A 56,763-nucleotide genomic window follows, 5' to 3' on the forward strand; every position below is an offset into this window, starting at 1 on the left:
GAGGTAGATAGGTTGGGGGTGGAAGTGCAGTAATGCATGGAGCTGACCAATACTAATCGGTCGAGGGCTTATCCTAAGATAAGACGCAATGAAGTTTCGGATCCAGTTTTCAGGGTGTAAGCATCACATCGTATAAGTTCGAGTAGCTTATATGAGACGAGCTAACACACAGCATTTGGCGATGCTGATTCCTGAAAAGAATTTGCGAAGCAAATTCATGTTTGGTGGCGATAGCGGAGGGGTTCCACACGTACCCATCCCGAACACGACCGTTAAGCCCTCCAGCGCCGATGGTACTTGGACCGCAGGGTCCTGGGAGAGTAGGACGTTGCCAAGCAAAAGTAAAAAGGATGATAACCTCACTGAGGTTATCATCCTTTTTTTATGCATTTTGTGGATGGACACCTGATTCTAAGGTTGACAGAGGGAAGAGGCTTTGCGACACTCTAAGTGCGTATTTTTTTAAAGGTCCAAGTATACGAGCGAGGTGACGAAGTTATGGAGATCAGACAATTACAACGTGAGGAATTTGAAGCAGCTATAGGATTATCCCAGTATGCTTTTCAGTTTACAATGACCCCGGAGGATCTGGAGAAAGCCAAGAAGAAATTCAAACCAGAACAAACATGGGGGATATTCGACGGACCTGACTTGAACGCTAAACTGACTTTGCTACCACTACAGGTATACATACATGGTCAGGTTTTTGATATGGGAGGCATTGCTGGTGTGGCAACGTGGCCGGAAAAGCGTCGCGGAGGTATGGTTTCACGTTTGTTGACGCATGCGCTTGAAGAAATGAAGACCGCAGGACAAAGCCTTTCTTTTCTGCATCCATTTTCTTTTGCCTTCTATCGTAAATTTGGATGGGAAACGTATACTGAGTACAAAAAATACGTCATTCCAATTGATAAATTCCCTGCTAAACTTAAAACAGAAGGTATAGTCAAACGGGATATCAAAAATATTTCAGAACTAGACCAAGTGTATCAATCGTATGCTTCACGTTACAATGGTACGCTGGTACGAGATAAGGCATGGTGGCAGGAACGGATTTTAAATGAGAATTATCGAACTGTAGTATATTACACAGATGCAGGCGATCCTCAGGGATATGCACTATACAAAATAGAAGATAAACAGTTAAATTGTGATGAGTTGGTATATGAAAATGAGACGGCACGTCGGGCTTTGTGGACTTATTTTGCAAATCATGACTCAATGATAACCCAAGGTAAATTTATTTACGTTCCAGCAGATGACAATCTGCCTTTTTTACTCGATGATCCGCGAATTCAACAGGAAACGGTGCCTTATTTTATGGGGCGTATTGTGGATGCTGTTGCTTTTGTAGAGAGATACCCTTTTGAGCAGATTGGAGAGGAAACAAGTTTAACCTTACATCTGACAGATCGGTATGCTCCTTGGAATGAAGGAGTATGGAGATTAACGATTACTACGGAGGGGCAAGGACATCTGGCAAGAGTGGATACAAGTAATTTGCCTGAGAACGATACAGTAGCTGACTTGGAACTGGGAATTCAGTCATTAACAACTTTAATGCTCGGCTACCAGCAAGCTGATAACCTGTTTAATTGGGGGCGCATTGAAGGAAGCAGTGAGTCTGTGGCTGCACTTAAACGTGTAATACCAACAAAACAAACGTTCCTATTGGATTTTTTCTGATAAAGGCCCAATTAGATTTTCTTAATGCCCAACTCTTTTTAACCAAATTGGATGTGGGATATCATAATTATTCAAAGCTCTTCCATAATGGGAGAGTTTTTTTATTCTATAGTATAAAACATAATTAGATTGCGAAAAATGGTATTGACCCCTTGGCAAAAATGAAATTTGTGCTATAATACGAATATAGTCAAAGAAAGTCAAAGTCAATCAGAACCAGTGTGAATCTACAGAAGTATAGCAATAATGACATGATTTGCGTATAGTTAGGAGCTGCTTCTTATGGACAGAAGAGAAGTGTATGATTTATCGCAAATAAAGGTCACACTAGAAACGAAACGGTACAATTTCAATGGATGTAGAACAGGCAATAGCCTGAATACAGCTTAGATTCGTGACTATACCGTTTGGTTAAGTTCAATATACGGCGGACTCTGTGGAGCGTGAAATGTATTTGAATACTTGCGTTTCCGTTAGTGGAGGATGATGAAATGCGCAATGTTTCCGACATTATTGAACAATATTTGAAGAGCATGCTGCTGGAAAGTCCCCAAGGCTTAGTGGAGATTCAGCGCAATGATCTGGCTGACCGCTTTTCCTGCGTACCGTCGCAAATTAATTATGTAATTAGTACCCGGTTTACGCTGGAAAAAGGTTATGTGGTGGAAAGTAAACGCGGTGGTGGAGGTTATATTCGGATTCAGCGAATTCAATTACCTGCACAGCATGCGATCCATACACACCTTCATCAGAGCATCGGGGAGGAAATTAGCCAATCGGCAGCAGAAGGATTGATTTATCAGTTAGAGGAAGCTCATTTTTTAAGCAAAAGGGAAGCGGGTCTAATAAAGGCTGCTTTATCAAGAGATACATTATTGCTGAAGCTTCCCTATCGTGACCAACTGCGAGCAAGATTGCTTAAGGCTATGCTGATCTCGTTGCTGGCGGCCAAATAGCTAGTATCCATTAACCAGTGAATAGAGATTTGCAATTCAGATGTAGGGATTTGTAAAAATCCTGACGTTGAAGGAGGTGCTTTTATGCTGTGCCAAGAATGTAATATGCGGCCGGCAACTTTGCATTTCACCAAAATTGTGAATGGCGAAAAGACAGAGTTTCATATTTGTGAGACATGTGCGAAGGAAAAAGGGGAGATGATCCCTGGAACACCTAATGGCTTTTCGATTCATAGCTTGTTGTCAGGGATGTTGGATTTTGATTCTAGCACTAAAAGCCAGTCTTCAGGTCACAGTGTTCCCCAAAATCTGCAATGCAAGGATTGCGGTATGACTTATACACAGTTTAGTAAGCTAGGACGTTTTGGATGTCCATCATGCTATCAATATTTTGATAGTCGTCTGGACCCTCTGTTCAAGCGTGTGCATGGTAGTACGAGTCATGTTGGGAAAGTTCCGGTCCGTACTGGAGGCCGACTAAAGGTTAAACGGCAAATTGATGATTTGAAAAAAGAGATGCAACAACACATTGTACAGGAAGAATTCGAATCAGCTGCTGAGCTTAGGGATCAAATCAGAAAGCTTGAAAAAGAAATGACTGAAGAGTAAAGTTTGTGAAGAGTAGGAGGGAATGCGTGATGCCCAATATCCGATTTACGGAAAAGCCGCTAAGTGATTGGATGCGTGGTGATGCTGCGGATTCGGAGATTGTCATTAGCAGCCGGGTAAGAATTGCGCGTAACTTGCAGCATCTGCCTTTTCCCATGCTTGCTACCAATCAGCAGTCGGAAGAAGTGCTTCAACGCTTAACGGATATCCTTCAGTATGATGATTTGCGTCGTTTTGGTACTTTTCATACCTTGAAAATATCCGAGTTGGATGAGATCGACAAACAGGTACTGGTTGAGAAGCACTTGATTAGTCCTAATTTGGCGAACGAATCTCGCAACGGTGCTGTGTTGATTAGTGATGATGAATCAGTTAGTGTTATGATAAATGAAGAGGATCATTTGCGTATTCAGTGCTTATATCCCGGATGTCAGGTTAGAGAAGCTTGGGAACGCGCTATGGTCATTGATGATGCATTTGAAGCGCATGTTGATTATGCATTTGATGATCGGAGAGGTTTTCTGACCAGTTGTCCGACGAATGTCGGCACAGGTATGAGAGCTTCGGTGATGATGCATTTGCCCGTATTGGTCATGACTCATCAAATCAATCGTATATTGTCCGCTGTTTCACAGGTGGGTCTTACAGTTCGCGGTATTTATGGTGAAGGCAGCGAAGCAGTTGGGAATTTGTTTCAGGTATCCAATCAGATTACCTTGGGACAAACCGAAGCGGAAATTATCGAGAATCTACATGGCGTGGTGCTGCAAATTATAGAGCACGAACGTTCTGCCAGAGAACGATTGATGAATGAATCCATGCTGCGGATTACAGATCGGGTGATGCGTTCATTCGGTATTTTGTCATATGCAGCAGTTTTGGATTCCAAGGAGGCTGCACAGCGGCTGTCCGATGTACGCCTCGGTGTAGATTTAGGGATTTTGGAGCGTCCTTCCATTGCAGCGATGAATGAGCTTAATGTGATGACGCAACCCGGCTTTTTACAAAAAAGCTTTGGGGATAAAATGAATACCGGTGAGCGCGATATGTACCGGGCGAAGCTGATCCGGCAAAAATTAGGCACAACCCTTTAATATATAGAATGAACTGAAATACACACTGTGGAGGTGCAGGATATATGATGTTTGGAAGATTTACGGAACGTGCACAGAAAGTGCTTGCCTTGGCCCAGGAAGAAGCTGTTCGATTGGGACACAACAACATTGGCACAGAGCACATTTTGCTAGGACTCATTCGTGAAGGTGAAGGAATAGCAGCGAAAGCCTTAATCGGTTTAGGGCTGGGACTGGAAAAAATCCAGGATGAAGTGGAAACACTGATTGGACGCGGTCAAGAGCAACCGACGAACATTGCCTATACTCCACGTGCTAAGAAAGTCATTGAGCTGTCTATGGACGAAGCACGTAAATTGGGTCATACCTATGTAGGTACCGAGCATATTTTGCTAGGCCTTATTCGTGAAGGTGAAGGCGTAGCAGCACGTGTACTGAACAACCTGGGTATCAGTCTGAACAAAGCGCGTCAGCAAGTGCTTCAATTGCTCGGCAGCAGCGAGGCGGTTTCCAGCCATCACGGTGCTCCAGCTAATGTCAGCACACCAACTCTGGACAGTCTGGCACGCGATCTGACGGCTTCTGCGAAGGAAAATAACCTGGACCCCGTTATTGGGCGCAGCAAGGAAATTGAGCGCGTTATTCAAGTGCTCAGCCGCCGTACAAAGAACAATCCTGTTTTGATCGGTGAACCTGGGGTAGGTAAAACGGCGATTGCCGAAGGATTGGCACAAAAAATCATAGCGAATGAGATTCCCGAAACGTTGCGCGACAAACGCGTAATGACACTCGATATGGGTTCTGTAGTAGCAGGTACTAAGTATCGAGGTGAATTTGAGGATCGCTTGAAGAAGATTATGGACGAGATTCGTCAAGCTGGAAATATCGTATTGTTCATTGATGAGCTGCATACACTGATTGGTGCTGGTGGAGCGGAAGGCGCAATTGATGCCTCCAACATCCTGAAACCTGCTCTGGCACGTGGCGAGCTGCAATGTATCGGTGCCACCACGCTGGATGAATACCGCAAATATATTGAGAAAGATGCTGCTTTGGAGCGTCGTTTTCAACCTATAACCGTGGATCAACCTTCTCCAGAAGAAGCGATTCAAATCTTGTATGGTCTGCGCGACCGTTACGAAGCGCATCACCGTGTAAAAATCACTGATGAGGCTATTGAAGCTGCAGTAAGATTGTCAGATCGTTATATTACGGATCGCTTCCTACCGGATAAGGCTATTGACCTTATTGATGAAGCGGGCTCCAAGGTAAGGCTGAATTCCTATACAGTACCGCCAAACCTGAAACAGCTGGAAAACCGTCTGGAAGATATCCGTAAGGAAAAAGATTCAGCGGTACAAAGCCAGGAGTTTGAAAAGGCAGCTGCACTGCGCGATACAGAGCAAAAAATTCGTGAAGAGCTGGATGTCACTAAAAACCAATGGAAAGAACAACAGGGGCGTACAGATTCCGAAGTTACACCAGAGGATATTGCTCAGGTCGTTGCCATCTGGACTGGTGTCCCAGTCAGCAAGCTGAAGGAAGAAGAAACACATCGTTTGCTGAATATGGAGCAACTGTTGCATGAACGGGTGATTGGGCAGGACGAAGCTGTTAAGGCAGTAAGCCGGGCGATTCGCCGGGCACGCGCCGGTCTGAAAGATCCGAAACGTCCAATCGGCTCCTTTATTTTCCTCGGTCCAACTGGAGTTGGTAAAACAGAGCTGGCACGCGCCTTGGCTGAATCTATGTTTGGTGATGAAAATGCGGTTATCCGTATTGATATGTCCGAATATATGGAGAAACACTCCACATCCCGTTTGGTAGGAGCGCCTCCAGGATACGTAGGATATGAAGAAGGTGGCCAACTGACTGAAAAGGTACGTCGTAAGCCTTACTCTGTTGTGTTGCTGGATGAAATTGAAAAAGCACACCCAGAAGTATTCAATATTCTGCTGCAAGTGTTGGAGGATGGACGTCTGACGGATTCCAAAGGACGTGTTGTTGACTTCCGTAACACACTCATCATCCTAACATCCAACGTTGGTGCACAGGCAATCAAACGTAACTCCACGCTTGGTTTTACAGCTGTTGTGGACGCTGGGGCGGATTACGATAACATGAAGGGCAAAGTGATGGATGAACTGAAGAAAAGCTTCCGTCCTGAGTTCTTGAACCGGATAGATGAAATCATCGTGTTCCATTCTCTCGAAGAAAAACATATTGCCGAAATTGTTTCACTCATGTCTGAGGAACTGCGTAAGCGTCTGAATGAGTATGAGGTTGACTTTGAGTTGACAGACAAGGCTAAGAATTTCCTTGCCAAGGAAGGCTTCGATCCAGCGTATGGTGCGCGTCCATTGCGTCGTGCAATCCAGAAGCATATTGAAGATCGCCTGTCCGAGGAACTGTTGACTGGAAACATTTCTAAAGGCGACTCTCTCTATATTGATGAAGAGAACGGTGCATTGACAGTAACGAAAAAGGATAATGTATCCGCGAAGTCCTAAAGCAGTTTAGTAAATAAAACATTAGAAAAGGGTGTCTCGCAGGCTGGAAAGCTATTGCGAAGGCACCCTTTTTGTGTATTGAACACCTTGAAAGGGTAGGGTAAAAGCTTTGGGAAAGTTTGTGATATTGCTTTACGTCCGCCAAGCTTCAATGGTAAACTTTTATTGTTACAGCTCTTTCAGGTGCTGTGTGAAGATAAAATTGACATCATCGTTGTCAAGAAGGAGCCAAGGAATAAAGTATGGCTAAAGTGAAAACTAAATTTTCCTGTACAGAATGTGGCTATGAATCGCCTAAATGGTACGGAAAATGTCCTGGATGCCAGGCATGGAATTCCATGGTCGAAGAAACGGAAAGCGTTGTAAAAACTCAAGGAATGGGATCTTCCCTTCTTACTCATAGCACAAAAGACAAACCGCTTCCTATTATTGAAGTGGAGAGTGGCAAAGAAACACGAATTTTGACGGGAATTGGTGAATTAAATCGTGTACTCGGTGGAGGTGTGGTGCCAGGTTCACTTGTTCTGGTGGGTGGTGACCCGGGGATCGGTAAGTCTACGCTTATGCTGCAAACCTCTAATGAGCTGGCTTTAACTGGTTTAAAGGTACTCTACGTGTCTGGTGAGGAATCCGTCCGCCAAACGAAGCTACGTGCAGATCGCCTCGGTGCTTTGTCTCCCAGTCTGTACGTATTATGTGAGACGAATTTGGAGACGATTGAAGAAGCAGTGGACAGCTTGAAGCCGGAGTTTTTGGTCATCGACTCGATACAGACTGTATATTTGCCTGAGGTGACAAGTGCGCCTGGTAGTGTAGCTCAGGTGCGCGAGTGTACTTCACGATTTATGCGGATTGCCAAGGGATTAGGTATTGCTACAGTACTGGTAGGGCATGTGACCAAAGAAGGCGCTATTGCAGGTCCGCGTTTGTTGGAGCATATGGTCGATTGTGTACTTTATTTTGAAGGAGAGCGCCATCATACGTATCGGCTGTTGCGTGCGGTTAAGAATCGTTTCGGTTCTACGAATGAAATTGGTATTTTTGAAATGGCCGAAAGTGGTTTGCGTGAGGTGGCGAATCCTTCTGAGCTCTTCCTGTCCGAACGGCCACTGGGGGTGGCTGGTTCCACAGTCGTTGCCAGTATGGAGGGAACCCGGCCTGTGTTGGTTGAATTGCAAGCACTCATTGCGGCTACGCATTTTCCATCTCCACGCCGAATGGGTACGGGGATTGACCATCATCGGATGGGATTAATCATTGCCGTATTAGAAAAGCGGATGGGCATGTTTTTGCAAAACCAGGACGCTTATCTCAATGTTGCTGGAGGCGTAAAGCTGGATGAACCAGCGGTGGATTTAGCCATAGCGGTGAGCATTGCTTCCAGCTTTAGGGATGCTCCTACCAAGCCGTACGATGTGATTTTTGGTGAAGTAGGACTGACAGGCGAGGTGCGGGCTGTATCCCGAGCAGAACAGCGAGTGCGAGAAGCAGAGAAATTAGGTTTCAAACGGGTGATCATGCCCGAGAAAAGCTTGAAGGGCTGGACACATCCAAAAGGGATACAAATTATAGGAGTTGGAACGGTGGCAGATGCACTGGCAGCCGCATTAGATTAGGGGGCATTGAGGATGAAGGAAGCGAGCCAACTGGATAAAATGAACGATTTGCTACGGCTTGTGGCACCGGGAACTCCCTTTCGCGACGGATTGGAAAACGTTTTGCGTGCCAAAACGGGTGCTCTTCTGGTCGTTGGCTATAGCCCGGAAGTAATGGAAGTCGTGGATGGCGGTTTCTCTATTAATTGTGACTTTTCGCCGAACTATTTGTATGAGCTGGCTAAAATGGACGGCGCAATCATATTGAGTGAGGATTTAAAACGAATTTTATATGCCAATACGCAATTGATTCCCGATTCTTCCATTTCGTCCATAGAAACAGGGATTCGGCATCGGACGGCGGAACGAGTTGCAAAGCAGACTGGCAAACTGGTTGTGTCTATTTCCCAGCGTCGTAATATTATTACGTTGTATCAGGGGACTTTACGATATGCGCTCAAGGAAATCGGGGTTATTTTAACGAAAGCTAATCAGGCTATTCAGACGTTAGAAAAATATAGATCCGTATTGGGGCAAGCCTCAACGAATCTAACTGCATCTGAATTCGAAGAACTGGTTACCATGCCGGAGGTCGTTAATGTCATTCAACGGATCGAAATGGTGCTGCGCATCAAAATGGAGATCAAACGATTTATTAACGAGCTCGGGAATGAGGGCAGGCTGATTAGCATGCAGATGGAGGAGCTTGTCAGTAATATCGAGGAAGAAGCTTGGTTGCTGTATAAGGATTATGCCAAAGACGACAGCGACGAGAAGATCCGTGAAATTATATTGGGACTCAAACGTTCTACGGACGACGAATTACTGGATGTGAATCATATAGTACGTTTATTAGGCTACCCTTCTTCAGCAGCGACATCAGAAGAATATATTGCTGCACGCGGATATCGGGTGCTGAACAAAATACCTCGTTTGCCAAATGTAATTATTCATAATCTGGTGGAGCGATTTGGACGTTTTCCACATGTCATGACAGCAACGATAGAAGAACTGGATGAAGTGGATGGTATAGGAGAGGTTCGTGCACGTACGATTAAAGAAGGGCTTAAACGTTTACAGGAACAAGTTTTCATTGACAGACAAATGTAAATGTAATACAGTGAAAGGATTATAATGGAACAATTCATACATTGAGGTGAAGAGATGATTACCAAATCAATTCCGAACATGTGTACCTTGGGTAACTTGTTTCTCGGAATGATCGCCATTTTATTGGCCGTAGACGGAAAATACAGTCTTGCCGCTATTATGGTTATTGTCGCCATGTTGTTGGACGGACTGGATGGAAGGATGGCCCGGGCTTTGAATGCCCAGAGCGAATTCGGTAAAGAACTGGACTCCTTATCAGATATGATATCTTTTGGTGTTGCTCCCGCAGTTATTATGTACATGGTTGCTTTTCATGATGCGAATTCGGCTTTGGCTTGGACGGTTACAGCCATTTTTCCGATGTGCGGAGCATTGCGTTTGGCTCGATTTAACGTACGTCCCGGTGTACCAGGTTATTTCACAGGTTTACCCATTCCGGCAGCAGGTGGCGTATTAGCCACGTTGTCCTTATTCCATAACGAGATTTCATTGTTATACATGTCGATTGCCATGTTGCTAGTCTCTTATTTGATGGTTAGCTCCATGAGATATCCAAATTTCAAAAAGGTCGGCCTTCCGAAAAAAGCGATCTGGGTTGCTCCGTGGGTCGTAATTGCAGCGGTGGTTCTAGCTGTTAAATTTCCTGATCAGCTGTCGAAGCTGATTTTTGTACCACTGGTGCTTTATGCGTTGTACGGTATGAAGCTGAACATTCGGAAGTTATCACGCAGACGTGGACGTGAGCGGGATCGTTCTAAACAGGAAGAACAGGACGATCAATATCGTCATTCGCAACGTTAGTGTCAGACAAGAACTACAAGAAGCATTTATTTCCTTGATTCATTCAAGGGGATAAATGCTTTTTTTATGCATAAAAAGTGAAAACACAGGGTTAGTTATGTGGGAAATGGACCATACTGGTAAGGGAAGTGCTATGTATCCAATAAATAGCAGACTATTGAAAAGAAAATAAAGGAGGTATAGAGACTCAATGTGGAGAAAGGCTATTTTAACTTTTACAGGATTGTGCGGCGCGTGGTTTGGCTATACGTTATACCAGCGGATAGGAGGCTTAGTAACGTGGATGCCACAATGGTTGAGTGATGGTTCTTTACCAGGAATGGCTGTTTGGATGTTAGCGGGAGCGGTGGTATTTATGGTTGGCTGCTCATTCGCAGGGGCGTCCGTGGCGAATCGATTGCAGCAGGGTATTGAAGGTTTGGTACGAATTCCGATGAATGAGATGATGGCAGGTGTCATGGGCTTAGCGGTGGGGTTGATCCTTTCCTTGGCAGTTTATCCACTCTTTTCAGGGTTAGGGGCACCTGGTTTACTTATCCAGACCGCGGTTACCTTGGTATGTGGATATGTGGGGTTGATGGTTGGGCTAGAAAAACGGGACGAGTTGTCATCCTTTTGGAGTTCAGGCTTTTTTGGTCGGGGAACGGATGTAGAAGAACGAAAGCTGGAGGAACATAAAATTTTGGACACCAGCGTCATTATAGATGGGCGTATTGCGGATATCTGCAAGACAGGTTTTATTGAAGGGACCATTGTGATTCCTGAATTTGTGTTGGAGGAGCTTCAGCATATCGCAGATTCTTCAGATTTACTTAAGCGTAATCGTGGGCGGCGGGGTCTGGATATTTTGAATAAAATTCAAAAAGAGCTAGATGTGAATGTGCTCATCTATGAGGGGGATTTTGAGGAAATTTCAGAGGTCGACAGTAAGCTGGTTAAGCTTGCAAAGGTGTTGCAGGGTAAAGTTGTAACTAATGATTTTAACCTGAATAAAGTATGCGAACTTCAAGGTGTGTCTGTGCTGAACATTAATGATTTGGCGAATGCAGTGAAGCCTGTCGTACTGCCCGGTGAGGAGATTATGGTGCAGATTATCAAAGATGGCAAGGAGCATGGGCAAGGTGTAGCTTATCTGGATGATGGTACGATGATTGTTGTGGAGGGTGGACGTGACTATATTGGCTCTCTCATGGAAGTACTGGTCACAAGCGTACTTCAGACCTCTGCGGGCCGTATGATCTTTGCTAAACCGAAATTATTGGAAAAAGCTCAATAAACGAGGTATGATGAAGTAGATGTGTTATCATACGGATCGTCCAAGTGCGATCAGGGCAGGAGTTATTTGAATGAACAATCAGGTAGGAGTCGTGATTGTGGCGGCCGGGCGCGGCTCCCGTATGGGAACGCAGGAGAGCAAGCAATTTCTGCTTTTGCGAGACAAGCCCATCTTCATACATACACTTGAAATATTCGCAGCAATGCCTGAAGTGGATGAAATGGTGATGGTTACTGGAACTGGAGATGTGGAACGCTGCAGAGACTGGATTCATCAATACAAGATTGGTAAAAATGTACGGGTGGTGGCTGGTGGCAGTGAACGCCAGCATTCGGTTTATCGCGGTTTGCGCCACTTGCAAACAGATTGGGTGATGGTGCATGATGGTGTGCGGCCATTGATTCAACCTGAGCTTGTACGTTCATGCCTGGAGGCTGCTCAGCGTACTGGTGCTTCTGTAGCGGCAGTACCTGTAAAGGATACGATCAAGCAAGTGAACGGGGATGGTATCATTACAGCAACGCCGGATCGCCGAAGTCTGTGGAGTATTCAAACGCCACAGACTTTTCGTCTTTCCGACCTGCTGCGGGCCTATGAGGAAGCGGAGCAGTCAGGATTTTTGGGGACAGATGATTCCATGCTGGTGGAGCGAATAGGCATTCCAGTTACTGTCGTTCAGGGCAGCTACAAGAATATCAAAATTACTACGCCTGAGGATTTGGAGATGGCGGCGTTATGGGTAAAGACAGAGGGAGAGGATATCAAATGATTAGAGTGGGGCAAGGATTTGACGTCCACCAGCTGGTGGAAGGAAGGCCATGCATCATCGGAGGCGTAAATATTCCGTATGAAAAAGGTTTGCTGGGTCATTCCGATGCAGACGTGCTGCTGCATGCCATTAGCGATGCTATCCTGGGTGCGCTTGGCTTGGGAGACATCGGAAAGCATTTTCCAGATAATGACCCTGAATTTAAGGACGCGGATAGTCTTAAGCTACTGGAGCATGTGTGGGGGCTGGCTAAAGAGCGGGGATACCGATTGGGGAACATCGATTCTACAATTATTGCGCAGAAGCCCAAGATGGCATCGTACATCCCGCAGATGAATGAAATCATCGCCCGGGTGCTGGAAGCAGAGGAGTCATCCCAGGTAAATGTCAAGGCGACGACGACGGAGCAACTCGGGTTTACCGGGCGAAGCGAGGGAATCGCGGCTCAGTCGGTTGTCTGTCTAATCAAGTAAATGCTATCATCTTGAGTAATTCTATTTGGAGGAGATTATATGAGCACGGAAGTTCGTGTACGCTATGCACCAAGTCCAACAGGACATCTGCATATTGGAAATGCCAGAACGGCATTATTTAATTATTTGTTTGCCCGCAATCAAGGCGGGAAATTTATTATTCGCATTGAAGATACAGATGTGAAGCGCAATATTGAGGGCGGAGAAGAAAGCCAGCTTAAATATTTGAAATGGTTGGGTATGGACTGGGATGAAAGTATAGACGTGGGCGGCGAGTTTGGACCTTATCGCCAGACCGAGCGCTTGGACATCTACAAAACATACTGGCAGGACTTGCTGGATCGCGGTTTGGCATACCGCTGTTATTGCACGGAAGAAGAACTTGAACGCGAGCGTGAAGAACAGATGGAACGTGGGGAGACACCACGTTACTCAGGAAAACACCGTGATTTAACAGAAGAACAGTGTCAGGCGTTTGAAGCAGAGGGCCGTGTACCAAGTATTCGTTTTCGCGTACCAGAAGATCGTGAATATACGTTTGATGATATTGTTAAAGGTCAAATTACGTTCAATTCCAAAGAAAGCGGCGATTTTGTTATCGTCAAAAAAGACGGTATTCCGACATATAACTTCGCTGTAGCGGTTGACGACTATTTGATGAAAATATCGCATGTACTACGGGGTGAGGATCATGTATCCAATACACCGCGGCAGTTGATGATTTTTGAAGCTCTCGGCTGGGAGCCTCCACGCTTTGGTCATATGACGCTGATCGTAGGCGAGGATCACAAAAAGCTCAGCAAACGAAATGAATCCATTATTCAGTTCATGGAGCAGTACGATAAGCTGGGCTATCTGCCGGAAGCTATATTCAACTTTATTGCATTGTTGGGCTGGTCTCCGGAAGGCGAGGAAGAGATCTATGATCGGGAACAATTAATCTCGATTTTCGATCCTAATCGTTTGTCCAAAAGCCCAGCTGTATTTGATACAAACAAGCTTGCTTATTTGAATAATCATTATATTAAAAAAGCTGATCCTGAACGGATTGCTAGTATGGCAATTCCACATTTGCAGGCAGCAGGACTGTTGCCGAATGATTTATCGGCTGAACAACAGGATTGGGCTAAAGCTCTTGTCCGCTTATACCAAGAACAAATGACTTCAGCGTCTGATATTGTGGTGTTGTCTGAGTTGTTTTTCCGTTCACATCTGGAGTTGGATGCTGATGCGGCGGCTGTTCTGGCTGAAGAACAGGTTCCTGATGTACTTAGAGCCTTTGCAGCTAAGGTTGAAACGAGCGAGGAATTTACAGCTCCACAAATGGCCAAGCTGATCAAAGAAGTCCAAAAGGAAACTGGTTTTAAGGGGAAACAGCTGTTCATGCCGATTCGTGTGGCCCTTACAGGTCAAACTCATGGACGGGATCTGAACGAGACCATCTATCTACTTGGACGTGACAAGGTATTGGACCGTCTTAAGGCACAAATTAAAGGCTGATATTTCTTGTCAATTTGTTGTCTTTTCGCTATAATGACTCCATTGATATGGATTGATACTTACGTGTAAAGGCTGCGAACAGGAGAAGTACACTGCATAAGGGCATCTGCCAGAGAGGACGGTCGAGGGGAAACCCCAGGCTGAGAACCGTCTAGATGACCTGCGGAGGAAATGCGCCTGGGAGCCGTGCGCCCGAACCCTCGTTAGCCTACAATGCTAATGTGGCAAGGGCTTGCCGATTCGTTCCCGTTACAGGACGCCAAAGACGGACTTTTCTGCTTTTTTTGTAGCAGATATGTTCGAAGCAGAGTGGGACCACGTATATGCGTCTCTGCAGCCTAGGCTGCGGAGGCGCTTTTTCATTTTTATCAGATTCAGACTCGCTGTAGACTGAAAATTGTCGAAGAATGCTGGTGACTACGAAAATTGGCGAAATGTGAAGTGTGATGCGGCAAGGATATGGAGGGAATAGGAGGGCGACATGTTCAGGCATTTCAAATCCGATATTCAAACTGTTTTGGATAATGATCCGGCCGCCCGGAGTAAGCTGGAAGTCATTTTTACGTATTCTGGCGTTCATGCCCTTTGGGCACACCGAATTGCACATTGGTTTTATTTGCGAAAGTGGTGTACTCTAGCCCGTGTTATATCCCAGGTATCGAGGTTTATGACAGGAATTGAAATTCATCCTGGCGCTCGTATTGGAGATCGGCTGTTCATTGACCACGGCATGGGTGTTGTCATTGGCGAAACCTGTGAAATTGGCGATGATGTCGTATTGTATCAGGGGGTTACTCTTGGAGGAACTGGAAAAGAGAAAGGGAAGCGCCACCCCACCATTGGGAATAATGTCGTTATAGGCTCCGGTGCAAAAATATTGGGTTCATTTACGATTGGGGCGCAATCCAATATTGGCTCCAACTCGGTTGTGCTAAAAGAAGTTCCACCAAACAGTACGGTAGTGGGTATCCCCGGGCGAGTGGTCAGACAGGATGGCAGACGTCCAGATCGACTTAGTCACCAGTTGCCTGACCCGGTCGTCGATTCCATACGGTCTCTTCAAATGGAAATAGAACGATTACGAGCAGAATTGTCTGATTTGAAGGAGGAGCAATCTGCTCAGAAACATCAGGTGACCCAAGAGAATAAATTACAAGGATAATTTTCATGAGGGAGGAACATAACGATGTCGCTTCAAATTTATAATACAATGACGAGGAGCCGGGAGCCTTTTGTGCCACTGGAGCCTGGAAGGGTTAAAATGTATGTATGTGGTCCTACAGTGTATGATTACATTCATATTGGTAATGCACGACCTGTAATTGTGTTCGACGTGGTACGCAGCTACTTGGAGTATTTGGGCTATGATGTAAACTATGTGGTGAATTTTACGGACGTTGATGATAAGTTGATCCGCAAAGCTCGGGAACTTAATATGGAGGTTCCGGCAGTTGCCGAGAAGTTTATTGCTGCCTATCATGAGGATCTGACAGGATTGAATGTTCCTGCTGCCAGCATAAATCCTCGTGTAACCGAAAGCATGGATCTGATTATTGATTTTATCAAGGACCTGGTAGACAAAGGCTATGCCTACGAAAATGATGGTGATGTCTTCTACCGGACCAAAATGTTTAAAGACTACGGACAGCTGTCAGGCCAAAATTTGGAGGAACTCCAGTTTGGGATTCGCATCAATGTGGATGAACGCAAGGAGAATGCCGAGGATTTTGTACTCTGGAAAGCAGCGAAACCGGGAGAAATTTACTGGTCAAGTCCTTGGGGGGATGGACGCCCAGGCTGGCATATCGAATGCTCTGCTATGGCTCGTCACTATTTGGGGGATACACTGGATATTCACGGAGGCGGACAGGATCTGCAATTTCCGCATCATGAATGTGAATGCGCACAATCCGAAGTGATTACGGGTAAACCATTATCTCGCTACTGGATGCATAACGGATATATTCGCATAGATAATGAAAAAATGTCGAAATCACTCGGTAACGGTATTTTGGTTAAAGATCTGCGTGCTCGTCACAAGCCCGAAGCTTTACGTTATTTTATGCTGTCGACACATTACCGCAACCCTTTGAACTACAACCAAGAGACGATGAGTCAGGCGGAGAATAGTGTCGAACGGATTGCCAATGCAGTCGCCAATGTAAAGCATCGTTTATCCATGGCTTTGAAAGGTAATGAAGCAGTATCGGCTGAGCTGCAAATGAAGCTTGATGGGATATTACAGCAATTTGGCGAAAAAATGGATGATGATTTCAATACGCCTGATGCGATTACTGCGGTGTTCGAATGGGTCAGCGAAGCCAATCTTTTGTTGCAGCGTGATGTTGTCAATCAGGCGGAATTGCAAGCGGTGCTGCATACCTTCCATTCGATGAATACGGTACTTCGCATTTATTCGGAACCGAGTGAAGAACTGCTGGATGACGAAATTGAGCAGTTAATTGCAGAACGTGTCGAAGCTCGTAAAACTAAAAACTGGGGTAGAGCTGACGAAATTCGTGATCTGTTAGCTACTAAAGGCATTGTGCTTGAAGATACGGCGCAGGGTATGCGGTGGCGGCGGAAATGAGTAATAAGCCACTGAACTCAGAAGCTGTGGAAGGCGCAGGAAACTGGTTTCCGTATCCTGCGTCCAAGCCGGCTCGCTTGATGCCCCCCATTGCGTTAGCTTACATTGGTGATGCAGTGTATGAGGTGGCTGTCCGGCAATATCTGCTGGCACAGCCCAACCTGCGTCCCAATCATTTACATCGACGAGCTACAAAGCTAGTCTCCGCCAAGGCACAGAGTCGTATGTTGGGGCTGCTAGAAACAGTGCTTACGGATGAAGAACGTGACATTGTCCGACAAGGAAGAAATGCCAAATCAGGGAGCCTGCCCAAAAATGCTGATGTGCTTGAGTATCGACACGCCACTGCACTGGAAGGATTGATTGGTTATCTTTATTGTGATGGACATTTGGACAGATTGTCAGAGTTGATTACGTACGGAATTGCACAAATGGAAAATGCAGAAAAATCATAAATTGGAGACGGATTGAACGAATTGATATCGACCGTTTTCCGGGAGGAAGCTAGAGATGGAAGAAGAATGGATTGCCGGTAAGCATTCGGTAACAGAGGCGCTGCGTTCAGGCAGGACGATAAATAAAATATGGATTGCGGATAATGCACAGAAGCATTTGACACTGCCGATTATGGCTGAGGCGAAAAAAGCAGGAATCATTGTTTTGCAGGTGGACAAGCGTAAGCTCGATCAAATGGTTCCAGGCATTCAGCATCAGGGAGTGGTCGCGCAAGCTGCACCTTTTGCCTACGCTGAGGTGGAGGACTTGCTTGCTAGTGCTCGTGCTAAGGGAGAAGAGCCGTTTTTGATTTTGCTGGATGAGATTGAAGACCCTCATAACTTGGGCTCCATCCTGCGTACGGCGGACTGCACTGGAGCACACGGTATCATAGTGCCGAAAAGGCGTTCAGCCGCTGTAACTGTAACGGTGTCTAAAACATCGGCAGGTGCTGTGGAGTACGTCCCGGTGGCGCGTGTGAGCAATTTGGGACAAACCATTGACCGTCTTAAAGAAGAAGGTGTATGGGTAGTTGGCACGGATGTTACAGCAACCGATCCCGTCTTTGGGAATGGAGTATTCACCGGTCCCGTAGCGATTGTCATTGGTAACGAAAATAAAGGAATGGGCCGTTTGATCCGCGAGAAATGTGATGTACTCGTCAAGCTGCCAATGGCGGGACAAATCAATTCCCTCAATGCTTCTGTAGCTGCAGGTGTCGTCATGTACGAAGTTTTGCGCGGACGACAGGCACGAGGCTAACGATATGGCTGACACGCGGGATGTTCTGCTTGTGGACGGTTACAACATGATTGGAGCCTGGCCCGAACTTTCCGCACTGGTACAATCTGGTATGCAGGAAGCGAGGGACAGACTTCTTGAACGATTGGCGGATCATCAGGCGTATTCGGGCAGAAGAGTCATCGTCGTATTTGATGCTTACAGGGTGCCAGGATTAGGTAAGACCTTTGCCCAGAGCAAAGTCCAGATTTATTTTACGAGAGAAAAAGAGACAGCCGATGAGTGCATCGAGCGATTAGTTCGTGAGCTGAGCAGCAAGAGGAGAAGCATTTACGTAGCGACAAGTGATCAGGTAGAGCAGCATGTGGCCTTTGGCCAGGGAGCACTCAGAGTATCGGCACGAGAATTACTGATTGAGATTGAGGAATCTGAAAGGGAAGTCCAGAAGCGAATCCAGCAGGATAACGCCAAATTGTCCCGCAATTCGCTGGATGGCAAGCTGAGTCCGGAGCTTCGAAAGTTGTTTGAACGCTGGAGAAGAGAATGATCCAGTAATTGGGATACTCTCCATTTTGAAACCATTGACAATTTTGTTAGCGCTCTTCTTTTTTAGGTTGTTGTGGTTGACGGTATCAGGTTACATCGCGTATACTTGTCGTATATTTGAGAGAGTAACGGGTACCTTGCGTTGCAGCCGGAGGGATTGTTAGTGAGTGTGGACCTCAAGGATATCATGTTGTCAAAGTTTGATTACAAAAATGATGAAGACATTGTCGGAGCAGTCCATGAAGGTGATGGGGAAGCGCTGGAGTTTCTGATTAACAAATATCGAAACTTTGTGCGGGCCAAGGCCAGATCCTACTTCCTGATTGGGGCTGATCGCGAGGATATTATTCAGGAGGGCATGATTGGTCTCTACAAATCCATCCGTGATTTTAAGGGAGACAAGCTTGCTTCGTTCAAGGCTTTCGCCGAGTTGTGCATAACACGACAGATTATTACGGCAATTAAGACGGCTACACGACAAAAGCACATTCCTCTGAACTCTTACGTATCTCTGGACAAGCCCATCTATGATGAAGAGTCAGACCGGACGTTGCTCGATGTGATTTGCGGAACACAAGTAAGTGATCCTGAAGAGCTGATTATCAATCAGGAAGAGTTTGTGGGTCTTGAGGACAAAATGTCCGAGATTCTGAGCGAGCTAGAACGCAAGGTACTTATGTTGTATCTGGACGGTCGTTCGTATCAGGAGATTGCTGAAGATCTAGATCGTCATGTGAAATCCATTGATAACGCGCTGCAACGGGTCAAACGTAAACTTGAAAAGTATCTGGAAGTAAGGGATAGTTGAAAGTAGAGGCTGACATGGAAAAGGCTCGAGTTTGAGTCTTTTTTTATTCGTTTTGGGTATGCTGTGCAGGTTTATAAGTGTTGTAAATGATTTATACTAAAAAAGATGAATAATAGATATCGCTTTGATTTTGAAGCAGTATTTCAGAGAATAGCTTCAAAGGATGGACAGATGTAAAAATGCACCACAACCGGGACTGCGAAATGTATGCAAACATTCGTTGACATGGAAAACCCCGTGTGATAAAGTGTTTTAGGTAGGCCTAAATTCGCGGTTTTTTTAGGATCAATTATGAGACTTCCGGTGTTGGATGTCTTCGGGAGGTGCACATCATGCGGGTAATTATTACTTTGGCTTGTACAAATTGCAAACAAAGAAATTACACAACGACGAAAAACAAGCGTAATCACCCCGACCGCATGGAGATGAAGAAATTCTGTAAGTCCTGTAACGAACAGACTTCTCATCGGGAAACCAGATAGTTTTTGGAGGTGTAGTCGGCGTGAAACGCAGTTTCAAGTCTCTGTTTTCCTTTTTCTCTGAAAGCTGGGCTGAACTCAAGAAAGTTCGCTGGCCCAATCGTAAAGAACTGACCAACTATACGCTGATTGTCATAGGGACGATTGCGTTCGTCACGATTTATTTTTGGGTTCTCGATATCGGCATTTCCGCTGTGATCGAAGCGATTATCTAGGAAGGGTTCCAGGTGGCTTGATATGGAAAAAAGATGGTACGTCGTTCATACCTATTCAGGGTATGAGAACAAAGTCAAAGCCAATTTGGAAAAACGCGTTGAGTCCATGGGCATGGAAGACAAGATATTCCGTGTTCTTGTTCCTATGGAAGAAGAACTGGTAACCAAGGACGGTAAGAAAAAAACCGTTATGCGTAAAGTCTACCCTGGTTATGTCTTGGTCGAAATGGTCCAAACCGATGATTCTTGGTATGTTGTACGCAACACACCAGGTGTTACGGGATTTGTAGGATCGACAGGCTCGGGTTCCAAGCCGACGCCATTGCTTCCAGAAGAAGTTGAACAGATTCTGAAGCATATGGGCATGGTAGAGCCGAAACCGAAGATTGAATTCGATGTTAAGGAATCCGTGCGAATTAAAGTTGGTCCTTTTGCGAATTTTGTGGGCTCCGTGGAAGAAATTTTGGTTGAGAAGAGCAAGCTTAAGGTTCACGTCAACATGTTTGGACGGGAAACCCCGCTTGAGTTGGATTATACTCAAGTGGAGAAAATATAGATTTTTCTTACAGGTTTCTTGTGGGAGGATCAATAGGTCCGTCTACCACTATTGAGTCAAGGAGGTGTCATCCATGGCAAAAAAGGTAATTAAAATGGTAAAACTGCAGATCCCTGCAGGGAAAGCTAATCCAGCGCCTCCAGTAGGTCCAGCTTTGGGTCAAGCAGGTGTCAACATTATGGCATTCTGTAAAGAGTTCAATGCTCGTACTGCTGATCAAGCAGGCCTGATTATTCCGGTTGAAATTTCGGTATTTGAGGATCGTTCTTTTACGTTCATCACCAAAACTCCACCGGCTGCTGTTCTGTTGAAAGTTGCTGCTAAAATCGAAAAAGGTTCCGGTGAACCGAATAAAACGAAAGTTGCAACTGTAAATCGCGCTGCTGTTCGTCAAATTGCAGAGCAAAAAATGCCTGACCTTAACGCAGCTTCCGTAGAATCGGCAATGCGTATGGTTGAAGGTACTGCTCGCAGCATGGGTATCACCATCGTAGATTAATTTTATTAATCTACGTGTGCCGGCGGTTTGACTGTCCGGCAAGTGTGGGAGGAATATCCGCTAATACCACATAAGGAGGAAAAGATAATGGCTAAACATGGTAAGAAATACCTGGAAGCTGCTAAGCTGATTGACAGCGAAGCAACTTATGAGCCTTTGGAAGCCGTTGAATTGGTGAAAAAGGCTGCAACTGCTAAATTCGACGAAACCGTTGAAGCTGCAGTTCGTCTGGGCGTAGATTCCCGTAAACAAGACCAGGCTGTTCGTGGTGTTGTTGTCCTGCCACATGGTACGGGTAAAACACAACGCGTTCTGGTATTTGCAAAAGGTGACAAAGTGAAAGAAGCGGAAGCGGCTGGCGCTGATTTTGTTGGCGATCAAGATATGATCAACAAAATCCAACAAGGCTGGTTCGAATTCGACGTCTGCGTTGCGACACCTGATATGATGAGTGAGGTTGGTAAACTGGGTCGTTTGCTCGGTGGTAAAGGTTTAATGCCTAACCCTAAAGCAGGCACAGTTACTTTCGACGTTGCCAAGGCTGTTCAAGAAATTAAAGCCGGTAAAATCGAATACCGTCTCGACAAAGCAGGTCAAATTCACGCACCAATCGGCAAAGCATCGTTCAGTGCTGAGCAACTGAACGAGAACCTTAAAGCCTTGATTGAAGCCTTGAACCGTGCGAAGCCAGCGGCTGCTAAAGGTGTATACCTGAAAAACATCGCTATTTCTTCGACTATGGGACCAAGTGCACGTGTGAACACATCTGTTTACAGATAATATTTCGGTTGACACGTTCAATCAAATTTGTTATTCTGTAAAAGTTGTGAGTCCTTGTGACTGACCGTTAAAGTTGAATATGCTTACCGTAGACAGTAGGTGCTTTCGGGCTTAATTTCCTACCGAGGTGTTATGATAGAACGTTTCATGCGACGGGCTTGTCCCGTCCATGTGGATTTATCAAGCCTTCGTACTCTACGGAGGCTTTTTTCATGCTCATGAAAACGACTTTGGTAGAACGCCAGAATGGGTGTTTCTAACAAAGTAGATAAATTGATCAGGAGGTGTACAGTTTGGCAAATGCAAAAGTGATTCAAGCAAAACAAGAAGCTGTTGAAGTTGTAGCTGCAAAATTGCGCGAGAGCGTAACAACTGTAGTTGCAGACTATCGCGGTCTGAATGTTGCACAAGTAACTGAGCTGCGTAAGCAGCTTCGCGAAGCCGGAATCGAATTTCAAGTGCTGAAAAACACACTGCTCCGCCGTGCAACTGCGGCAGCAGAATTGACTGAACTGGACGCAGTATTGACAGGTCCTACTGCAATCGCGTTCGGCAAAGATGATGCAGTGTCTGCAGCTAAAATCTTGAACGATTTCGCTAAGAAAAACAATGCATTGGAACTGAAAGGTGCAGTTGTAGAAGGTCGTGTGATCGGTGTTGAGGAAATCAAAGCGCTGGCAGAACTGCCATCCCGCGAAGGTCTCCTTTCCATGCTCCTCAGCGTGCTTCAAGCTCCTATGCGCAACTTCGCGCTTGCGGTTAAAGCTGTTGCAGATAAAGAAGAGCAAAGTGCATAAGTTGGGATTTAAACCTGCTGTATAGCAGTTAAGAACAAAAAAATACGAATTTAAATGGAGGTTCAACCATGAGTAAAGAGCAAATCTTGGAAGCAATTAAAGGTATGTCCGTATTGGAACTGAACGATCTCGTGAAAGCAATCGAAGAAGAATTCGGCGTAACTGCAGCAGCTCCAGTAGCTGTAGCAGGTGGCGCAGCAGGTGGCGCAGCAGAAGCTGAGCAATCCGAGTTCGACGTAATCTTGACAAGCGCTGGCGCTTCCAAAATCAACGTTATCAAAGCAGTTCGCGAAATTACAGGTCTTGGCCTGAAAGAAGCAAAAGAACTGGTTGACAACGCTCCAAAACCATTGAAAGAAAAAGTTGCAAAAGAAGAAGCTGAATCCGTTAAAGCAAAATTGGAAGAAGCAGGCGCTTCTGTAGAAGTAAAATAATTGACTGCTCTTTAGCAGACAATGAATTAAAACAAACCCCTTGAGGTGATCTTCAAGGGGTTTGTTGCTGTAAAGCGGTAGTACAAACAGGTCTGAAATATTATTCTAAAGGCTATGATGTTAATATAACCGTACAACCGAAAGAGGTGGGCGTGAATGGCTGATCATTATTACTCCAGACGGCCAGAGACGGCACATGAACGGCGAAGTCTAGAGACGGTGCTGCGTGGACGTTCCTATCGATTTGCCAGCGATTCAGGCGTTTTTTCAAAGCAGGGGATTGATTATGGGAGTCGTGTGTTGATTGAAGCTATGCAACTTCCTGCAAATGCCTCGGTATTGGATGTAGGATGTGGTTACGGGCCGATTGGTTTGACGGCGGCTACGCTTGTCCCGGACGGACACGTTACAATGGTTGATATTAACGAGCGAGCCGTTCAACTAGCGATAGAGAATGCGGAGCGTAATGGAATTAAAAATGTCACCATTAAGCAAAGTGATTTGTTTGCAGAAGTGCAACACGAACGTTTTGACGTGATCTTGACGAATCCTCCTATACGTGCAGGGAAAGAAACGGTTCATACCATATTTGAGCTTGCGTATGAGCATTTAAATGAGGGTGGTGCTTTATGGGTCGTCATACAGAAAAAGCAGGGTGCTCCTTCTGCGAGCGCTAAAATAGAGAGCCTTTTCGGTCGTGTGGAAGAAGTTACGAAGGATAAAGGTTATCGGATTTTAAAGGCTGAAAAAAGTTTTAGAAAAATGCAATAGGACCATTGACTTGAATCCTGGTCTGTGATATCATTGTAAAATGTCAGTATTAGGATGCCCTCCATGGCTTTAGTTTGTTGAAATGTCAATAGATTTATGCGTAACAGGGTATAGTATTTATATCTCTTACGTATAATATAACCATTTTGGGCAAATCTACAAGTGATGAAGATCTTCCGGTATGAGGATTCTGCAGATACGTCGCTCTTTTTTCGAATGCATTCGAGTAAGGGCTTTTCTGTATTTGTAAGATCGAATCATCTGTATGTGTCTTATTATAAGGTCACAAACAGAGGTTCGCAATGTATTTTTAAAGTGAGTAGACATGAGGGGTGAGTTTAAGTTGGCAGGACATCTTGTTCAATATGGTCGACGCACTCGGCGCAGTTATGCACGTATTAATGAGGTACTCGAGGTTCCCAACCTGATTGAGATCCAACAAAAATCCTATGATTGGTTTTTGGAGGAAGGATTACGGGAAATGTTTCGGGATATTTCTCCAATTCAAGATTTCACAGGAAATCTGATTCTGGAGTTTATCGATTACTCTCTCGGAGAACCCAAATATACCGTTGACGACGCAAAGGAACGCGACGTTACGTATGCAGCACCGCTTCGGGTAAAAGTCCGGCTTATTAATAAAGAAACCGGGGAAGTGAAAGAGCAGGAAGTATTCATGGGAGACTTCCCGCTGATGACTGAAACGGGTACGTTTATTATTAACGGTGCGGAACGGGTTATTGTCAGCCAGTTGGTTCGCTCTCCCAGCGTCTATTTCAGCACAAAAGTCGACAAGAATGCGAAAACAACATACACCGCAACGGTAATTCCTAACCGGGGGGCTTGGCTCGAACTGGAGATGGATGCGAAGGATATTATCTATGTCCGGATTGACCGTACCCGTAAAATTCCGGTTACGGTGTTGCTGCGTGCGCTTGGCTTTGGCACTGATGCTGAGATTCTGGATTTGCTCGGCAATGACGAATATATCCGCAACACACTTGATAAAGACAACACGGATTCCACGGAGAAAGCGCTGATTGAAATTTATGAGCGTCTTCGTCCGGGTGAGCCACCAACATTGGATAACGCAAAGAGCTTGCTTGTTGCACGCTTCTTTGATCCAAAACGGTATGATCTGGCCAACGTAGGCCGTTACAAAATCAATAAAAAGCTTCACATCAAAAACCGTCTGTTCAATCAACGTCTTGCTGAGACACTGATTGATACGACAACTGGTGAAATCATCGCTGAAGCAGGACAAATGGTAGACCGTCGCCTGTTGGACGAGATTTTGGCACAACTAGAAGAGTCGGTTGGACATCGTACGTATCATGTTGCTAGTGGCGTATTGGAAAGCAACGATATTCCGCTTCAAACGATCGATGTATTCTCGCCAATTGAAGACGGTAAAGTAGTAAAACTGATTGCCAATGGAAATATCGATAAATCGGTTAAGAACATTACGCCTGCCGATATTATTTCCTCCATCAGTTATTTTATTAACTTGCTTCACGGAATCGGAAGTACAGACGACATTGACCATTTGGGTAACCGTCGTTTGCGTTCTGTAGGTGAGTTGCTGCAAAATCAGTTCCGTATTGGTCTGTCCCGTATGGAACGCGTGGTACGCGAAAGAATGTCAATTCAGGATGCTAATGTAATTACGCCACAGGCGCTGATTAACATACGTCCGGTCATTGCGTCGATTAAAGAGTTCTTTGGTAGCTCCCAGCTGTCTCAGTTCATGGATCAGACAAACCCGCTTGCTGAATTAACGCACAAACGTCGTCTGTCTGCACTCGGACCCGGCGGTTTGACGCGCGAACGCGCGGGCATGGAAGTACGTGACGTCCATCCGAGTCACTACGGCCGTATGTGTCCTATCGAGACACCAGAGGGACCAAACATTGGTTTGATCAACTCTTTGTCCACTTTCGCACGTATCAACGAGTACGGATTTATCGAAGCTCCTTATCGCTGGGTAGATCCGAAAACCGGAAAAGTTACAGATCAGATTGATTACCTGACTGCTGATGAAGAAGATAACTACATCGTTGCTCAGGCAAATGCGGAATTGACGGAAGAAAACACCTTTAAGGATGAAATCGTTATTGTCCGCTATAACAAGCAGTCTGATAACATTATTCCGATGGCAAGTAGCCGTGTTGATTACATGGACGTATCGCCTAAACAGGTCGTATCAGTCGCTACTGCACTGATTCCGTTCCTGGAGAATGATGACTCGAACCGCGCATTGATGGGTTCCAACATGCAGCGGCAGGCTGTTCCACTACTGATTCCGAAAGCGCCTTTGGTAGGAACAGGGATGGAACATAAGTCTGCAAAAGATTCTGGTGTTTGCGTTGTGTCCAAGTACAACGGGGTAATTGAACGTTCTTCGGCTAACGAAATTTGGTTGCGTCGTATTGAAAATGTAGATGGTACTGAAGTGAAAGGCGATATTGTTAAGTATAAATTACACAAATTTATGCGTTCTAACCAAGGAACATGCATCAACCAGCGTCCAATCGTAAACAGAGGCGATATTGTCAAGGTTGGCGATATTCTAGCGGATGGCCCATCCACAGAAATGGGCGAGTTGGCATTGGGACGTAACGTTGTCGTAGCGTTCATGACTTGGGAAGGTTACAACTACGAGGATGCGATCTTGCTGAGCGAGAAGCTGGTTAAAGAGGATGTATACACCTCGATCCATATCGAGGAATACGAATCCGAGGCTCGTGATACGAAGCTTGGACCAGAAGAAATCACTCGTGATATCCCGAATGTTGGTGAAGAAGCGCTTCGTAATCTAGATGAGCGCGGCATCATTCGCATCGGTGCGGAAATTGCCGCAGGTGACATTCTTGTTGGTAAAGTAACACCTAAGGGTGTGACTGAGCTGACAGCTGAAGAACGTCTCTTGCATGCAATCTTTGGTGAGAAGGCGCGCGAGGTTCGTGATACTTCCTTGAGAGTTCCTCACGGAACCGACGGGATCGTTGTAGATGTTAAAGTATTTACACGTGAAAATGGCGATGAGCTGCCACCGGGTGTAAACCAGTTGGTACGCGTATACATTGCTCAAAAACGTAAAATTTCTGAAGGCGATAAAATGGCTGGACGTCACGGTAACAAGGGTGTCGTTGCCCGTATTCTGCCTGAAGAAGATATGCCATTCTTGCCGGATGGCACCCCAGTGCAAGTCGTACTGAACCCGCTGGGCGTACCTTCACGGATGAACATCGGACAGGTGCTTGAAGTGCATCTGGGTATGGCTGCAATGCGTCTTGGTATTCATGTGGCAACTCCAGTATTCGATGGTGCCAAGGAGTATGACGTATTTGATACGATGGAAGAAGCGGGTATGCAACGCAATGGTAAAACGGTGTTGTATGATGGACGTACAGGTGATCGTTTTGAACGTGAAGTTACTGTCGGTGTCATGCACATGATCAAACTGGCGCACATGGTCGACGATAAGATCCATGCCCGTTCTACAGGTCCTTACTCTCTCGTTACGCAACAGCCGTTGGGTGGTAAAGCCCAATTCGGTGGTCAGCGCTTCGGGGAGATGGAAGTATGGGCACTGGAGGCCTACGGTGCAGCGTACACGCTTCAGGAAATTTTGACTGTGAAATCCGATGATGTGGTTGGACGTGTTAAAACTTACGAATCCATCGTCAAAGGTGAAAATGTCCCTGAACCGGGTGTTCCTGAATCATTCAAGGTCTTGATCAAAGAGCTGCAAAGCTTGGGTATGGACGTGAAGATTCTGTCTGAAGACGAACAAGAGATCGAAATGAGAGAGCTTGATGATGAAGATGACACAACTGGCGATAAGCTGAGTTTGAATCTGGAAGGCTCTGAGGTTGGCGTAGAGTAATTTGACTGCTGACTGACTCATATCAGCTTTGTTATATGCCTCGATCCATTTTTGGATGGATCAGGCTTCTTGATACCGCCCGGTGCTGCCGGGCGGTATCAAACCTAAAAACTCAGGATTTGGTTAAGGAGGGTTGCTCCTTGTTGGACGTTAACAATTTCGAATATATGAAAATCGGGCTTGCTTCCCCCGAAAAGATTCGTTCTTGGTCCCGCGGAGAAGTCAAAAAACCGGAGACGATTAACTATCGTACGCTTAAACCGGAAAAAGAAGGACTATTTTGCGAGAAAATTTTCGGACCTACGAAAGATTGGGAATGTCACTGTGGTAAGTACAAACGTGTACGCTATAAAGGTGTTGTCTGTGACCGTTGTGGAGTAGAAGTTACTCGCGCTAAGGTTCGCCGTGAGCGTATGGGCCACATTGAGTTGGCAGCTCCTGTATCGCACATTTGGTACTTCAAAGGCATTCCGAGTCGTATGGGTCTTGCTCTTGATATGTCTCCAAGATCTTTGGAAGAGATCATTTACTTCGCATCTTATGTTGTAACCGATCCAGGAGATACGCCTTTGGAGAAAAAGCAACTCCTGTCCGAGAAAGAATACCGCAGCTATCGTGAGAAATATGGCTACGGATTCCAGGCAGGAATGGGTGCTGAAGCGGTTAAAAAGCTTCTTCAAGATTTAGATATAGACAAAGAATTGGAATTTTTGAAAGAAGAGCTGCGTACAGCTCAAGGGCAACGTCGAAACCGTGCGATCAAGCGCCTTGAAGTTATTGAGGCATTCCGTAACTCTGGCAACCAACCGGATTGGATGATCATGGACGTACTGCCTGTTATTCCTCCTGAGCTTCGTCCAATGGTACAGTTGGATGGTGGACGTTTTGCTACTTCTGACCTTAATGATCTGTATCGTCGTGTTATTAACCGTAATAACCGTCTGAAACGCTTGTTAGATCTGGGTGCGCCAGATATTATCGTGCAAAATGAAAAACGGATGCTGCAGGAAGCTGTTGACGCTCTGATTGATAATGGTCGTCGTGGTCGTCCTGTTACAGGTCCGGGTAATCGTCCTTTGAAATCCCTCAGCCACATGCTGAAAGGTAAACAAGGACGTTTCCGTCAAAACTTGCTCGGTAAACGTGTTGACTACTCCGGTCGTTCCGTTATCGTAGTAGGTCCGTACTTGAAGATGTACCAATGCGGTCTGCCAAAAGAGATGGCGCTGGAGCTGTTCAAGCCTTTTGTTATGAAAGAACTTGTTAACAAAGGTTTGGCACACAACATTAAGAGTGCGAAGCGTAAAGTAGAGCGTGTGAGTGCTGAAGTATGGGATGTGCTCGAAGAAGTAATCAAAGAACATCCGGTTCTTCTAAACCGTGCCCCTACGCTGCATAGATTGGGTATTCAAGCGTTTGAACCGATCTTGGTTGAAGGTCGTGCGATTCGTTTGCATCCACTCGTATGTACGGCGTATAATGCCGACTTTGACGGTGACCAAATGGCGGTTCACGTTCCGTTGTCTGCAGAAGCTCAAGCGGAAGCTCGTTTGCTCATGCTGGCATCCGGCAACATTTTGAATCCAAAAGACGGCAAGCCTGTTGTTACCCCTTCCCAGGATATGGTCCTTGGTTCATTCTATTTGACTATGGACAACAAGGAAGAAGAGGGAAGCAACATGATCCTTCGCAACCCGAATGAGGCTATCTCGGCTTATCAACGTGGAACAGCGGGTCTTCATGCTCGTGTAGCTATTCCGGTTAAGGCTTTGAATAAAACTAGCTTTACAGAGAAGCAACAGGATGCAATGTTGATTACAACCGTGGGTAAAATTATCTTTAATGAGATTTTCCCGGCAAGCTTCCCGTACATCAATGACGCTACTCGTGCCAACCTGCTCTATGGTACTGCTGAAGAGTTCTTTGTTTACGATAAGGGTGTAAACCTCACTGAAGCCATCCAGAACGCTCCGCAAGCTAGTGGAGTGGGCAAGGATTACCTTGGTAATATCATCGCCCGTTGCTTTGAGATTTACCATACGACAGAAACTGCTGTGATTTTGGATAAAATCAAACAGCTTGGCTTTACGTATTCTACTCGTGCAGGTGTGACGGTTGCTGTGGCAGACGTAGTTGTACCTCAAGAGAAACAGGATATTCTTAAAGCGTCTGATGATAAAGCACAAGTCGTGACCAATCAGTACCGTCGTGGTCTGATTACGAACGAAGAACGCTATGATCGGATTATTGATATTTGGTCCAAGGCCAAAGACGATATTACAGACATTTTGATGAAATCCATGGATCGCTACAACTCTATCATGATGATGGTTGACTCCAAAGCGCGTGGTAACAAATCGCAGATTACCCAGCTTGGCGGTATGCGTGGACTGATGGCAAATCCATCGGGTCGTATTATCGAGCTCCCAATTAAATCGAATTTCCGTGAAGGTCTGACAGTACTCGAGTACTTCATCTCCACTCACGGAGCGCGTAAAGGTTTGGCGGATACAGCGTTACGTACGGCTGACTCCGGTTACCTGACTCGTCGTCTCGTTGATGTGGCACAAGATGTTATCGTGCGCGAAGATGACTGCGGAACGGATAAAGGCTTTACAGTAAGCCGCATCCAGGACGGTAAAGAAGTCATTGAGGACCTGTACGATCGTCTGGAAGGTCGTTATTGTTTCGAAACCGTACGTCATCCTGAGACGGGTGAGATCTTGGCTAGACGCAACGAATTGATTGACTCCAACAAAGCTGAGGCGATCGTCAAAGCTGGTGTGGATAAAGTTCAAATTCGTTCCGTGCTAAGCTGCCGTGCCAAACATGGCGTCTGCAAAAAATGTTACGGCCGTAATCTGGCTACTGGCAAACACGTTGAGATTGGTGAAGCGGTTGGTATTATCGCGGCTCAATCCATCGGTGAACCAGGGACACAGCTCACCATGCGTACGTTCCACACAGGTGGTGTAGCGGGCGACGATATCACACAAGGTTTGCCTCGTATCCAGGAGCTTTTTGAAGCACGTAATCCTAAAGGTCAGGCAACCATCAGTGAAATTGACGGTGTAGTTAAAGAAGTTCGTGAAGGGAAAGACCGTCGCGAAATCGACATTCAGGGTGAAGCTGAAACAAAAACCTATTCGGTCACTTATGGTTCACGTTTGCGCGTAAGCGAAGGAATGACTGTTGAAGCTGGGGACGAACTGACCGATGGTTCGATTGACCCTAAAGAAATGCTGCGTATTAAAGGTATTCGCGGGGTGCAGAACTATATCCTTCAGGAAGTTCAACGTGTTTACCGGAACCAAGGTGTTGAAATCAACGACAAGCACGTAGAAGTTATGATTCGTCAAATGTTGCGTAAAATTCGTATCATTGATGCGGGTGACACAACACTACTTCCAGGTTCATTTGTGGATGTGCATGAGTATGAAAATGCAAACAAGATAGCGATTCTCAGCGGCCAAGAACCAGCGGTAGCCAAACCGGTTCTCCTTGGTATTACCAAGGCATCTCTGGAAACGGACTCCTTCTTGTCAGCAGCTTCCTTCCAGGAAACTACTCGTGTCCTGACAGATGCAGCTATCAAAGGAAAAGTCGATCAGTTGCTTGGATTGAAAGAGAATGTAATTATCGGTAAATTGATCCCTGCGGGAACAGGTATGAATCGTTACCGTAGCGTGAAATTTGCCCAGCCTGAAGAGGGGCAATCCTCATCTGAGGAACTCGAACCCATTTCAGCTGAGTAGTAATATAAAATAATATGATAAGCCCGGAACACCGTAGATATAAGCTTTGGTAAAGGCTGTAGCAACGGTGCTCCGGTACTTCTTATAAAAATGTAACGTATTACTTTGTTTAAATAGATTATAGTTGATAATTGTCTTGACATTGTTCATAGTCAATGCTAATATAGCAAAGGTGCGTGAGCAGCCTATATGCTATTGGGTCTTTTCGGAGGAATGAGATATGTCTAAAGAACAAGGACTGCAAGATGCTCATGTCAAAATCGGTACCAAACAAACCATTCGTATGGTAGAAATGGGCTTCGCCTCGGAAGTATATGTGGCAGAAGATGCAGATCAGCGTTTCACTTCCAACATCATTGATTTGTGCAACAAGCACGGGGTCAAAGTGACTCTCGTAGATACAATGAAAAATCTCGGAGCTGCATGCGGGATTGAAGTGGGAGCCGCGATGGCTGCTATCGTAAAACAATAGGGTAAGGAACGTTTTTGTCTAGGGAATCGTTATTCTTGGCGGCAAAGACTTTTCATTTGTTCTTTTATGAACCGCCTGGGTCTGTGGGCTTAGATAAGGTTTGTAAAGTAACAGCAAAAATTGAGGAAGGGGGTGGCAACCAACATGCCAACTATTAACCAACTGGTTCGTAAAGGACGTCAAGCCAAAATCGAGAAATCGAAATCACCGGCTTTGCAAAAAGGTTTTAATGCCTTGAAACGTGAAGCTACCGACATCAGTGCCCCGCAAAAACGCGGAGTTTGCACTCGTGTAGGTACTATGACTCCGAAAAAACCAAACTCCGCACTTCGTAAATATGCTCGTGTTCGCTTGACGAACCGTGTAGAGGTGACTGCTTACATTCCAGGTATTGGACATAACCTTCAAGAACACAGCGTAGTGCTGATTCGTGGCGGTCGTGTAAAAGACCTTCCGGGTGTGCGTTACCACATCGTTCGCGGTGCTTTGGATACTGCAGGCGTAAACAACCGCATGCAAGCTCGTTCCAAATACGGCGCAAAACGCCCTAAAGCTAAAAAATCCTAATGAATATAAACCGCGTATGCAGGTTTAACATGTAAGAAAGGGGGATATCCATGCCACGCAAAGGTCCAGTTACCAAAAGAGACGTGTTGCCAGATCCGGTATACAACAGCAAGTTGGTTACTCGCTTGATCAACCGCATCATGCTCGACGGAAAACGAGGCGTTGCTCAAAGCATTCTGTATAATGCGTTCAAGCTTATCCAAGAACGTACGGGTAATGACCCGATGGAAGTATTTGAAGCAGCTATCAAGAATATCATGCCAGTCCTGGAAGTTAAAGCACGCCGTGTCGGCGGTGCCAACTACCAAGTACCAATCGAGGTAAAACCAGAAAGACGTACGTCCCTGGGATTACGTTGGCTCGTAAACTACTCCCGCAACCGCGGCGAGAAAACTATGGAAGAGCGTTTGGCGGCTGAGATTATCGATGCTTCCAACAACACAGGCGCTTCCGTGAAGAAACGTGAAGACACGCATAAAATGGCTGAAGCGAACAAAGCGTTTGCTCACTATCGTTGGTAGGATTCAGCTTAAAAAAATAACTTCAATTTTGAAGGGAGACCCATTTCATGGCAAGAGAGTTCTCCTTGAAAAATACACGTAATATCGGGATCATGGCTCATATTGACGCGGGTAAAACCACAACAACAGAGCGGATCTTGTTCTACACAGGCCGTACGCACAAAATCGGTGAAGTTCACGAAGGTGCTGCGACAATGGACTGGATGGAACAAGAACAAGAGCGCGGAATCACGATTACTTCCGCTGCGACGACCGCTGCCTGGAAAGGTCACCGCGTCAATATCATCGACACCCCGGGGCACGTTGACTTCACTGTTGAAGTTGAACGTTCCCTTCGTGTATTGGACGGAGCAGTTGGTGTTTTCAGTGCGAAAGAAGGCGTTGAGCCTCAGTCTGAAACCGTATGGAGACAGGCTGATCGCTATGGCGTTCCACGGATCGCATATGTAAACAAAATGGATATTATCGGTGCCGACTTCTTGAACGTTGTAGCTGATATGCGTGATCGCCTTCAAGCGAACGCAGTTGCTATTCAACTTCCAATCGGTGCAGAAAATGACTTTTTAGGTATCATCGATATTGTTGAACAAAAGGCTCATATGTACAAAGATGACCTTGGTCAAAATATCGAAGAAGCCGAAATTCCTGCGGACTACAAAGACAAAGTTGAGGAACTCCGCAACGAATTGATCGAGAAGGTTGCTGAACTGGATGAAGATTTGACTATGAAATACCTTGAAGGCGAAGAGATCACGGTTGAAGAAATTAAAGCCGCTCTCCGTAAAGGTGTTGTAGAAGTTAAGATCTTCCCAGTTATCTGTGGATCTTCTTACCGTAACAAAGGTGTTCAGCTGATGCTGGATGCAGTTGTTGATTACCTGCCAGCTCCTATTGATGTACCAAGTATTCAAGGTCATCTGGAAGATGGAACGGAAGTTGAACGTCATTCTTCTGATGAAGAGCCTTTCTCCGCATTGGCCTTCAAAATCATGACGGACCCTTACGTTGGTAAACTGACATTCTTCCGCGTATATTCCGGTGTTCTTCAATCCGGTTCTTACGTATTGAATGCTACAAAAGGCAAACGCGAACGTATCGGACGTATCCTTCAAATGCACGCGAACAGCCGTCAAGAAATCACTGAAGTATACTCCGGTGACATTGCGGCAGCCGTAGGTTTGAAAGATACAGGTACAGGTGATACACTGTGTGATGAGAAGAATCCTGTTATTCTCGAATCCATGAACTTCCCTGATCCGGTTATCGAAATCGCGGTTGAGCCTAAAACCAAAGCTGACCAAGACAAAATGGCAGTTGCACTCGGCAAGTTGACCGAAGAGGATCCAACTCTTCGCGCTTCGACTAACGAAGAAACTGGCCAAACTATCTTGGCAGGTATGGGTGAGCTTCACTTGGACATTATCATTGACCGTATGCGTCGTGAGTTCAAAGTGGAAACCAATGTTGGTAAACCACAGGTAGCATACCGTGAAACATTCCGTGCTCCAGCACGTGTTGAAGGTAAGTTTGTTCGTCAATCCGGTGGTCGTGGTCAATATGGTCACGTATGGGTTGAGTTCGAACCACTTGAAGCAGGTACTGGTAGCCAGTTTGAAAGCAAGGTTGTCGGTGGCTCTGTTCCAAGAGAATACATCGGACCTGCACTTGCTGGTATTGAAGAGCAAATGAAGAACGGTGTCCTTGCAGGCTTCCCGCTTGTGGACGTTAAAGCTACAATCGTGGATGGATCATACCATGATGTCGATTCCAATGAAATGGCATTTAAAATTGCCGGTTCAATGGCGCTGAAAGCTGCGAAAGACAAATGTAAACCTGTATTGCTTGAGCCGATTATGAAAGTTGAAGTAACGGTTCCAGAGGAATACATGGGAGACGTAATGGGTATGCTGAACTCCCGTCGTGGTCGGATTGAAGGTATGGATTCCCGTGGCGGTGCCCAAATTATTCGTGCAATGGTTCCATTGTCCGAAATGTTTGGATATTCCACTACACTTCGTTCCGGTACACAAGGACGCGGTGTGTTCTCCATGGAGCTTCATCACTATGAAGAAGTTCCGAAGAGCATTGCTGAAGAGATCGTTGCCAAAACCAAAGGCGGCGAGTAATACAGTGTATTAGCTGATCGGATACTCTAGGTTTTCCAAGAGGTTTCCGACAGCCTAAAAATAAAACATGTTATTGAGGAGGAATTGTTCAAATGGCAAAGGCTAAGTTTGAACGTAACAAACCGCACGTTAATATCGGTACAATTGGTCACGTCGATCATGGTAAAACAACTTTGACTGCTGCAATCACAACTGTACTTTCCAAAACTTACGGTGGTGCTGCTGTAGCATTCGATCAAATCGATAAAGCTCCAGAAGAGCGCGAACGCGGTATCACAATCTCCACTGCACACGTGGAATATGAAACACCTAACCGTCACTATGCACACGTTGACTGCCCAGGTCACGCCGACTATGTTAAAAACATGATCACTGGCGCTGCACAAATGGACGGAGCTATTCTGGTTGTATCCGCAGCTGACGGTCCTATGCCACAAACTCGCGAACACATCCTCTTGTCCCGTCAAGTAGGTGTTCCATACATCGTTGTATTCCTGAACAAATGCGACATGGTTGAAGACGAAGAGTTGCTGGAATTGGTTGAAATGGAAGTTCGCGACTTGCTGAGCGAGTATGACTTCCCAGGCGACGACACTCCAATCACTCGTGGTTCCGCTCGTGAAGCACTGCAAAACCCAGATGGCGACTGGGCTAAGAAAATCGTTGAAATGTTCGAAACAATCGACACTTACATCCCAACTCCAGAACGCGACACTGACAAGCCTTTCCTTATGCCTGTCGAGGACGTATTCTCCATCACTGGTCGTGGTACAGTTGCTACAGGCCGTGTAGAGCGTGGTACAGTTAAAGTGGGCGACGAAATCGAAATCATCGGTATTCAAGAAGAATCCCGTAAATCCGTAGTAACAGGCGTAGAAATGTTCCGTAAATTGCTTGACTCCGCTCAAGCTGGTGACAACATCGGCGCACTGCTTCGCGGTGTAGATCGTGCACAAATCGAGCGTGGCCAAGTATTGGCTAAGCCAGGTTCTGTTAACCCACATACAGAATTCTCTGCTCAAATCTACGTTTTGACTAAAGAAGAAGGCGGACGTCACAAACCTTTCTTCACTGGTTACCGTCCACAGTTCTACTTCCGTACAACTGACGTAACTGGTATCATTACTTTGCCAGAAGGTTCCGAAATGGTAATGCCTGGTGATAACATTACGGTTACTGTTCAACTGATCAGCCCAATCGCGATTGAAGAAGGAACTAAGTTCTCCATTCGTGAAGGCGGACGTACAGTTGGTGCAGGCGCTGTAGCAACAATCTCTAAATAATAAGGCTTCGAGCCTTGAATATAGCAACATTGTACTGGAACGAGTAACATTGTATTGGAACGAAGCAAAACGAGCCCCTGCCATGGTGCGGGGGCTTTTCTCTTGAGGAAAATCGCGAGCTGCGAGCACAATTGTTATCTTTGAAAATAAGATACATTGTTTTTTTCGTTTTTGCTTGCAATAGGCAGAAGTATTCGATATAATAACTAATGTTGTTTGTGACTGTGCGATGATGTGAGAGGTTACTGACACACCCGGCCCCTTTGCCATGGGAGGGCTGTCGGAAAATTTTCACGGAGTATGTCCGATACCAAATTGGGCGATAGAAGGAGGGACTAAAATGGCAAAGCAAAAAATTCGTATTCGTTTGAAAGCTTACGATCACAGAATTCTTGATCAATCCGCTGAGAAAATTGTTGAAACAGCTAAACGTTCGGGTGCAGGTGTTTCCGGACCAATTCCGCTGCCAACTGAAAAACAAATTATTACTATTCTCCGTGCGGTACACAAGTACAAGGATTCTCGGGAACAATTCGAAATGCGCACACACAAGCGTTTGATCGACATTGTTAATCCGACTCCACAAACTGTGGATGCCTTGATGCGCTTGGACCTGCCGTCCGGTGTAGATATCGAAATTAAATTGTAATATGTAATCAGGAAAAGAAAAGAGGTGTCAACATGAAAGGTATCTTAGGAAAAAAACTCGGAATGACTCAAGTGTTTACCCCTGAAGGTAACGTACTTGCTGTTACGGTTATCGAAGCTGGTCCTTGTGTTGTTCTGCAAAAGAAAGATCTGGAAAACGATGGATACGAAGCTATCCAACTTGGATTCTCTGATAAAAAAGAAAAAAGATCCAATAAACCTGAAGCAGGGCATGCTAAAAAAGCAAATACTGCACCTAAGCGCTACGTTCGTGAACTTCGTGGCATCGACCTTGCTGCGTACGAGGTTGGCCAAGAACTGAAGGCTGATGTCTTCACAGAAGGCGAATTCGTTGACGTAACAGGTATTTCTAAAGGTAAAGGTTTTGCCGGCGTTATCAAACGTTGGGGACAAAGCCGCGGACCAATGGCACACGGCTCGCGCTACCACAGAGGTCCAGGTTCTATGGGTTCCATTCAAGCTAACCGCGTTCCTAAAGGTAAACACCTGCCAGGACACATGGGACATGAAACGGTAACAATCCAACGCCTTGAAGTTGTTAAGATCGATACAGAACGCAATGTATTGCTCGTGAAAGGTTCCATTCCAGGACCTAAAAACAGCTTCGTTAAAGTATTAGAAACGGTGAAAAAATAATTAACTGAAGAAAGGAGGAACACGAAATGCCAAAAGTAGCACTATTTAATATTAGCGGCAGCCAAGTTGGCGAAATTGAATTGAACGATGCAGTGTTCGGTATCGAGCCGAATAAACACGTTCTTCATGACGCTGTTGTTATGCAATTGGCTTCCCTGCGTCAAGGTACTCACAAAGTAAAAGGACGTTCTGAAGTACGTGGCGGCGGACGTAAACCTTGGAAACAAAAAGGTACTGGTCGCGCTCGTCAAGGTTCGATTCGTGCACCACAATGGGTTGGCGGCGGTACTGTATTCGGTCCGACTCCACGCAGCTATGCTTACAAATTGCCTAAAAAAGTTCGTCGTCTGGCGATCAAATCGGCACTGTCATCCAAAGTGATTGAGAATGAAATCATCGTATTGGACGCTCTTACACTGAACGGACCTAAAACGAAAGAATTCGCAGCCATTTTGAATAACCTTAAAGCAGATCGTAAAGCATTGATTGTAGCTCCTAGCTATGATGATAATGTAGCGCTGTCCGCTCGTAATATTCCTGGTGTGAAGTTTGTAGCCGCAGACGGCATTAATGTTCTTGATGTGCTCGGACACGACAAACTGATCATTACGAAGGAAGCAGTTCAGAAGGTAGAGGAGGTGCTCGCGTAATGAAGGATCCTCGTGATATTATCAAGCGTCCGATTATCACCGAACGTACGGCTGGTATGATGAATGACTTGAAATATGTTTTCGAAGTTGACATTCGTTCCAACAAAGTCGAAGTTAAGAAAGCAATCGAAGCGATTTTTAACGTGAAAGTAAGTAACGTTAACACACTTCGTGTTCCTGCAAAACCAAAACGCTACGGACGTCATTCCGGCTATACGAGCGAGTGGAAAAAAGCGTTCGTAACGCTGAGCAAAGACAGTAAGCCGCTTGAGTTTTTTGAAACAGTATAATTGAATCTGTAAAGTAAGGAGGGAAACTCAGTGCCAATTAAAAAGTATAAACCGACGTCCCCGGCCAGACGTGCAATGTCTGTATCTACTTTCGAAGAGATCACAACAAATCAGCCCGAGAAATCGTTGCTGGCACCTCTGAGCAAGCAAGCTGGACGTAATAACCAAGGTAAAATTACAGTTCGTCATCATGGCGGCGGACATAAACGTAAATACCGTATTATTGACTTCAAACGTAACAAAGATGGAATACCGGGCCGCGTTGCTACGATCGAATATGATCCAAACCGTACGTCCAACATCGCACTTATCCACTATGTGGATGGTGAAAAACGTTACATCATCGCTCCTAAAGGTCTGAAAGTAGGAGATGTAGTGGTATCCGGTCCGGACTCCGATATTAAAATCGGTAACTCCTTGCCATTGGAAAACATTCCAGTAGGTACGGTTATCCACAATATCGAATTGAAACCGGGTAAAGGTGGCCAACTTGTTCGTGCTGCTGGTACGGAAGCCCAACTTCTTGGTAAAGAAGAGAAGTATGTTACAATTCGTTTGACTTCTGGTGAAGTGCGTCGCATTCTGAAAGTTTGCCGTGCTACAATCGGATCTGTAGGTAACGAAGACCACGAGCTTGTTAAGATCGGTAAAGCTGGTCGTAGTCGTTGGTTGGGACAACGTCCTGAAGTTCGCGGTGTTGTTATGAACCCTAACGATCACCCACACGGTGGTGGTGAAGGTCGCGCTCCAATCGGACGTAAATCTCCAATGTCTCCATGGGGTAAACCAACCCTTGGTTACAAGACACGTAAAAAAGGCAAAGCATCTGATAAGTACATCGTTCGTCGTCGTACTAAGTAATAAAACGTGCGCTTAAGTCGCACGTTAACATATTAAAGAACGACTACGTTTTAACGAAGGGAGGATTCACAAATGGGTCGCAGTCTCAAAAAAGGACCATTTATTGATGGTTACCTGTTGAAAAAAGTAGAGGTTTTGAACGAGTCTGACAAAAAAGTCGTGATCAAAACTTGGTCCCGTCGCTCTACAATTTTCCCGCAATTTATCGGACACACGTTTGGTGTATATGATGGTCGTAAACACGTGCCTGTATACGTAACGGAAGATATGGTTGGACACAAATTGGGCGAATTCGCTCCAACGCGTACGTACAAAGGCCATACGGATGACGATAAGAAAACAAGAAGATAATCAACACAGCGTAGTGTTTGAGAGGAGGTAACTCAATGGAAGCAAAAGCACATGCTAAATCCGTGCGGATTTCCGCTCGCAAAGTGAAACTTGTTATCGATTTGATTCGTGGCAAGCAGGTAGGTGAGGCGATTGCAATTCTTCGTCACACTCCGAAATCCGCTTCTCCAGTCGTTGAGAAATTGCTGAATTCTGCTATCGCAAATGCAGATCACAACTACTCCATGGACGTAAATAAATTGGTAGTGTCTGAGGTTTTTGTAAACCAAGGTCCTACAATGAAACGGTTCCGCCCGCGTGCAATGGGTCGTGCAAGCCGCATCAATAAACGCACCAGTCATATTACTCTGGTGGTATCTGAAAAATAAGGAGGGAAAACGTGTGGGCCAAAAGGTAAATCCCGTCGGACTCCGAATCGGTATTATTCGTGATTGGGAATCCAAATGGTATGCAGGCAAAGATTTCGGTGATCTTTTGCTAGAAGACGTTAAGATTCGTGAGCATCTGAAGAAAAGATTGAAAGACTCCGCTGTATCCCGTGTTGAAATCGAGAGAGCAGCTAACCGTGTCAACGTAACGATTCACACTGCGAAACCAGGTATGGTTATCGGTAAGGGTGGTTCCGAAGTTGAAAATCTGCGTAATGAAATCACTAAAATCGCAGGCGGTAAAAAGGTACACATCAATATCTCTGAAATTAAAAATCCTGAACTGGATGCAATTCTTGTTGCTGAAAGCATTGCACAACAATTGGAACGTCGTGTTTCTTTCCGTCGTGCGTTGAAACAAGCAATTCAAAGAACTATGCGTTCCGGTGCAAAAGGAATTAAAACTCAAGTAGGCGGACGTCTTGGCGGTGCCGAAATCGCTCGTTCCGAAGGATACAGCGAAGGAACTGTTCCACTGCATACGCTTCGTGCTGACATCGACTACGGTACAGCAGAGGCTCATACTACTTATGGCCGTCTTGGCGTAAAAGTATGGATCTATCGTGGAGAGGTTCTTCCTCCAGCTAAGAAACAAGCTCCTCAGGAAGGAGGCAACTAATCATGTTGGTACCTAAACGCGTAAAACATCGTAAACAACAACGTGGTCATATGAAGGGTCGTGCAAAAGGCGGTACTACACTGAATTTCGGTGAGTACGGTTTGCAAGCTACTGAACCAGCATGGATCACTAACCGTCAAATCGAAGCTGCTCGTATTGCGATGACTCGTTACATCAAACGTGGTGGTAAGGTTTGGATTAAAATATTCCCTGACAAACCAATTACTCAAAAGCCTCTTGAGGTTCGTATGGGTAGTGGTAAAGGTAACGTAGAAAAATGGGTTGCAGTAGTGAAACCAGGTAAGATCATGTTTGAACTTGCTGGTGTACCGGAAGAGATTGCTCGTGAAGCAATGCGTCTTGCCGCTCACAAACTGCCAATCAAAACTAAGTTTGTGAAACGTGAAGAATTGGGTGGTGAAGCAAATGAAGGCTAGTGAATTCCGCAACCTTACCACTGCTGAAATCGAACAAAAGATCTCTGGTTTTAAAGAAGAACTTTTCAACCTTCGTTTTCAACTCGCTACCGGTCAGCTTGATAACCCGACTCGGATCGGTGCTGTGCGTAAGGAAATTGCTCGTGCTAAAACTGTGATCCGTGAAAGAGAACTTGGGATTAGCTAAGATATTAGACCGGGTGGAAATTCCGCCTGTAATTAGGAAGGAGGCCAACAATGAGCGAACGTAATGCCCGTAAAGTATTAGTCGGTAAAGTAGTCAGCGACAAAATGGATAAAACGATTGTGATTGCTGTAGAAACTTACAAAAAACATGATCTCTATCATAAACGCATTAAAGTGACTAAAAAATTCAAAGCTCATGATGAAAACAACACTGCACAAATCGGTGATACTGTTAAAATCATGGAAACTCGTCCTTTGTCCAAAGACAAAAACTGGAGACTGGTCGAAATCGTTGAAAAAGCTGTTATAATCTAATGTAGTGTAGTTTTTCCGAAAGGAGGATAAATAAATGATTCAACCATTTACACGTTTGACTGTAGCTGACAATTCCGGCGCGAAGGAACTGATGTGTATCCGTGTGCTCGGTGGTACGGGACGTCGTACAGCTCAAATTGGTGACCTGATCGTTTGTTCCGTAAAACAAGCAACACCAGGCGGCGTTGTCAAAAAGGGTGATGTAGTAAGAGCGGTTGTCGTTCGCACTAAACGTTCTATCCGCCGTAAAGACGGTTCCTACATCGGATTTGATGAGAACGCAGCAGTGGTCGTTAAAGAAGACAAGAGCCCACGCGGTACTCGTATTTTCGGACCAGTTGCTCGCGAACTTCGTGACAAGGACTTCATGAAAATCGTTTCCTTGGCTCCGGAAGTGATCTAAATTCACCTTAAAATGTGCCCGTAGGAGGTGTACGAAATGCCAAAAGTGAAAAAAGTTCTGGAATCCCATAACAACAAGCTGCACGTCAAAAAAGACGACACTGTTCTGGTGATTACAGGTAAAGATAAAGGTAAAAAAGGTCGCGTTATCGCTGCTTACCCTCGTCAAAACCGTGTGCTTGTGGAAGGTGTTAACATGATTAAAAAACACCAAAAGCCTAATCAGCTGAATCCACAAGGCGGCATCATCGAGAAAGAAGCTCCGATTCACGTTTCCAACGTTATGCACATTGATCCGAAGAGCGGAAAAGTAACTCGTGTGGGTTACAAGGTTTTGGACAACGGAAAAAAAGTGCGCATTGCAAAACGTTCAGGCGAAGTGATCGACTAATTATTTTTTGAAGAAAGGAGGACTATGATTCATGGCAACAACAAGAATGAAAGAACGTTTCTTGAAAGAAATCACTCCTGCTTTGATGCAGAAGTTCAACTATACAACAGTGATGCAAGTGCCTAAAATCGAGAAAGTTGTAATCAACATGGGTGTTGGCGACGCAGTCCAAAACTCCAAAGTGCTTGATTCGGCTCTCAACGACATGCAGCTGATCGCTGGTCAAAAACCAGTTATCACTCGCGCGAAAAAATCTATCGCAGGTTTTAAATTGCGTGAAAACATGCCGATCGGTGTAAAGGTAACACTTCGTGGCGAGCGTATGTATTATTTCTTGGACAAATTGTTCAACATTACACTTCCTCGCGTACGTGACTTCCATGGTGTATCAACAAAAGCTTTCGACGGACGTGGTAACTACACGCTTGGTCTGAAAGAACAGTTGATCTTCCCGGAAATCGAGTATGATCAAGTTGATAAAGTTCGTGGTATGGACATCGTTATCGTAACGACTGCCAAGACTGACGAAGAGTCCCGTGAGCTTCTGACTCAGCTGGGCATGCCTTTCGCGAAATAATGTTGGCATAACGTTTCGGGCGTCTGATTTAAAGACACCCTGTTCTCCGAAACTATTTAGGAGGTGTCAGGCTAAGTGGCAAAAACTTCAATGAAAGTCAAACAACAACGCGCACCAAAGTTTAAAGTTCGTGCTTATACTCGTTGCGAACGTTGTGGTCGTCCACATTCGGTGCTGCAAAAGTTTAAGATCTGCAGAATTTGCTTCCGTGAATTAGCTTATAAAGGCCAGATTCCTGGCGTGAAAAAAGCAAGCTGGTAAAAAGTCCTGTTTGGGAAGGAGGTTTATACACAATGACTATGTCTGATCCAATTGCAGATATGCTTACTCGTATTCGTAACGCGAACACTGTTCGCCACGAAACAGTAGAAATGCCTGCATCTACAATGAAAAAACAAATCGCCGACATCCTGAAACGTGAAGGATTCATTCGTGATGCGGAATTTGTTGAAGATAGCAAACAAGGGATCATCCGTATTTTCTTGAAATACGGTGCGAACAACGAGCGTGTTATCACAGGTTTGAAAAGAATCAGTAAACCAGGTCTTCGCGTTTACACGAAGAGCAATGAGATTCCACGCGTATTGGGTGGACTCGGGATCGCAATCATTTCAACATCCAAAGGTATCATGACCGACAAAGAAGCGCGTCAGTCCAAAGCCGGCGGAGAAGTGGTTTGCTACGTTTGGTAATTTAACGTTTAAAAGATAGGAGGTGCAACAGATATGTCCCGTATTGGTCGTAAACCAATCACAGTACCAAGTGGTGTTGACGTGACTTTGAACAACACAGTGATCACAGTTAAAGGTCCTAAAGGAACATTGACTCGTGAGCTTCATAAAGACATGTCCGTTACTGTGGAAAATAATGAAATTAATGTAGTTCGTCCTTCGGACAATAAACTTCACCGCTCTTTGCATGGAACAACCCGCAGCGTTGTCAATAACATGGTAAGTGGTGTAACTGAAGGTTTTTCAAAATCTCTGGAGCTGGTTGGGGTCGGATATCGTGCAAGCAAATCCGGAGATAAAATCGTTCTGAACGTTGGATACTCTCACCCGGTTGAAATTACACCGGAAGCGGGCATCGAGTTCGAAGTTCCTTCGAACACTAAAATTATCGTTCGCGGAATTGATAAAGAGCGTGTAGGTGCCTATGCTGCTAAGATTCGTTCCGTTCGTGAACCTGAACCGTACAAAGGTAAAGGGATTAAATACGAAGGCGAGCGCATCATCCGTAAAGAAGGTAAAGCCGGTAAGAAGAAATAAGTTTCTTACCGACTTTGTGCGGTCTTTCTACTGGAAAGACTTGTACTCTTTTTTACCCAGTGCGTCTTAGTATAAAGTTTTAAAAGGCAAACTGAAGGGAGTGAAAACTTGAGATGATTACAAAACAAGATAAAAATAAAGCACGTGTCAGAAGACATCTGCGTGTACGTAAGAAAATCGAAGGTACGGCTGTACGTCCTCGTTTGAACGTATTCCGCTCTTCCAAGCATATCTACGCACAACTGATTGATGATGTTGCTGGTGTAACATTGGTTTCTGCATCCACTATGGATAAAGAACTGAGCAGCGAAATCAAAAACGGTGGTAGTGTAGAAGCAGCTCGCAAGGTTGGCGAACTCGTTGCTAAACGTGCGAAAGAAAAAGGCCATGCTAACATCGTATTTGATCGTGGTGGATACTTGTATCATGGACGGATTCAAGCTTTGGCTGATGCAGCTCGCGAAGCAGGCCTTGAATTCTAAGACATTTCTCAAAAGGAGGTTAACGACTTGCGTGTAGATCCGAATACTTTGGAACTGACTGAAAGAGTAGTAAATATTAATCGTGTAGCTAAAGTTGTCAAAGGCGGACGCCGTTTTAGCTTCAGTGCTCTGGTAGTAGTGGGCGACGGCAACGGCTGGGTAGGCGCTGGAATCGGTAAAGCGGGCGAAGTACCTGATGCGATTCGCAAAGGTATTGAAGATGCTAAGAAAAACCTGGTTCACGTTCCACTCGTAGGCACAACAATTCCTCACCTTGTTACAGGTAAGTTCGGTGCTGGCCGGGTTCTGTTGAAACCGGCATCGGAAGGTACTGGGGTTATCGCTGGTGGTCCAGTTCGTGCAGTTCTGGAACTTGCTGGTGTAGGTGATATCTTGACAAAATCTTTGGGTTCTTCGAATTCCATGAATATGGTCAATGCGACTTTGGAAGGTTTGTCCCGCTTGAAACGCGCTGAAGATGTTGCTAAATTGCGCGGCAAATCCATCGAAGAGCTGCTGGGCTAAGGAGGGAATATCATGGCGAAATTAGAAATTACCCTCGTTCGTTCGTTGATCGGCCGTCCTGGTACTCAGAGAACGACTGTTAAAACGCTCGGCTTGCGTAAAATCAACCATAAAGTAGTTCAACCCGACAATGCAGCAATTCGCGGGATGATTAATCAAGTTAGCCATTTGGTTTCTGTTAAAGAAATCGAGGCTTAAGAAATAAAGTATTTTAACAATAATCAAGGAGGTGCAACGAACGATGAAGTTACATGAGCTTTCCCCGGCTCCAGGCTCCCGCAAAGAACGTAAACGTTTGGGTCGTGGTCCTAGTAGCGGTACGGGTAAAACTTCTGGTCGTGGTCATAAGGGTCAAAACGCTCGTTCCGGCGGTGGTGTACGTCCGGGCTTCGAGGGTGGTCAAAACCCACTGTATCGTCGCTTGCCTAAACGCGGTTTCGTAAATCCTACTCGTAAAGAGTATGCGGTTTTGAATATCGAAGATTTGAACAGTTTTGCAGCGGGTACAGAAGTAAGCCCTGAGTTTTTGCTGAACAATGGTATTGTGAAGAACGCGAAATCCGGAATTAAAATTCTGGGTAACGGTGAAATCACTGTGAAATTGACAGTTAAAGCGAACAAGTTCTCTCAATCTGCGGTAGAGAAAATTGAAGCTGCCGGCGGTAAAACCGAGGTGATCTAATGTTCAAGACCCTGAAAAATATATGGCGGGTTGAGGATCTTAGAACCCGAATCCTGTTTACCCTGTTTATACTCTTTGTATATCGTATTGGCTCCTTCGTGCCGGTTCCCGGTGTGAATAAGCAAGTCTTTACTTCTCAGGATCAGGCAGGAAGCGAGTTGTTTGGACTCCTTAACACCTTCTCAGGGGGCGCGTTGTATCAGTTTTCGATCTTCGCCCTCGGGATTATGCCATATATTACAGCGTCCATCATTGTACAGTTGCTGTCAATGGACGTGATTCCGAAACTTGCGGAATGGGCTAAACAAGGAGAGCATGGTAAAAAGAAATTGGCTCAAATTACACGGTATGGTACTGTAATACTGGGCTTAATCCAAGCATTCGGAACGTCGATTGGATTTAATCGACTGTACGGTGCAGCGATGATTCCAGGTGCTACTTTTGCTGATTATCTGGTTATTGCCATTGTGCTTACTGCAGGAACTACGTTCCTTATGTGGCTCGGTGAGCAAATTACCGAAAAGGGAATCGGTAATGGTATCTCTATTGTAATCTTTGCAGGGATCGCGGCAGGTATTCCAAGACATATTCGGACGATTGTAGAATCTCAGTTTATTCAAGCAGATCAGCTGTTTATGAATATTCTGAAGGCAATTATCATTGCCTTGGTGGTTGTTCTGATTATCGTTGGTGTTATCTACATCCAGCAAGGTATTCGGAAAATTCCAGTACAATACGCAAAACGTGTAGTTGGCAACAAAATGTACGGTGGCCAGAATACGCATATTCCGATGAAAATTAATGCGGCAGGCGTTATTCCGGTAATCTTTGCGGTATCATTGCTGCAATTCCCGACAATTATTGCGAGTTTCTGGGCAGATCATGCTTGGGCTAAGTGGATTACCACTTACTTGTATTATGACAAGCCACTGGGCATGGTTTTGTATGTCGTAATGATTATCGGTTTCACATTCTTCTATACCTTTGTACAGATGAATCCGCAGCAAATGGCCGACAATATGAAGAAAAACGGCGGTTATATCCCAGGCATTCGCCCAGGTAAAGCCACGGAGAAATACTTGACACGAGTAATGTCACGTTTGACAATGACAGGAGCTTTGTTCCTGGCAGTCATATCCGTTTTGCCGGTATTCTTCGGTTCGCTTTCGGGCTTGCCTCGTTCCGTGCAAATTGGCGGTACTTCATTGCTCATCATTATTGGTGTAGCATTGGATACGATGAAGCAAATCGAAAGCCAACTGATCAAACGCCATTACAAAGGCTTCATCAACAAATAGGCAATAGGTACCGGCATAGGATGTTCGCATGCTTACCGGCACCTTTTGTGCTGTTTCTTGTGTAGGGGTCGTCTTGAGGAGTGACAGATTGTGAATATTTTGATCATGGGCCCTCCGGGGGCTGGTAAAGGTACACAAGCAGATGTCATTGTGAAGGAGTTCGGCATTCCTCATATCTCGACAGGTGATGCTTTTCGCCTAGCGATGAAACAGGGAACACCTATTGGCATTAAAGCCAGAGAGTATATTGACAAGGGTGAACTTGTTCCGGATGATGTAACAATCGGTATCGTTGAAGAACGGCTGCAGCAGCCTGATTGCAAGAAAGGTTTCTTGCTGGATGGTTTTCCAAGAACTTTAGCTCAAGCTGAAGCCTTGGATCAAATTTTGGGCCGTTTGAATACGAAGCTGGATGATGTCATCAACCTGAAAGTGGATCGTGACAACTTGTTGGCACGAATCACAGGACGGCGAGTTTGTAAAAGCTGCGGAGCTAGCTATCATATTGTCTTTAATCCTCCTAAGGTTGAAGGCATTTGCGATAAAGACGGTGGTGAACTCTATCAGCGTCCTGACGATAACGAAGATAGCGTAAGAACACGACTTGACGAATATAGTAATAAAACAGCACCACTCCTCACGTTTTATGAGAACCAGAATCTTCTGCGTCATATTGACGGAGAACAGGATATTGATGTGGTTTCCCAAAATATCGTGTCCTTGTTGCGGGGTTAGCTGTAATGATCATTTGCAAGTCGGGGACGGAATCAAGCTTTATGAGGAAAGCTAGGAAAATGAATTCGGCAACGAGTTATTTCTTAGCAGGACACATCGAGCCCGGTATTACGACCGGTGAACTTGATCATTTAGCTGATCGGTATATTCGCAGTCAGGGAGCTGTGCCGTCTTTTAAAGGTTATAACGGTTTTCCTGCTAGCATTTGCGCTTCAGTCAACGAACAACTGGTGCACGGATTTCCCGGCAAACGCAAGTTAAACAAAGGCGATGTCATTACGAAAACTCGCCAGTTTACAATGTCGCATGCCATTCGGCAATATATTGAGAATCCAAACCGTGGTATTCCTGAGCAGGGGCCGAGGCTGAAAATCGGCATTGTGCTGGCTATTGAATCAATGATTCCAATAGGTGCTCGCCTTGTAGGGACGCTGGAAGACAACTGGACGGTCGTTACGATGAACGTAATCACTTGTACTCATTTTGAGCAAGTGGTGACGTGCGAAGCGGACGGCATGGACATTTTCACGAAACTGAGTGCGTAGGTGATTGGAATGAATCAGCAAGGAAACCTGCAAATCGGTCAGCTGGTGAAGATTCTGAAGGGCAGAGGTGCCGGACAGATTGCGGTTGTCGTTTCAATAGCAGATAGCAGGTTTGTGTATATTGCGGATGGGGATAAACGAAAGTTTGATCAAGCGAAGAAGAAAAATGTTCTTCATTTGGTACCTCAGCCAAAGATTAGTAGCGAGATTGTAAATAGTTTAAACGAAAGCGGTCGGGTGACGAACGGAAAACTGCGGCATGCAGTGAAAACTTTCCTGGACTCGTCCGAATACCAAGCTGAAGAGAAAGGAGACTGACTTTGGCCAAAGAAGATGTCATTGAGGTTGAAGGTACGGTAATCGAGCCACTGCCGAACGCTACGTTCAAGGTAGAGCTGGAGAACGGTCATCAAATTCTTGCTCATGTTTCCGGAAAGCTGCGGATGCACTTTATCCGTATTTTGACAGGCGACAAGGTGGTTGTACAGTTATCGCCTTACGATTTAACCAAAGGCCGTATAACGTACCGCAAGTAATTCATGCAGGTTTTTATTAAACGTACGTCATTTAAAAAAACTTGTTTTGCTCGGCAAAACGATGTGAATGTTCACGAAGCGAGTTTTACCAGGGTAAAGCTTGGAGGAGGTAATCAACATGAAGGTAAGACCTTCTGTAAAACCTATTTGCGAGAAATGCAAAGTCATTCGCCGCAAAGGGAATGTAATGGTTATTTGCGAAAATCCGAAACACAAACAAAAACAAGGTTAATAGAAGGGGGTGTAGCGTAAAATGGCTCGTATAGCTGGTGTGGATTTGCCACGTGACAAACGCGTTGAGATCGCCTTGACTTACATTTTCGGAATCGGTAAGACGACTTCTCAGAAAATTTTGAAGGAAACAGGCATCAGTGCAAACACGCGTGTTCGTGATTTGACTGAAGATGAAGTGAGCAAATTACGTGAAACGATCGACAAAGAAGTTAAAGTAGAAGGCGATCTGCGTCGTGAAATTTCCTTGAATATTAAACGTCTGACTGAGATTGGCTGCTACCGTGGTGTTCGTCACCGTCGTGGATTGCCTGTTCGCGGACAACGTACTAAAACTAATGCTCGTACCCGTAAAGGTCCTCGTCGGACTGTAGCGAACAAGAAGAAATAAGAAGGGAGGATAACATTCAATGGCTAAACCGAAAAAAGTTGTACGCACAAAACGCCGTGACCGTAAAAATATCGAGAGTGGCGTGGCACACATCCGTTCCACGTTCAACAACACGATCGTTACGATCACAGACCCACACGGTAACGCAATCTCTTGGGCCAGCTCAGGCGGCATGGGATTCCGTGGTTCCCGTAAATCTACTCCATTCGCAGCGCAAATGGCCGCAGAAACTGCTGCTAAAGCTGCTATGGAACACGGCATGAAGACAGTCGAAGTCATGGTTAAAGGACCTGGTGCAGGTCGCGAAGCAGCAATCCGCTCTTTGCAAGCTGCTGGTCTGGAAGTTAACCTGATCAAAGACGTAACTCCGGTACCTCATAACGGATGCCGTCCTCCAAAACGTCGTCGCGTCTAATGAGATTTCTCCTCTGCGTGTAGTATAGATCCGGCACAAACTGCCAAGAATGGATGTTTAGGTATACTGCATGATAGACTATGGATAAGGTGAATGTTTCATATAGGAGCGACGTTTTGAAGGAGGGATATTGCAGTGATAGAAATCGAAAAGCCGAAAATTGAGACGGTTGACGTCAATGATGATGGCACCTATGGAAAATTCGTAGTAGAACCGCTGGAACGCGGATACGGTACGACGCTGGGGAACTCGCTTCGCCGTATTCTGTTATCCTCGTTACCGGGGGCAGCAGTCACATCGGTTCAGATCGATGGGGTTCTGCACGAGTTTGCAACGGTTCCCGGTGTGAAGGAAGACGTAACGGAGATCATTCTGAACTTGAAAGCTTTATCGCTTAAAATCCACTCAGATGAAGAGAAAGTACTCGAAATCGATGCGGAAGGCGAAGGAGTTGTAACGGCAGGTGATATCCGTGCGGATAGCGATGTGGAAATTCTTAATCCGGATCTTCACATTGCAACGCTCGGACCGGGTTCGAGACTTCACATGCGTATTTTTGCCAATCGCGGTCGCGGTTACGTTAAGCAGGATCGGAATAAACGTGATGACCAGCCGATCGGCGTCATTCCCGTCGACTCCATCTACACTCCGATTGCACGCGTGAACTACGGCGTAGAAAATACGCGTGTCGGCCAGGTTACGAATTATGACAAGCTGACACTTGAGGTTTGGACAGACGGAACTATTCGTCCTGAAGAAGCTGTGAGCCTTGGAGCCAAAATTTTGACCGAGCATGTGATGCTATTCGTGGGTCTCACGGATGAAGCAAAAGATGCAGAGATTATGGTCGAAAAAGAAGAAGACAAGAAAGAAAAAGTTCTTGAAATGACGATCGAAGAGCTGGATCTCTCCGTCCGTTCCTATAACTGCCTTAAGCGCGCTGGTATCAATACGGTACAAGAACTCACGACTAAATCTGAAGAAGATATGATGAAGGTCCGTAACTTGGGTCGCAAATCTTTGGAAGAAGTACAAGAGAAGCTCGAGGAACTTGGTTTAGGACTTCGTACGGAAGAATAGCACAGCAACGTTTTTGTGAAGGAGGGGAAACTACATGGCATACCAAAAATTGGGCCGTAATTCCAGTGCCCGTAAAGCTTTGTTTCGTGATTTGGTAACCGATCTGTTCTTGTATGAGCGTATCCAAACTACTGAGGCTAAAGCGAAAGAAGTTCGTTCTATTGCTGAAAAACTGATCACCAAAGCGAAAAAAGGAGATCTGCACGCACGTCGTCAAGTGGCTGCGTTCGTTCGCCGTGAAACTTTGGATGGTGAGCAGGATGCAATCCAAAAGCTGTTTAGCGAATTGGCTACACGTTACAATGAGCGTCCAGGTGGATACACTCGTATCTTGAAACTGGGACCTCGTCGTGGCGACGCCGCTCCAATGGTATATCTGGAATTGGTTGACCGCGCGTAAACAGGCGAAGATGAGGGAAGGGTGGACAGAATCGGCTTGATTCTGAACAACCCTTTTTTTCTCTTGGAGGAGTCCTTGAGGGGCTTCTCCTTTGTTATGTTCGGTTATTTCCTGTAAGACCAGAGAATACCCCTGCAAAGGTGTGAGAAGCATGCGGAACTTGTGCATGAAGGTGAACTATGATGGAACCCACTATGATGGCTTTCAGACGCAGCCTAGTGGCAACACCATTCAGGACTGTCTTGAAAATGCTATATACTCATTGACGGGCGAACGTCTTAAAATTACGGGCTCAGGACGTACAGATGCAGGTGTGCATGCATACGGGCAGGTATTCAATTTTCATACTGAATCGCCGATTCCGATACATCGCTGGTGTCTGGCACTTAATGCCTGGCTGCCTCGTGATATCATCGTTACGGATGCGAGAGAGGTGCCACTGTCCTTTCATGCACGCCGCATGGCGAAGCGGAAGACGTATCGGTACAGTATTAATGCGAACCGGTTTCCAGACATCTTTCACCGTCGTACACAGGCCCATCATCCAACGAGTCTGGATGTAAGAGCGATGGAAAAGGGGTTGGCTCATTTAGTGGGCACCTTTGACTATACTTCGTTCGCATCTCGACGTTCCCAAAAGACGAATCATGTTCGCACTATTTACGAAGCCTATATAACGGTAGACCATTCCTTTTCACGTCCAGGGTCGGACGATCAGGGAATTATTCATACTTATATTACAGGTAGCGGATTTTTGCAGCACATGGTTCGGATTATAATGGGGACTTTGCTGGAAGTGGGAGAAGGCAAAAAATCGCCGGATGATATTCCTTCCATTTTGGAAGCAAAAAACCGTTCAAAGGCTGGCCCTACAGCCGTTGGACACGCTTTAATGCTCTGGAATGTAGAGTACGAAGAAAACATCAAAAAACATTGATTTTTCCCTTGCAGAATTGATGGTTATCCTGTAATATAAAAGTTGTGTTTTCTTAATGGCTTTCCCACAGCCCCAATTAAGATAATCACTTTATAGCAACATCTAATCCATCGATAATGCAGCAACTTAACGAACGAAGATAAATGATGATTTCTGTTAACGAACTTAAGGAGGATACTTTTCATGCGTACTACGTATATGGCGAAGCCAAATGAAGTTGAGCGCAATTGGCACATCATTGATGCCGAAGGCAAAACGCTCGGCCGTCTGGCAAGCGAAGCGGCTGCGTTGATTCGCGGCAAACACAAGCCACAGTTTACACCACATGTGGACACAGGTGATTTTGTTGTTGTAATCAATGCGGAGAAAATCGTATTGACCGGTAAAAAAATGGAGAACAAAAAATACTATCGTCACTCCCTGCACCCAGGTGGTCTGAAAGTAACAGTTGCACAAGATATGGTTAAGAACAAACCTGAACGTATGTTGGAATTGGCTGTTCACGGTATGCTTCCTAAAACTCGTCAAGGCGACAAAATGAAGCTGAGACTTAAAGCTTACAGAGGTACAGAGCATCCACATGCAGCACAAAAACCTGAAGTTTACGAACTTCGCGGATAATTAAAAGGGAGGACAGTTTCATGGCACAAGTACAATACTATGGGACAGGTCGTCGTAAACATTCGGTAGCTCGTGTTCGTCTCGTACCGGGTGAAGGACGCATTGTCATCAATAAGCGTGATATTAATGAATATTTCGGTTTGGAAACTCTCAAACTGATCGTAAAACAACCACTGAACCTGACAGAAACACTTGGTAGCTATGACGTACTCGTTATCGCTCATGGTGGTGGTATCTCTGGTCAAGCAGGCGCAATTCGCCACGGTATTTCCCGTGCTCTGTTGAAAGCAGATCCAGAATTCCGTCCAGCTTTGAAAAAAGCAGGATTCTTGACTCGTGACCCACGTATGAAAGAACGTAAAAAATACGGTCTCAAAGCCGCTCGTCGTGCACCACAGTTCTCGAAACGTTAATATTTCGAATACAGAAGAACCTTTTCCTTATGGAAAGGGTTCTTTTTTATTTAGATCATTTGCTGCACATTAACCACATGTGGATAAATGGTTCTACACTAGAATTTTATGGCTACGTCTGCCCTGCGATACATAAATAAGTGCATATACTATCTGGAATACGTAAGTTATCCACGATGTAACTAAGATCGGTATACTTATGCACAAATATAGTTTGCTATTTCAACACAGTTTATCCTGTAATGTTCACAACCTGTGACTAATTAAAAAGATCAGGGAATTTTTGCAGAGCAATCTTTAGCTTGGTACTGCCCATCTCCTCGGCTTCCGTAATTGCAGCGATGATGATGTGAGTATTTTTAACCATTCAGAATGGGCTAAAATAGGGCTCCAGTTACGTTAAGGGCTATCTGTATATCTGAATGCTTTAATTTCTCAGGGAGGGCCTCTGTGAGCGCTATAGGAGTGTTGAGAGGCTTATTATCGATCTGGGTGCTATTTCTTTGTAATATTCCTTAATAGAAGCACGATTAGCATCAGAGCTCCCGATTTAGTAGTGGGATTCTTCGGATGTAAACCTTATAGTCAGAGCTGGTTTACCTTGAGCTGAGCACGACCACGTATGCTTCATCTTTGAATGCAAATGTAAATATGACGACCGAACCCTAATTATATTTCCTTGACCAAATCCAAGGATAATCATGGCTCTAAGGAAGGACGCTTTTATCCTCAGATATTTCTACCTGATCACAATAACCAAACCTATTCAGGATTACGATGGCAACCGCGTAGCGGGTATATCTTTGTCTCGGGTGGATGGAGAAAGCATCTTCGTTGACCTGAAATACTTACGTTCAGGCATACCCTCTGCTATAACTAGTTACTTTTAGTTATTAAGCAATCTAAGGCAATTTTTAAACGTTTGGTATAAGAATATTTTATATATAGCCACTGAACTTGGTTGGATATGCAGGAGAGCGTTTAAGAATGCTGACAGAACAACGTTCCTGCTTCATGCGGGATGATAAATGTTTACAGTATGACGATTTTACTTGGATTGACATTGAATATGAAAGTTTTATACTGTACTTAATCTCATTAGTTTAGTCGGTATTGAAGTATCGCTTATTTATGAATCTTCATAGATGGAGGCGCATTAATAATGAATTTATTGGAGAAAGAAGCGTTGATTAGAGTCAAGGCAAGTGAACTGGAAGAGGCCACGCCTGAAGAAATTATCCAATATGCTGTTCAGACATTTCCCAACCTCACCTTTGCTTGTAGCTTCGGAGCAGAAGATGTAGTACTAGTAGATATGCTACAAAGAATTAGCCCTTCTACCGATATTTTTTACTTGGATACTGACTTTCATTTTCAAGAAACTTATGATACGCGTGATCAGATGAAAGCTAGATACAATTTGGATTTTGTTAGAGTCTCTCCCTTAATCACTCCAGAAGAGCAAGCTGCGGAGCATGGAGAGGAGCTGTGGAAATCAAATCCTAATGCATGCTGTGGTATACGCAAGGTTGAGCCGCTGACACGCATTCTGTCTCAATATGATGCTTGGATTACTGGTATCCGTCGCGATCAGGCTCCTACGCGTGCGAATGCAAAAAAGGTAGAGTATGATGAAAAGTTTGGTCTCGTTAAATTTAACCCCTTGGCAAGCTGGACTTCCGAGGATGTATGGAACTATATTCGCACTCATGATGTATTGTATAATCCATTGCATGACCGTAATTTTCCCAGTATTGGCTGTGAGCAATGCACACGTGAAGTCCTGCCAGGTGAAGATCCACGTGCTGGCCGTTGGTCAGGCAATGAGAAAACGGAGTGTGGGCTCCACCAATAAAAAATGGTATGTAGGTAGCTCTGAGACTTATTTATGAATAGAAAGGAAGTGCATCATGACTGCAATTCTTCCGCATGGCGGAACGCTCGTTGATAGAAATATAACTGGACCGCAGCAAGAAGCACTGTTGCAGGCTGCAGGTGAATTGTTTCCTATCCCTGTAAACTCATGGACGATTTCTGATCTGGATTTAATTGGAGTAGGTGCCTTTTCTCCATTGACGGGATTTATGAATGAGTCAGATTATCGTTCAGTGGTAATGGATATGCGTCTTGCTGATGGTACAGTCTGGAGTATTCCCATTACTCTTGCAGTAGTAGAAACCATAGCCAGTGAACTGAAACTAGGTCAGCAGGTGGCTTTGGTGGGGGAAACAGATGGTATCATCTATGCTGTACTTGATATTGAGAGTATTTATCAGGTTGACCAGGCAGAGGAAGCCAGATGTGTATTCAAGACGGCTGACCCGGCCCATCCTGGCGTAAATAAATTGTTAGATCGACCTGCTACCTATGTAGGTGGAACGGTGCAAGTGCTGAATCGACCCAAACCTACTCAATTTAGCGAATTTTATTACACACCAGCACAGACACGTAGCCATTTTGCTGAAAAGGGCTGGAAGACAGTGGTCGGTTTTCAAACAAGAAATCCGGTACATCGGGCACATGAGTACATCCAAAAAAGCGCGATGGAAATTGTGGATGCTTTATTTCTAAATCCACTTGTTGGAGAGACCAAGTCAGATGACGTTCCAGCAGATGTGCGTATGAAGAGCTATCTAGTGTTGCTGGACAACTATTATCCGGCTGATCGAGCCTTTCTGGGGGTCTTTCCTGCTGCCATGCGATACGCTGG

69 protein-coding genes, 1 rRNA gene and 1 other annotated feature (1 of these 71 only partly in view) are annotated in these 56,763 nt (G+C 45.2%); all 70 genes read left to right on the top strand.

Annotated elements, in window-relative coordinates; genetic code table 11:
* The first annotated feature begins 220 nt into the window (after positions 1-220).
* Positions 221-337, top strand: a 5S ribosomal RNA gene (rrf, locus tag HFD99_RS22870).
* 161 nt (positions 338-498) lie between these two features.
* Positions 499-1,686, top strand: a complete 1,188-nt coding sequence (locus HFD99_RS22875) for a GNAT family N-acetyltransferase (protein ID WP_123797691.1) — start codon at positions 499-501, stop codon at positions 1,684-1,686.
* A gap of 491 nt (positions 1,687-2,177) precedes the next feature.
* On the top strand, positions 2,178-2,642 hold the full coding sequence (locus HFD99_RS22880; protein ID WP_016818631.1) for a CtsR family transcriptional regulator: 465 nt from the start codon (positions 2,178-2,180) through the stop codon (positions 2,640-2,642).
* A gap of 84 nt (positions 2,643-2,726) precedes the next feature.
* Complete coding sequence (locus HFD99_RS22885) at positions 2,727-3,251, top strand: UvrB/UvrC motif-containing protein (RefSeq protein WP_016818632.1); 525 nt, start codon at positions 2,727-2,729, stop codon at positions 3,249-3,251.
* Positions 3,252-3,280: 29 nt separating this feature from the next.
* On the top strand, positions 3,281-4,345 hold the full coding sequence (locus HFD99_RS22890) for a protein arginine kinase (RefSeq protein WP_123797690.1): 1,065 nt from the start codon (positions 3,281-3,283) through the stop codon (positions 4,343-4,345).
* A gap of 44 nt (positions 4,346-4,389) precedes the next feature.
* Positions 4,390-6,834, top strand: a complete 2,445-nt coding sequence (gene clpC / locus HFD99_RS22895; RefSeq protein WP_016818634.1) for an ATP-dependent protease ATP-binding subunit ClpC — start codon at positions 4,390-4,392, stop codon at positions 6,832-6,834.
* Positions 6,835-7,076: 242 nt separating this feature from the next.
* A complete protein-coding gene (radA, locus tag HFD99_RS22900; protein WP_013373291.1) occupies positions 7,077-8,450 on the top strand; it encodes a DNA repair protein RadA in 1,374 nt (457 codons plus the stop codon).
* Positions 8,451-8,462: 12 nt separating this feature from the next.
* Positions 8,463-9,539, top strand: coding sequence for a DNA integrity scanning diadenylate cyclase DisA (disA, locus tag HFD99_RS22905; RefSeq protein WP_013373290.1), 1,077 nt, complete (start codon positions 8,463-8,465; stop codon positions 9,537-9,539).
* Positions 9,540-9,593: 54 nt separating this feature from the next.
* Complete coding sequence (gene pssA, locus HFD99_RS22910) at positions 9,594-10,340, top strand: CDP-diacylglycerol--serine O-phosphatidyltransferase (RefSeq protein WP_016818635.1); 747 nt, start codon at positions 9,594-9,596, stop codon at positions 10,338-10,340.
* Between the two features lie 190 nt (positions 10,341-10,530).
* Positions 10,531-11,616, top strand: a complete 1,086-nt coding sequence (locus HFD99_RS22915; protein ID WP_017427900.1) for a PIN/TRAM domain-containing protein — start codon at positions 10,531-10,533, stop codon at positions 11,614-11,616.
* Positions 11,617-11,686: 70 nt separating this feature from the next.
* Complete coding sequence (ispD, locus tag HFD99_RS22920) at positions 11,687-12,385, top strand: 2-C-methyl-D-erythritol 4-phosphate cytidylyltransferase (RefSeq protein WP_025365934.1); 699 nt, start codon at positions 11,687-11,689, stop codon at positions 12,383-12,385.
* Complete coding sequence (gene ispF, locus HFD99_RS22925; RefSeq protein ID WP_016818638.1) at positions 12,382-12,858, top strand: 2-C-methyl-D-erythritol 2,4-cyclodiphosphate synthase; 477 nt, start codon at positions 12,382-12,384, stop codon at positions 12,856-12,858. Before ispD ends, ispF begins: the two co-directional genes overlap by 4 nt.
* A 39-nt stretch (positions 12,859-12,897) precedes the next feature.
* Positions 12,898-14,358: a glutamate--tRNA ligase gene (gene gltX / locus HFD99_RS22930; RefSeq protein ID WP_016818639.1), complete on the top strand. Its 1,461-nt coding sequence runs from the start codon at positions 12,898-12,900 to the stop codon at positions 14,356-14,358.
* 481 nt (positions 14,359-14,839) lie between these two features.
* Positions 14,840-15,520 (top strand): serine O-acetyltransferase, encoded by a 681-nt coding sequence (gene cysE, locus HFD99_RS22935; protein WP_013373284.1) that lies wholly within the window; start codon positions 14,840-14,842, stop codon positions 15,518-15,520.
* Positions 15,521-15,544: 24 nt separating this feature from the next.
* Complete coding sequence (gene cysS, locus HFD99_RS22940; RefSeq protein WP_025365933.1) at positions 15,545-16,948, top strand: cysteine--tRNA ligase; 1,404 nt, start codon at positions 15,545-15,547, stop codon at positions 16,946-16,948.
* Complete coding sequence (locus tag HFD99_RS22945) at positions 16,945-17,403, top strand: Mini-ribonuclease 3 (protein ID WP_025365932.1); 459 nt, start codon at positions 16,945-16,947, stop codon at positions 17,401-17,403. Before cysS ends, HFD99_RS22945 begins: the two co-directional genes overlap by 4 nt.
* A 55-nt stretch (positions 17,404-17,458) precedes the next feature.
* A complete protein-coding gene (gene rlmB, locus HFD99_RS22950) occupies positions 17,459-18,205 on the top strand; it encodes a 23S rRNA (guanosine(2251)-2'-O)-methyltransferase RlmB (protein ID WP_167441017.1) in 747 nt (248 codons plus the stop codon).
* 4 nt (positions 18,206-18,209) lie between these two features.
* Positions 18,210-18,731 carry an NYN domain-containing protein gene (locus HFD99_RS22955; RefSeq protein WP_016818643.1) on the top strand — a complete coding sequence of 174 codons (522 nt, stop codon included), beginning with the start codon at positions 18,210-18,212 and terminating at the stop codon, positions 18,729-18,731.
* Between the two features lie 162 nt (positions 18,732-18,893).
* Complete coding sequence (sigH, locus tag HFD99_RS22960) at positions 18,894-19,538, top strand: RNA polymerase sporulation sigma factor SigH (protein WP_016324748.1); 645 nt, start codon at positions 18,894-18,896, stop codon at positions 19,536-19,538.
* Between the two features lie 332 nt (positions 19,539-19,870).
* Complete coding sequence (gene rpmG, locus HFD99_RS22965) at positions 19,871-20,020, top strand: 50S ribosomal protein L33 (protein ID WP_013373278.1); 150 nt, start codon at positions 19,871-19,873, stop codon at positions 20,018-20,020.
* 20 nt (positions 20,021-20,040) lie between these two features.
* The gene (gene secE / locus HFD99_RS22970; RefSeq protein ID WP_013312170.1) at positions 20,041-20,232 is read left to right on the top strand and encodes a preprotein translocase subunit SecE; all 192 of its coding nucleotides are present in this window, start codon (positions 20,041-20,043) and stop codon (positions 20,230-20,232) included.
* Positions 20,233-20,254: 22 nt separating this feature from the next.
* Positions 20,255-20,788, top strand: coding sequence for a transcription termination/antitermination protein NusG (gene nusG, locus HFD99_RS22975; RefSeq protein ID WP_007432596.1), 534 nt, complete (start codon positions 20,255-20,257; stop codon positions 20,786-20,788).
* Between the two features lie 73 nt (positions 20,789-20,861).
* Positions 20,862-21,287, top strand: coding sequence for a 50S ribosomal protein L11 (gene rplK, locus HFD99_RS22980; protein ID WP_007432595.1), 426 nt, complete (start codon positions 20,862-20,864; stop codon positions 21,285-21,287).
* Positions 21,288-21,374: 87 nt separating this feature from the next.
* The gene (rplA, locus tag HFD99_RS22985; RefSeq protein ID WP_016818644.1) at positions 21,375-22,067 is read left to right on the top strand and encodes a 50S ribosomal protein L1; all 693 of its coding nucleotides are present in this window, start codon (positions 21,375-21,377) and stop codon (positions 22,065-22,067) included.
* 68 nt (positions 22,068-22,135) lie between these two features.
* Positions 22,136-22,287 (top strand) — a sequence feature (ribosomal protein L10 leader region).
* Positions 22,288-22,360: 73 nt separating this feature from the next.
* The gene (rplJ, locus tag HFD99_RS22990) at positions 22,361-22,864 is read left to right on the top strand and encodes a 50S ribosomal protein L10 (RefSeq protein WP_016818645.1); all 504 of its coding nucleotides are present in this window, start codon (positions 22,361-22,363) and stop codon (positions 22,862-22,864) included.
* 68 nt (positions 22,865-22,932) lie between these two features.
* Entirely contained in the window at positions 22,933-23,298 is a 366-nt protein-coding gene (gene rplL / locus HFD99_RS22995; protein ID WP_013373275.1) for a 50S ribosomal protein L7/L12, read from the top strand.
* Between the two features lie 156 nt (positions 23,299-23,454).
* A complete protein-coding gene (locus HFD99_RS23000) occupies positions 23,455-24,069 on the top strand; it encodes a class I SAM-dependent methyltransferase (protein WP_123797689.1) in 615 nt (204 codons plus the stop codon).
* Between the two features lie 343 nt (positions 24,070-24,412).
* Entirely contained in the window at positions 24,413-27,958 is a 3,546-nt protein-coding gene (gene rpoB / locus HFD99_RS23005) for a DNA-directed RNA polymerase subunit beta (protein WP_016818647.1), read from the top strand.
* A gap of 140 nt (positions 27,959-28,098) precedes the next feature.
* Positions 28,099-31,713: a DNA-directed RNA polymerase subunit beta' gene (gene rpoC / locus HFD99_RS23010; protein ID WP_016818648.1), complete on the top strand. Its 3,615-nt coding sequence runs from the start codon at positions 28,099-28,101 to the stop codon at positions 31,711-31,713.
* A gap of 220 nt (positions 31,714-31,933) precedes the next feature.
* Positions 31,934-32,185, top strand: a complete 252-nt coding sequence (locus HFD99_RS23015; protein WP_016818649.1) for a ribosomal L7Ae/L30e/S12e/Gadd45 family protein — start codon at positions 31,934-31,936, stop codon at positions 32,183-32,185.
* A 144-nt stretch (positions 32,186-32,329) separates the two neighbouring features.
* Positions 32,330-32,752: a 30S ribosomal protein S12 gene (gene rpsL, locus HFD99_RS23020; protein WP_007432587.1), complete on the top strand. Its 423-nt coding sequence runs from the start codon at positions 32,330-32,332 to the stop codon at positions 32,750-32,752.
* A 50-nt stretch (positions 32,753-32,802) separates the two neighbouring features.
* Positions 32,803-33,273, top strand: a complete 471-nt coding sequence (gene rpsG / locus HFD99_RS23025) for a 30S ribosomal protein S7 (RefSeq protein WP_007432586.1) — start codon at positions 32,803-32,805, stop codon at positions 33,271-33,273.
* Between the two features lie 47 nt (positions 33,274-33,320).
* The gene (fusA, locus tag HFD99_RS23030) at positions 33,321-35,399 is read left to right on the top strand and encodes an elongation factor G (RefSeq protein ID WP_016818650.1); all 2,079 of its coding nucleotides are present in this window, start codon (positions 33,321-33,323) and stop codon (positions 35,397-35,399) included.
* Between the two features lie 92 nt (positions 35,400-35,491).
* Entirely contained in the window at positions 35,492-36,682 is a 1,191-nt protein-coding gene (gene tuf, locus HFD99_RS23035; protein ID WP_013373267.1) for an elongation factor Tu, read from the top strand.
* A 340-nt stretch (positions 36,683-37,022) separates the two neighbouring features.
* Positions 37,023-37,331 (top strand): 30S ribosomal protein S10, encoded by a 309-nt coding sequence (rpsJ, locus tag HFD99_RS23040; protein WP_005544556.1) that lies wholly within the window; start codon positions 37,023-37,025, stop codon positions 37,329-37,331.
* Between the two features lie 32 nt (positions 37,332-37,363).
* On the top strand, positions 37,364-37,987 hold the full coding sequence (gene rplC / locus HFD99_RS23045; RefSeq protein ID WP_013312161.1) for a 50S ribosomal protein L3: 624 nt from the start codon (positions 37,364-37,366) through the stop codon (positions 37,985-37,987).
* 26 nt (positions 37,988-38,013) lie between these two features.
* Complete coding sequence (rplD, locus tag HFD99_RS23050) at positions 38,014-38,637, top strand: 50S ribosomal protein L4 (RefSeq protein ID WP_013312160.1); 624 nt, start codon at positions 38,014-38,016, stop codon at positions 38,635-38,637.
* Positions 38,637-38,927, top strand: coding sequence for a 50S ribosomal protein L23 (gene rplW, locus HFD99_RS23055; RefSeq protein ID WP_013373266.1), 291 nt, complete (start codon positions 38,637-38,639; stop codon positions 38,925-38,927). The genes rplD and rplW overlap by 1 nt, the downstream gene beginning before the upstream one ends.
* Positions 38,928-38,957: 30 nt before the next feature.
* Positions 38,958-39,788 carry a 50S ribosomal protein L2 gene (gene rplB, locus HFD99_RS23060; protein WP_016818651.1) on the top strand — a complete coding sequence of 277 codons (831 nt, stop codon included), beginning with the start codon at positions 38,958-38,960 and terminating at the stop codon, positions 39,786-39,788.
* A gap of 72 nt (positions 39,789-39,860) precedes the next feature.
* A complete protein-coding gene (gene rpsS, locus HFD99_RS23065; protein WP_007432579.1) occupies positions 39,861-40,139 on the top strand; it encodes a 30S ribosomal protein S19 in 279 nt (92 codons plus the stop codon).
* A 35-nt stretch (positions 40,140-40,174) separates the two neighbouring features.
* A complete protein-coding gene (rplV, locus tag HFD99_RS23070) occupies positions 40,175-40,507 on the top strand; it encodes a 50S ribosomal protein L22 (protein ID WP_007432578.1) in 333 nt (110 codons plus the stop codon).
* 13 nt (positions 40,508-40,520) lie between these two features.
* Positions 40,521-41,186 (top strand): 30S ribosomal protein S3, encoded by a 666-nt coding sequence (gene rpsC / locus HFD99_RS23075; RefSeq protein WP_007432577.1) that lies wholly within the window; start codon positions 40,521-40,523, stop codon positions 41,184-41,186.
* A gap of 2 nt (positions 41,187-41,188) precedes the next feature.
* Positions 41,189-41,623: a 50S ribosomal protein L16 gene (rplP, locus tag HFD99_RS23080; RefSeq protein ID WP_007432576.1), complete on the top strand. Its 435-nt coding sequence runs from the start codon at positions 41,189-41,191 to the stop codon at positions 41,621-41,623.
* Positions 41,613-41,810, top strand: a complete 198-nt coding sequence (rpmC, locus tag HFD99_RS23085; protein ID WP_007432575.1) for a 50S ribosomal protein L29 — start codon at positions 41,613-41,615, stop codon at positions 41,808-41,810. The genes rplP and rpmC overlap by 11 nt, the downstream gene beginning before the upstream one ends.
* Positions 41,811-41,860: 50 nt before the next feature.
* A complete protein-coding gene (rpsQ, locus tag HFD99_RS23090; protein WP_007432574.1) occupies positions 41,861-42,124 on the top strand; it encodes a 30S ribosomal protein S17 in 264 nt (87 codons plus the stop codon).
* Positions 42,125-42,158: 34 nt separating this feature from the next.
* Positions 42,159-42,527: a 50S ribosomal protein L14 gene (gene rplN / locus HFD99_RS23095; protein ID WP_007432573.1), complete on the top strand. Its 369-nt coding sequence runs from the start codon at positions 42,159-42,161 to the stop codon at positions 42,525-42,527.
* 36 nt (positions 42,528-42,563) lie between these two features.
* Complete coding sequence (gene rplX / locus HFD99_RS23100) at positions 42,564-42,917, top strand: 50S ribosomal protein L24 (RefSeq protein WP_013312155.1); 354 nt, start codon at positions 42,564-42,566, stop codon at positions 42,915-42,917.
* A 31-nt stretch (positions 42,918-42,948) separates the two neighbouring features.
* Positions 42,949-43,494 (top strand): 50S ribosomal protein L5, encoded by a 546-nt coding sequence (gene rplE / locus HFD99_RS23105; RefSeq protein ID WP_007432571.1) that lies wholly within the window; start codon positions 42,949-42,951, stop codon positions 43,492-43,494.
* Positions 43,495-43,569: 75 nt separating this feature from the next.
* Positions 43,570-43,755: a type Z 30S ribosomal protein S14 gene (locus HFD99_RS23110; RefSeq protein WP_010348808.1), complete on the top strand. Its 186-nt coding sequence runs from the start codon at positions 43,570-43,572 to the stop codon at positions 43,753-43,755.
* 32 nt (positions 43,756-43,787) lie between these two features.
* On the top strand, positions 43,788-44,186 hold the full coding sequence (gene rpsH, locus HFD99_RS23115) for a 30S ribosomal protein S8 (RefSeq protein WP_007432570.1): 399 nt from the start codon (positions 43,788-43,790) through the stop codon (positions 44,184-44,186).
* Between the two features lie 33 nt (positions 44,187-44,219).
* Positions 44,220-44,762, top strand: a complete 543-nt coding sequence (gene rplF, locus HFD99_RS23120; protein WP_016818652.1) for a 50S ribosomal protein L6 — start codon at positions 44,220-44,222, stop codon at positions 44,760-44,762.
* Positions 44,763-44,875: 113 nt separating this feature from the next.
* On the top strand, positions 44,876-45,244 hold the full coding sequence (rplR, locus tag HFD99_RS23125; RefSeq protein WP_007432568.1) for a 50S ribosomal protein L18: 369 nt from the start codon (positions 44,876-44,878) through the stop codon (positions 45,242-45,244).
* Positions 45,245-45,271: 27 nt separating this feature from the next.
* Complete coding sequence (gene rpsE / locus HFD99_RS23130) at positions 45,272-45,769, top strand: 30S ribosomal protein S5 (RefSeq protein ID WP_013373261.1); 498 nt, start codon at positions 45,272-45,274, stop codon at positions 45,767-45,769.
* A 12-nt stretch (positions 45,770-45,781) separates the two neighbouring features.
* Positions 45,782-45,967, top strand: a complete 186-nt coding sequence (gene rpmD, locus HFD99_RS23135) for a 50S ribosomal protein L30 (RefSeq protein WP_013373260.1) — start codon at positions 45,782-45,784, stop codon at positions 45,965-45,967.
* Between the two features lie 43 nt (positions 45,968-46,010).
* Positions 46,011-46,451 carry a 50S ribosomal protein L15 gene (rplO, locus tag HFD99_RS23140; protein WP_013312149.1) on the top strand — a complete coding sequence of 147 codons (441 nt, stop codon included), beginning with the start codon at positions 46,011-46,013 and terminating at the stop codon, positions 46,449-46,451.
* On the top strand, positions 46,451-47,749 hold the full coding sequence (gene secY / locus HFD99_RS23145; protein ID WP_013373259.1) for a preprotein translocase subunit SecY: 1,299 nt from the start codon (positions 46,451-46,453) through the stop codon (positions 47,747-47,749). The genes rplO and secY overlap by 1 nt, the downstream gene beginning before the upstream one ends.
* Before the next feature lie 90 nt (positions 47,750-47,839).
* On the top strand, positions 47,840-48,484 hold the full coding sequence (locus HFD99_RS23150; RefSeq protein WP_123797688.1) for an adenylate kinase: 645 nt from the start codon (positions 47,840-47,842) through the stop codon (positions 48,482-48,484).
* Positions 48,485-48,489: 5 nt separating this feature from the next.
* A complete protein-coding gene (locus HFD99_RS23155; protein WP_123797687.1) occupies positions 48,490-49,029 on the top strand; it encodes a M24 family metallopeptidase in 540 nt (179 codons plus the stop codon).
* A 9-nt stretch (positions 49,030-49,038) separates the two neighbouring features.
* Positions 49,039-49,347 (top strand): KOW domain-containing RNA-binding protein, encoded by a 309-nt coding sequence (locus HFD99_RS23160; RefSeq protein WP_013373256.1) that lies wholly within the window; start codon positions 49,039-49,041, stop codon positions 49,345-49,347.
* Between the two features lie 2 nt (positions 49,348-49,349).
* Positions 49,350-49,565 carry a translation initiation factor IF-1 gene (gene infA / locus HFD99_RS23165; protein WP_006212898.1) on the top strand — a complete coding sequence of 72 codons (216 nt, stop codon included), beginning with the start codon at positions 49,350-49,352 and terminating at the stop codon, positions 49,563-49,565.
* 118 nt (positions 49,566-49,683) lie between these two features.
* On the top strand, positions 49,684-49,797 hold the full coding sequence (gene rpmJ, locus HFD99_RS23170) for a 50S ribosomal protein L36 (RefSeq protein ID WP_003333770.1): 114 nt from the start codon (positions 49,684-49,686) through the stop codon (positions 49,795-49,797).
* Positions 49,798-49,818: 21 nt separating this feature from the next.
* Positions 49,819-50,187 (top strand): 30S ribosomal protein S13, encoded by a 369-nt coding sequence (rpsM, locus tag HFD99_RS23175; RefSeq protein WP_007432560.1) that lies wholly within the window; start codon positions 49,819-49,821, stop codon positions 50,185-50,187.
* A gap of 19 nt (positions 50,188-50,206) precedes the next feature.
* Positions 50,207-50,602 (top strand): 30S ribosomal protein S11, encoded by a 396-nt coding sequence (gene rpsK, locus HFD99_RS23180; RefSeq protein ID WP_007432559.1) that lies wholly within the window; start codon positions 50,207-50,209, stop codon positions 50,600-50,602.
* Positions 50,603-50,737: 135 nt separating this feature from the next.
* A complete protein-coding gene (locus HFD99_RS23185) occupies positions 50,738-51,682 on the top strand; it encodes a DNA-directed RNA polymerase subunit alpha (RefSeq protein WP_013373254.1) in 945 nt (314 codons plus the stop codon).
* Between the two features lie 34 nt (positions 51,683-51,716).
* Positions 51,717-52,082 (top strand): 50S ribosomal protein L17, encoded by a 366-nt coding sequence (gene rplQ / locus HFD99_RS23190; RefSeq protein ID WP_013373253.1) that lies wholly within the window; start codon positions 51,717-51,719, stop codon positions 52,080-52,082.
* 151 nt (positions 52,083-52,233) lie between these two features.
* The gene (gene truA / locus HFD99_RS23195) at positions 52,234-53,019 is read left to right on the top strand and encodes a tRNA pseudouridine(38-40) synthase TruA (RefSeq protein ID WP_123797686.1); all 786 of its coding nucleotides are present in this window, start codon (positions 52,234-52,236) and stop codon (positions 53,017-53,019) included.
* Between the two features lie 183 nt (positions 53,020-53,202).
* Positions 53,203-53,640: a 50S ribosomal protein L13 gene (gene rplM, locus HFD99_RS23200; protein WP_013373251.1), complete on the top strand. Its 438-nt coding sequence runs from the start codon at positions 53,203-53,205 to the stop codon at positions 53,638-53,640.
* A 20-nt stretch (positions 53,641-53,660) separates the two neighbouring features.
* Positions 53,661-54,053, top strand: coding sequence for a 30S ribosomal protein S9 (rpsI, locus tag HFD99_RS23205; protein ID WP_013373250.1), 393 nt, complete (start codon positions 53,661-53,663; stop codon positions 54,051-54,053).
* A gap of 1,162 nt (positions 54,054-55,215) precedes the next feature.
* A complete protein-coding gene (locus HFD99_RS23210) occupies positions 55,216-55,908 on the top strand; it encodes a phosphoadenylyl-sulfate reductase (RefSeq protein ID WP_017427891.1) in 693 nt (230 codons plus the stop codon).
* 55 nt (positions 55,909-55,963) lie between these two features.
* Positions 55,964-56,763, top strand: partial view of a sulfate adenylyltransferase gene (gene sat, locus HFD99_RS23215; protein WP_123797685.1) — the 5' portion only. 370 nt of this gene lie beyond the right edge of the window; 800 of the gene's 1,170 nt are visible here — the first part of the coding sequence; the start codon lies at positions 55,964-55,966; the stop codon falls past the right edge of the window.

Source organism: Paenibacillus sp. EKM301P (genome assembly GCF_011800295.1).
GTDB classification, from domain to species: domain Bacteria; phylum Bacillota; class Bacilli; order Paenibacillales; family Paenibacillaceae; genus Paenibacillus; species Paenibacillus polymyxa.

Coding starts and splice junctions, on each gene's coding strand:
- HFD99_RS22875 (WP_123797691.1), top strand. CDS start 499: ATGGAGATCAGACAATTACAACGTGAGGAATTTGAAGCAGCTATAGGA.
- HFD99_RS22880 (WP_016818631.1), top strand. CDS start 2,178: ATGCGCAATGTTTCCGACATTATTGAACAATATTTGAAGAGCATGCTG.
- HFD99_RS22885 (WP_016818632.1), top strand. CDS start 2,727: ATGCTGTGCCAAGAATGTAATATGCGGCCGGCAACTTTGCATTTCACC.
- HFD99_RS22890 (WP_123797690.1), top strand. CDS start 3,281: ATGCCCAATATCCGATTTACGGAAAAGCCGCTAAGTGATTGGATGCGT.
- clpC (WP_016818634.1), top strand. CDS start 4,390: ATGATGTTTGGAAGATTTACGGAACGTGCACAGAAAGTGCTTGCCTTG.
- radA (WP_013373291.1), top strand. CDS start 7,077: ATGGCTAAAGTGAAAACTAAATTTTCCTGTACAGAATGTGGCTATGAA.
- disA (WP_013373290.1), top strand. CDS start 8,463: ATGAAGGAAGCGAGCCAACTGGATAAAATGAACGATTTGCTACGGCTT.
- pssA (WP_016818635.1), top strand. CDS start 9,594: ATGATTACCAAATCAATTCCGAACATGTGTACCTTGGGTAACTTGTTT.
- HFD99_RS22915 (WP_017427900.1), top strand. CDS start 10,531: ATGTGGAGAAAGGCTATTTTAACTTTTACAGGATTGTGCGGCGCGTGG.
- ispD (WP_025365934.1), top strand. CDS start 11,687: ATGAACAATCAGGTAGGAGTCGTGATTGTGGCGGCCGGGCGCGGCTCC.
- ispF (WP_016818638.1), top strand. CDS start 12,382: ATGATTAGAGTGGGGCAAGGATTTGACGTCCACCAGCTGGTGGAAGGA.
- gltX (WP_016818639.1), top strand. CDS start 12,898: ATGAGCACGGAAGTTCGTGTACGCTATGCACCAAGTCCAACAGGACAT.
- cysE (WP_013373284.1), top strand. CDS start 14,840: ATGTTCAGGCATTTCAAATCCGATATTCAAACTGTTTTGGATAATGAT.
- cysS (WP_025365933.1), top strand. CDS start 15,545: ATGTCGCTTCAAATTTATAATACAATGACGAGGAGCCGGGAGCCTTTT.
- HFD99_RS22945 (WP_025365932.1), top strand. CDS start 16,945: ATGAGTAATAAGCCACTGAACTCAGAAGCTGTGGAAGGCGCAGGAAAC.
- rlmB (WP_167441017.1), top strand. CDS start 17,459: ATGGAAGAAGAATGGATTGCCGGTAAGCATTCGGTAACAGAGGCGCTG.
- HFD99_RS22955 (WP_016818643.1), top strand. CDS start 18,210: ATGGCTGACACGCGGGATGTTCTGCTTGTGGACGGTTACAACATGATT.
- rpmG (WP_013373278.1), top strand. CDS start 19,871: ATGCGGGTAATTATTACTTTGGCTTGTACAAATTGCAAACAAAGAAAT.
- nusG (WP_007432596.1), top strand. CDS start 20,255: ATGGAAAAAAGATGGTACGTCGTTCATACCTATTCAGGGTATGAGAAC.
- rplK (WP_007432595.1), top strand. CDS start 20,862: ATGGCAAAAAAGGTAATTAAAATGGTAAAACTGCAGATCCCTGCAGGG.
- rplA (WP_016818644.1), top strand. CDS start 21,375: ATGGCTAAACATGGTAAGAAATACCTGGAAGCTGCTAAGCTGATTGAC.
- rplL (WP_013373275.1), top strand. CDS start 22,933: ATGAGTAAAGAGCAAATCTTGGAAGCAATTAAAGGTATGTCCGTATTG.
- HFD99_RS23000 (WP_123797689.1), top strand. CDS start 23,455: ATGGCTGATCATTATTACTCCAGACGGCCAGAGACGGCACATGAACGG.
- HFD99_RS23015 (WP_016818649.1), top strand. CDS start 31,934: ATGTCTAAAGAACAAGGACTGCAAGATGCTCATGTCAAAATCGGTACC.
- rpsL (WP_007432587.1), top strand. CDS start 32,330: ATGCCAACTATTAACCAACTGGTTCGTAAAGGACGTCAAGCCAAAATC.
- rpsG (WP_007432586.1), top strand. CDS start 32,803: ATGCCACGCAAAGGTCCAGTTACCAAAAGAGACGTGTTGCCAGATCCG.
- fusA (WP_016818650.1), top strand. CDS start 33,321: ATGGCAAGAGAGTTCTCCTTGAAAAATACACGTAATATCGGGATCATG.
- tuf (WP_013373267.1), top strand. CDS start 35,492: ATGGCAAAGGCTAAGTTTGAACGTAACAAACCGCACGTTAATATCGGT.
- rpsJ (WP_005544556.1), top strand. CDS start 37,023: ATGGCAAAGCAAAAAATTCGTATTCGTTTGAAAGCTTACGATCACAGA.
- rplC (WP_013312161.1), top strand. CDS start 37,364: ATGAAAGGTATCTTAGGAAAAAAACTCGGAATGACTCAAGTGTTTACC.
- rplD (WP_013312160.1), top strand. CDS start 38,014: ATGCCAAAAGTAGCACTATTTAATATTAGCGGCAGCCAAGTTGGCGAA.
- rplW (WP_013373266.1), top strand. CDS start 38,637: ATGAAGGATCCTCGTGATATTATCAAGCGTCCGATTATCACCGAACGT.
- rpsS (WP_007432579.1), top strand. CDS start 39,861: ATGGGTCGCAGTCTCAAAAAAGGACCATTTATTGATGGTTACCTGTTG.
- rplV (WP_007432578.1), top strand. CDS start 40,175: ATGGAAGCAAAAGCACATGCTAAATCCGTGCGGATTTCCGCTCGCAAA.
- rplP (WP_007432576.1), top strand. CDS start 41,189: ATGTTGGTACCTAAACGCGTAAAACATCGTAAACAACAACGTGGTCAT.
- rpmC (WP_007432575.1), top strand. CDS start 41,613: ATGAAGGCTAGTGAATTCCGCAACCTTACCACTGCTGAAATCGAACAA.
- rpsQ (WP_007432574.1), top strand. CDS start 41,861: ATGAGCGAACGTAATGCCCGTAAAGTATTAGTCGGTAAAGTAGTCAGC.
- rplN (WP_007432573.1), top strand. CDS start 42,159: ATGATTCAACCATTTACACGTTTGACTGTAGCTGACAATTCCGGCGCG.
- rplX (WP_013312155.1), top strand. CDS start 42,564: ATGCCAAAAGTGAAAAAAGTTCTGGAATCCCATAACAACAAGCTGCAC.
- rplE (WP_007432571.1), top strand. CDS start 42,949: ATGGCAACAACAAGAATGAAAGAACGTTTCTTGAAAGAAATCACTCCT.
- rpsH (WP_007432570.1), top strand. CDS start 43,788: ATGACTATGTCTGATCCAATTGCAGATATGCTTACTCGTATTCGTAAC.
- rplF (WP_016818652.1), top strand. CDS start 44,220: ATGTCCCGTATTGGTCGTAAACCAATCACAGTACCAAGTGGTGTTGAC.
- rplR (WP_007432568.1), top strand. CDS start 44,876: ATGATTACAAAACAAGATAAAAATAAAGCACGTGTCAGAAGACATCTG.
- rpmD (WP_013373260.1), top strand. CDS start 45,782: ATGGCGAAATTAGAAATTACCCTCGTTCGTTCGTTGATCGGCCGTCCT.
- rplO (WP_013312149.1), top strand. CDS start 46,011: ATGAAGTTACATGAGCTTTCCCCGGCTCCAGGCTCCCGCAAAGAACGT.
- secY (WP_013373259.1), top strand. CDS start 46,451: ATGTTCAAGACCCTGAAAAATATATGGCGGGTTGAGGATCTTAGAACC.
- HFD99_RS23155 (WP_123797687.1), top strand. CDS start 48,490: ATGATCATTTGCAAGTCGGGGACGGAATCAAGCTTTATGAGGAAAGCT.
- HFD99_RS23160 (WP_013373256.1), top strand. CDS start 49,039: ATGAATCAGCAAGGAAACCTGCAAATCGGTCAGCTGGTGAAGATTCTG.
- rpmJ (WP_003333770.1), top strand. CDS start 49,684: ATGAAGGTAAGACCTTCTGTAAAACCTATTTGCGAGAAATGCAAAGTC.
- rpsM (WP_007432560.1), top strand. CDS start 49,819: ATGGCTCGTATAGCTGGTGTGGATTTGCCACGTGACAAACGCGTTGAG.
- rpsK (WP_007432559.1), top strand. CDS start 50,207: ATGGCTAAACCGAAAAAAGTTGTACGCACAAAACGCCGTGACCGTAAA.
- rplQ (WP_013373253.1), top strand. CDS start 51,717: ATGGCATACCAAAAATTGGGCCGTAATTCCAGTGCCCGTAAAGCTTTG.
- truA (WP_123797686.1), top strand. CDS start 52,234: ATGCGGAACTTGTGCATGAAGGTGAACTATGATGGAACCCACTATGAT.
- rplM (WP_013373251.1), top strand. CDS start 53,203: ATGCGTACTACGTATATGGCGAAGCCAAATGAAGTTGAGCGCAATTGG.
- rpsI (WP_013373250.1), top strand. CDS start 53,661: ATGGCACAAGTACAATACTATGGGACAGGTCGTCGTAAACATTCGGTA.
- HFD99_RS23210 (WP_017427891.1), top strand. CDS start 55,216: ATGAATTTATTGGAGAAAGAAGCGTTGATTAGAGTCAAGGCAAGTGAA.